Source organism: Limnobacter alexandrii (assembly GCF_005871185.1).
Lineage (GTDB): Bacteria > Pseudomonadota > Gammaproteobacteria > Burkholderiales > Burkholderiaceae_B > Limnobacter > Limnobacter alexandrii.
Genome location: NZ_SWKN01000011.1, coordinates 1 through 57671, shown reverse-complemented (window position 1 = coordinate 57671; position 57671 = coordinate 1). Strand labels below are relative to the sequence as shown.

Genomic DNA, 57671 nt, shown 5'->3' with positions numbered 1-57671 from the left:
TCATCTATGAAAACACTGCGTCTTGAGGCTGCTGCCAAAGTCGGGTCTGGATATGACTGGCAAAACAAAATTGCAATTCAATTCACATTGAAAGAACTTCTTCCATTCTTGGCCGTTTGCTCGCGTCAAATTGATTTCTACGAGTTCAAAAATCATGGGCAGAACTCCGATAAAAGTTTTCGAATTGAATTTCAGAACGGCAAAAGCTTCTTCTTTTCGATGAATCAAGCCAAACGATCCGCTATTGCCATTCCTGTGCCAATGCACGAAATTTACCTTGCAATCACGATGATCCTGAAACAACTGGTCAGCAATGATCCGCACATGGGTGTTGATCATTTCCTCGACATGACAAAAACACTGGTTCCTGTGTCATCACTTCCAGAACGAAGGGCTGCTGCATGACCATCGGAATTATCAGCATTGGTTGGGCGCTTATCGGGGCTTCGCTGGGATTCATGATTTGGGATCTCCCCCAGTATTTCCTGCCCCTTCTTTTTCTGATTCCTATCATTATTCTTAACATTGAATCGAAGTATGCAAGGCTTCTGTTTGCACTCGGTTACTGGATGGCAGCGTCTTGGCCGGTGGCAGCCGCAACCAAGGGGTTTTTCCATCAAGACGCACTGTTGCCTGGTGTGCTGATGCTCGCCGTTGCCAGCCTTGCCCATTGCTTGCCGTTTCTTTGGGTCAAGCCGCTTTCCAGCCCGTTGTCATTGCGCGATAGAATCACAAACACCTTGATACTGTTGATCGGTGTGGTTCCACCCCTTGGGTTTTTTGCATGGGTTCATCCCTTCTATGCCTTGGGAATCCCCGACAATTTCTACTCTTTGGTGCTGGTGGTTGCGCTGCTTTTCCTCGCTTTTAACCTGACAAAGTTTTCATCAAAGATAGTTGTTTCAATGGCGATAGTTTTATTCGCCTACACCCAACAATATCCAGTCTCCCATGTAAATCCACAATCGCCTGAGCATATTGCGATCTCAACGCAGTGGTCTGGTCCCGCGCCTTCGATGAACACTCAACCTCAATTGGCGCGTTTCCTCGACATACTCTCCGACCACAATATGCGATCTGGAACCGGGGCACGGATATCGGTTTACCCAGAAAACATTCTAGGAGTGGTCGATCGGGACACCCTGCAGGCGTACTCATCGCTCATGCCTGTGTTGTCGGGACGGCTTTTACTTGGAGTTAGTCTGCTAGACAACGCAGATCTGACGAACGCCCTTGTTGACCCTTATTCTGAATTGGTGATCACTGCAAGAGTTCCTATGCCTGTGGGGTCGTGGAGGCCGTGGGATGCGCAAAACCATCACCGATCCGACATCATCAAAACCAATGTTTTCAATATGAATGGCACACCCATATTGTTTTTATTTTGCGCGGAAGAATACATGCCTTTCATTTGGCTCAGCGGTTTGATTGAAAGGCCACAAGCAATTATCTCTGTTTCCAATTCATGGTGGGCAGGCCCGCAATCTGGCGTTGCTCAAAGACAGTCTTTGCATGCCGCACTGCTCTCCAGAATGGTTGGCCTTCCCATCTATAGGGCGGTGAACGAATGAAGCCTTCCTCAAAAGAACAACTCATTCAAAACCAATCGGCCGGGCTTCTCACAACGCGGCAAATTCGCTCTTTGGGTATTGACTCCATTGCCCAACTGCTCTGTTGGCTTCCCAAGAAATACATCGACCTCACCAACATCGTACCGTCAATCAACAGCCCTGATTTTCAGATTGGAGAGCGCAGGGTCATTGAACTTAGCCTGGTGTCAAAGCATTTTCCCCAATCCATTCCCCCACGGGTTCAACTTACGTTCGACGATGATTACAACACAGAGATAGCGGGTGCGGTTTTTGGCGATACCCATGCCTGGAAGTCAATTCCCATTGGTCAAAAGATTTGGATTGCTGCCACCAAATCCGAGTTCAATTCCAACCCACAACTCAAGGATATTTCTGTACTCGAATCTGATCAGGTAGGCAGAGTGATCCCGGTCTATCCATCAATTAGGGGGGTGCTTAGCCGAGACACAATCTGTCAGACAATTGCTCACGCATTGGATCAATTCTCTGATGAAGCGTGTGAGTACATCTTTAACTGCACAGGGTTAAATAACGACACCATTTTTGATCGAACTGGCATAAAGGATTTAAACAGTTGGCTGCTCACCGTTCACCGACCAAAAAAGCTTGAGCATGGTCTTCTTGCATTGAAATATGCAAAGCAACTGGCGATCGAAGAATTCGCATTTCGGGTCAACACCAACTTTCAAGCGTCTGCTTCAAGAAGACCCCCGATTGCTTTGAATTTCGCGCACATTACCGAACTGATCAAAAATGCCCGTTACCAGCTAACCGGCGATCAGCTCAACACTGTGGATGAAATAGCCTCCGATATCCTCAGTGATAATCCATCATTTCGACTGATCAATGGCGATGTGGGTACAGGCAAAACAATTGCCTACCTCATTCCGTTCTTGGCTGCCCATTATGCTGGGGCCAAGGTGGCGATTATCACTCCGACCGTTCCACTTGTTAATCAAATTGCTGCCACGGCATTGATGCTTGACCCTGACTTAAATCTTCAAAAAATCGTGGCCGGCACCAAGATCAAAGATGATTCATCAGTGTTGATTGGCACGACCGCACTTCTTCATGCAGGCAAACGCATCAGCTATGAGCCGGACATTTTGTTGATCGACGAGCAGCAAAGGTTTTCCTCCAAGCAACGCTACCAGCTAAGAGCGCCCACCACCCATTATTTCGAGGCCACGGCAACACCAGTTCCCCGTTCACAGGCGCTTGTCACGCATCCAACAATGAAGCTGTCCATTCTTAAACAAGCCCCTGTGGAGAAAGTTATTTATTCCACCCTTATCCAATACGACCAAAGGAGCAAAGTTTACGATCAACTTACTTCCATTGTGGACGCTGGCGACAAAGTGTTGATCGTCTACCCGAGTGTTGTCATTAAGGACTCCGAAAATCAAAGGAAAAACGTCATCGAGGCCTACGCTCGATGGGACCGCCTTTTCCCCGGTTTAGTGCGCATGATTCACAGTCAGCAATCCGACGAAGATAAAGCCAAGGCCATTGCCGATTTGAAAATTGGACACGCCCAAATTCTGGTGGCCAGCACCTCAGTCGAAGTGGGAATAGACATTCCGTCAGTGAGGGGACTGCTTGTCGTGGACCCCGAGAACTATGGATACTCACAGCTCCACCAACTTCGTGGAAGGCTTGCCAGAAACGGTGGGGAAGGGCACTTTATGATGCTCTTGACCAGAGAAGTGCCCGAAGAAACTCTTGAGCGGCTTAAAGTGCTTGAGCATGTCTCAGATGGTTTTACGCTGGCTGAAAAAGACTTGCAAATTCGAGGCTTCGGTGACGTGGCTTTCGACTCAGAATCGTCAAGCGGATCTACTGCAACTTTGTTTAGAACCGTGAAAATCGATTTTGACGATCTTCAGGTCTATGCTCAGAAAGTTAGTTTGGCCCAAGCAGGAATGTAATTCCCAAACACGAGAATGACCCACATTCCCATCAACAAACCCGGGCCGTAGGGAACCACATCGGTTCTTTTCATGTACCTGGCGGCAATCACATAAAAGAAGGCCAAGCTAAGTACGGTACCGACTTGATGCGGCCCAACCCAAGCCCCAATCGCTCCCATCAGACTAAGATCACCTGACCCTAGCGCGTCCTTTTTGGCAATGTACAAGTAGCCCGCTTGAATAGCCCAAAGTAGCCCGTATCCTAACACCGCGCCAAATATGGCCTGCTCTGGTTCAATCGAATCTCTGAATATCGATCCAAGAAGCCCAACCCACATCAGCAAGTTACACAGATCCGGGTGGATGATCTGTTCGTCCCAATCAATCAGTGCGATGGCCACCCCGCACAGCGCAGCAAAACTCACCAACAGGTATTCGTAGCCAAAACCGAATTTGATTGCAGTCACAAACACTAAGGCGGCGCACAGTGACTCGACCAGCGGATAACGCTTCGAGATCTTTTCTCCACAATTAGAGCATTTGCCACCAAGCCAAAACCATGAAATAACCGGGATGTTCTCGTACCATCGGATCAGGTGATTGCAGTGTGGGCATGAGCTGGGCGGGAACGCCAGATTGAATACATCCTGACCTTTTGGGTTCAGTCCATTCGCATCCCTGATGTTTTCTTCAAATCTCGCCTTCATCATGATCGGCAAGCGATAGACAACCACATTAGCGAAGGAGCCAAAGAGCAGTCCAAAGACTATTGCGGTAATTTCAACCATATAAGGGAAATCATTCATGAGCATGAAGAGGTGGTTCATCGCGTTTCTTGCGCCACTTCACGACTGCTTGATGCCATGAAACTTATTCCAAGTTCACCCGCAAATGCGCTTTTGTTGCGTCCGGTAGGGCAGCACACAATCGCTTTTTGTTTTGCCCTGGTGATGGCCACGAAAAGCAATCGTCGCTCTTCCTCCAAATCAAATGCTTTCTTGGCCGGAATAATCTCCTCACTCACATCAGTGATGTAAACCACATCAAACTCAAGGCCTTTACAGCTGTGCATGGTGTGTAGTTCTACTGGCCCAAGTTCGTCTTCAGTGCGCAGGTCTACACCCCGCTCATCCATGGGCGAATCCAGCCTTCTAACCCTTTTGGTGAGCGATCCGCTGATTTTTTTTAACACCTCGCAAACATACATCATCAGGTTCTTGCTTGTCTTAGAGTGAATTTCCGGGTCAAAGAAATTGAGCATTAGCCGCTCAATGATCTCAATACTGAAATCAACCTCGCCAGCTTCCCTCACTGAACAAGCTGCTTTCAAGCGTGATGCAAAATCATCTACGCGCTTTTGCAGCTCCACATCCAGTCCCGTGATGGTGATCTTTGCGCCTTTGTTCAACCGAAGCGCATCATCAGGCCTGTCGTTACACAGCTGTCGGAGAAATGCAGTGGGAACGCCAATGTAGTGCAGGCCCGAATAGACAGCATTAACACTGGGTTCCTCAATCGATGCCAGTAGCATGAACAGAACCCCCACTTCTGCAGGGTAAGCCACCTTCCTGTCGTATTTGAATACAATCCCCTCGGATCGCATTCGAATCACAAGCTTTGTCAGGCAGTGGTTTGTTCGCGCAATGACGGCGAGGCCTCCTTTTTTCACAGCCATGACGCCCTGATGCCCAGACTTGAGTTCAAAACCTTTGCTTTTTACAAAATCAATGATTTCCTCAATCTGGCCCTCTTCACCAGCTGGCGCGAGGCCTTGCACTTCACCGCCTGGCCCACGAAACGAGTGATACTCCTTGAAAACCCGACCCGCGTTATTTCTGATCAGTTTGTCAGACAGTTCGATGATTTCTTGGTGGGAACGATAGTTGACGTTGAGGTGAATTTCTTTGGCTGAGAATTCATTTTTGAACTGAGTGATCCCCTCAAAACCGATAGACCTACGAAAACCGTAAATCGTTTGGTCATCGTCGCCAACTACCGTGATATTGGATCCAGCTTCTGCGTGACACCTCATCCACTCGTACTGAAGCCAATCACAATCCTGGTACTCATCGATCAACAAGTTTGCAGCTTTTAACGGCGGGATTTCACCGGAGCGCATTAACTTCACGGTGTCCGCAATCACGTCTATTAGGTCACAGCACCTCGCCTTTTTCAAAAAGCTCTGATACGCAGCCACAATTCCCGTGTTGTCCTCGGTTTTGGTCAGGCTCGTTTTGAAACGCTCAATCTCCGCTACCGCATCTTCATACTCGCCCTGAAACCCCACCTCATCCATGGCTCTTAATACATAGTTTCTTTGTTCGGAACTTTGAACGATTTTTCCAAGCCGGTTAGCCCGCTTCAACATGGTGATGCACAATTTATGAAAAGTGCCGACCGCCACGCCCTTTGCAACTTCAGCCCCGTGCTCAAGGCGAATTCGTTCCTTGATTTCCTCAGTGGCCGCCCGCGTGAACGTGACAATGCAAATACCCCCGGATTTTTCTTTCCACAGGGAACCAACTTTCGCGATGATTGTTCGGGTCTTGCCCGAGCCTGGTCCGGCAATGCATAAACAATGGCCGCGGTAATCAACCACGGCCTGTTGGTTAAAGTCGAGCATTTAACGACTAGCCCTCATTGACCACCTTGAGGTGATTTTCCTCAGCGCTCATTTGGTCGTCGCCCGCTACACTTCCTTCTTCCATTTCAGATTTGCCATTTTTCTTGCTGGTTTTCTTCTGCTTGGTGTCAACCACATTAGATGTTGCGACTTCGGGGCTCACTGTCTCGGTTACTGAATCCCCTGCAACCGAACTGTTCTCATTGGTTTCATCGTCCTTGGTTGCTCCTTCTTTGGTGGAGCCTCCCTTCTTGCGCTTATTCAACTGAGCCAGTAGATGGTTTTTGTGGTATTCGATGGTTCTTGCCATACCTGCCATTTTGTTGCGAATGTCACCGGCCAGTTTTTGTTTTTCAGTCTGACTCATCAGGTCGTACAACCAGAGTGCGTCACAAACAAGCAGTGTGTGGTCTGCTTTCTCAAGCAGCTTCATGTAGCGTCGCGCCAACGGTGAGGACACGCATTTCACGTAGTCGCGTTTTCGACTGTTTTGTGCATCGATCACAATACCTTCTGTTGATGCAATGTGGCTGAATTGTTCGAGTTTTGTATTCAGCATGGTTTCAACTTTCTTAAACAAGTTTGCCATGTGCGCTTCGCTTGCCTCAGTTACCTCTTGGCTTGCCAAGTAATCGCAGAATCGGTTGCACAAAAAAGAGTTCCTGGCCAAAAAATCAAACTGGTTCTCGCACACGTTTTGCATCAACTTGTGGCCAAGGCTGAATCGCAGCTCAATAAATGAGGCGGAATTCTTTTTTTGATAATCACTGATCATCTGATCAAGCTCGGCCTTCTCTTCAGCAGACTCCGTGCTAACGACGGCGTCGTCACCGAGCAATTCTTTTGGTTCTGTCAATTGGTCCATTACTTAATCCTTTGAGTCTCGTCCAGGTAACACCCATACTCTAGCCTTTGTTAAAAAATTAAGAACCGACCGAAACGCCCCAAAAAAGCTCATTTCAGCGTTGTTACCCCCTTAAAGCCCCGAAAATCTTGACAAAACAGCCCGGAATTCTTAATCTCGACCCTGTAGCTAGTCAAACATGGCGGCTATCGTGAGTGACCACACGGCTTTCGCAACTCCTTGGTCGCATTTTATTAAGCCAGCTCGCACCTGGTTCGGCCCTGAGCCAGTTAGTTTTCATCCAAGCGATTGTCAGTCGCTTAGTAAAACAAAGCCCGCGTTTCTGCGGGCTTCTGTTCTTCCCAGTCAAATGTAAGCAACAAAACCAATGAAGCATTGGCTTTGGTCAATTCCTCATCGGTTTTGTTGTCGCTCGTGGATCGACACAAAACGCGTTCGCGCGTCAAATCCACTGCCTATCTATTAGGTTTTCATCACCCAATCGGGGACCAACACAAGTCCCTATGGGAAATTTGTGCACTGGTCTTCGTTTCGACAAGGAGATCAGCATGTTCAAATCTCTAAAACAAGTTGCCCTGCCCAATCTTAAGCCTCTCGAAGTATTGGAGGTAAAAGGTCCGGATGGGCGTGTTTCACTGATCTGGCGCTATGAAGATGACCGGCAAACCGTTGTGATACGGGGTCGCCGCAATTGGAAAAACGCCTGCAATGAAGAAGCCGCGTTCCGTCGCGATTATGGTTACAAAACAGCTTTGAGCGTTGAAAAACGGTATTACTCAAAGCTAAGTAAGCAAATGGAGATTGTTTTATGACAAATTCCAATGCGCACCATGTTCAACCGGCACTCGATTTTTTCCCATCGGCATTGGAAAAAAGCCTCTTCGAGGCGGAATCCAACAGCCGCATAGAACGACTTCACGAACAGCGACTAAAGCGTAAAAGCCTAAGTTCCAAGAAATTGGATGATTTGCTTCGAAGTGTTGATCTCGATCAACCTTTGTTTCGGTCACCGCAAACTCAAGAAGTTGGACTCGACGAATTTGTTCAACCCCAGCCAAAGCCTAAGCCACGAAGAAGACGTTCCCGGAAAGAAGAAACTGGGGAAGTCTATGAGTGGACAGACGACGATATTTTACGGATCAAATCAGGTTTGCTTACCCGTTCGCTCGATGCGCTCGGTAGCTACGGAAACTCTGAGGAGAAAAAGGAAATATTGCAGTGGATGAACGAAGACGACGTGGTTGGCCAGTATCTTGGCCGACTTGTTTTTATCGAAGAGGTTGAACCCTTTTCCTTTCGAGCTTGTTGCAAATTAGAGGGCCTTTGCCCAGACACTTTGCGAGAGGCTGTTTTCAATCAGCTTGCCACCCGGCAAGACCTTTCATATCTCATTCAATGATCGTTAAGATCTTCTTAGGAGCATAATCATGCAAGCCTTTTATCAAACAGCCGACGTGTTGTTCCCCGAAGTAGTTTCTCAAGAACCCAAAGCTGCAGGCGCTCAAGTTGTTGCCTTTAGCGAGGAACATCCTTGGCAAAATTTGGTGCCAAAGATGGAAGAGGGCTACTTTTACTCACTGGCTCTGTTTCGTGAACTTCACACCTTCATCGAACGCGCTGACCCCAATGTTTTCTTGGCCGCTAAGCTTTCGGGCTTTCCTGGCACGAGCAAAACTTCCGGTGTATTGCAATATTTTGCTCGGACTAACCGTCCGATTCTTTCCTTGAACGGCACCCCCAGTACGGAGGCCGAGCAGTTGATTGGAAAGAACACCCTTCGAGGTGGTGAAATCGTGTGGACTGACGGGGTATTGGCCATGGCCATGCGGTTTGGTCTTCCTTTGCTCATTAACGAGTGGAACGTAATACCAGAGGAACAACGTGTCGGTCTGAACGAGGTTCTTGATGGTAGACCGTTGATGATTGCTGACACTGGAGAGGTTTTGCCGCCTCAGCCTGGGTTTCGGATTTTCTTAACTGAGAATCCATACATCCCCGGCATGTTCGGTTCACGAGCACCAGACGATCCCTCAACCAATGAGCGTTCATACAAGATCTCATGCAGCTATCCTCCCAAAGAGGTTGAAGTAGAGATCGTTGCTTCAAAACTCCAGCCATTGGTGACTTCTACCGGCGCTGATCCCAGCTTTATTCGGGAGACTGCCGACAAGATGGTTACTGTGGCCGAGAAAGTGCGAGCCATGTATATGGGTTCAAGTATCGATGCGAAAGCATTGGACATCACAATGTCCACACGAACAATTTCGCGTTGGGCTTGTGCATTTGTCATGTGGGCCGGTCACGAAAAGGGCATCCACAAGGCACTTGCTCGCACATTGACTGAAGGGATTAAATCAACAGCGGGTCGAGCCATTCATGAAATGGTGGCATCCGAGTTTGGTGAAACTTTTGGAGAGGGCGATGAATAAAACCATCAATCTTTACCGAAGATTTAATCCGGACGGTTCGCCATGGAAGGATTGGGCGTTTGCTGACGAAGACGGTAAATTCGTTGTGTACTTTGGTAAGACTGGCACGAGAATGCAAAGTCGAATCATTGGACAAGCAGACATGCAAACCATCACAAAGAGTGTAGGTGAGAAGGAAAAAGAAGGTTATTTGTCACAGGGGGCAACCACCTTGAACGCCAGCAACTTTGTTGTTGAACCTCAAGCCCCAAAAGCGCAGTCATCTGAGCTTTATGTGTTTCAATCTTCTGATCCGATGTTGGGTAAGGACCTCTATACGCAACATGCAAAAGAGGTTCAAGCACCTGATGGCATGAACGACAATGTCATTGTTGGGCTGACTCAAGCCAAATCCGTGATTGTCACGATCATGAGGCCAGCTACTTTGGAGCAACAGTTATTCGTCTTCGGATGGGTTACAAAATGCATCTCAAAGGGGCTGACAGTGAACTCACTTTTCTCAAGCGATAGCATCACTTTCGCAAACAAGCTGCAAGTAGTTGAGCATTTAGAAAAGCGCCACACAGGCGTTAATCTGGCTCAATTACTTGTTCATTACCACATCAAGGAAGAATCAGTCACAGACAAGATTCGTCAGGCAGCAATTGGCAATCTGGTCTTTTAGACAATTCATCCATTTAACTGTCCCCCTCGGGGGACGGTTTTTTCAAGGAGTCCAACATCATGATGTTTATTCCCAGCATTCCAGACTGTTTCAAAAAGCAGCCTGTTTATCAACCAGCAGTTGTCCAGACATTTGACCTGGATCAATACAACACTGCGGTCGTTAGAAAGTACCCCTCAAAAGGTACTCTTCAAGCACACCTTCGAATCACCAAGAATCAGCAATGTGAATTGCGTTACGTTGGTGAGTTTCCAATCCCTGCTACAGCAAGCGATTACGACGAATTCAGGTATTTAATGATGAAGTCAGCTTCTCAGAACTACGACGGCGCCATCAAGCTTCGTCAAGAAGAAGCACTGTCGCTCCAAAAGCAGGAACCCGTAAAAGTTCAAGCTCAAGCCAATGAGTTCGAACCAGACGACGCTTATGTACCAATCGTAGAGGATCCAGAGTATTTCAATGATCCTGTGGCAGCGCCAATACCGGCTGCCGCACCAGACCACAAGTTCCTTGCAAGAGGAAAATTCGTGAGTCTTCGGCTGGAAGAATACAAAGACTCTGGTGAGAAATCATGGGTTATTCGATACATTCACAATCACAAAGAGTTCTCTCAACGTGGTAATGATTTGAAGCGAGCAGTCAACGGGCTGGATCTTAAGAAGGGTGACCCGATCAAGATCTATCTGGCAGGTAATGAGCCAATATCACTTCCGGGTGGTAGGCCAGTTACTCGCAAGAAATTCATCATTGAAAAGGAAGGCCAATCATGAACAAGGTATTTCTTTCTGGTTATGTGGGTTCAACACCCGAAGTAACCAATTTTGAAGATGGGGGGCGTGCAGTTTCTTTTCGTCTATGTACCCGTGAAGTTTGGCGCGACGGTTCTGGCAATAAGCGTACTGATGAGACTTGGCACAATATTGTTGCCAGCAACAATCTCGCAGACCTGATTTCCAAGGCATTGCAAAAAAGCTATCACGTAAGTTTCATGGGCAAGATTCGAAACCGTTCTTACCAGGACACAAGCGGCAGCACTGTTCACTACAGTGAAGTCGTCGTTCTGGAGATTGATTTTGATTCGATCAAGAGGCCGAAAGAGCGAACTGATGATCAGCCTTCACAGGCCCCACAGAATGCTCAAAATCGACCTATGCGACAGCAAGCACCACCAGCTCAAGCACCATCGAAACCAAGCCAACAGGCTCCTACACCTCAGAGAAACGAGGCACCGAGTCAAGGCTCTGGAAATCAGGCGGCACCGTCGTCAGATTTTCCTGATGCGCCCATTCCCGCCCACTGCGCCTACAAGCGCCTGGCCAACGGTGACTGGGTTGTGATTGATCTTCGCAACAGCTAAACACGGAGGTAGTTATGATTCAAACCCATAATTCAACCAATGTGTATAAAACGCACTACTGTGATCAAAGAATGATTTTCTTTGTGTCGTTCCTCTCATCTCAGTCGCGCACCTACGCCTACACAAATGTAGACGAAAGTACTTTTGACGCTTTTCAGAAAGCTACCAGCAAAGGTCAATTCATTTCAAAGTTCATCAAGCAGCTCGATTTCATGCTGTACGACGAACCTATTGAAATTGCTATCAAGGCCAATCCATTGCCGGTTATGAGTTCAAGTGACGATGTTCTTACTTGGTCGCAAACCGCAAAGGCATTGGTTTCACCAATCGCGTTCTAACGAACCACTTTCAACCCTTGCCCTTCGGGGTAAGGGCACTCCTTAGATTCCATAGTTGTTATCCCACTGCGCTTGAACGTGCATTGGAATATCGAGTTTTTTTGCTGTCCTATTGGACACAACGGCTTGGTCTACTTTTCTTCGTAAAAGAACCAACCGCCCTCCGGGGAAATTGCCGATCATTGATCGGCTTTCATTCAGTGAGCTTCAACCTCACTTTTCAACTACCACTTAAATTTTTAAGAGGCCTTCACCATGTCTAAATCAAAGATTTTTGATCAGGAAACGAACAACGTCATCGAATGGCTTTTAATCGCTATCGTTGGTGCAGTGAGTTTTGTTGTTGCTGTTGTCGTGTCTCAAATAGCCATGTACACCGTCACTGGTGTCAAAAAGCTAATTGAACTCAAAAAACAGCAAAATGCAGTTATTCTTCCGGCCCCTTCAGTGTCACCAGACATTGCCATGCAAGAAGAACCGCAACCCATCGAAGAAAAGCCAGTCAGCGCGTTTCGTCCCTTGGTTGCACAATCTGTCATCACCGATAGCTCTTACAGTATCGTTGTTCGTCAGTATCAAGACTGCTTCGAGGCTTTGGCTTTCGAAGATGGTCTGTCGTACGACCTGGGCTCAATTGTTTCTGATGATATGAACTCAGCTCGCCGTAACTTCGAAATGAAGTACTTGATGCTTCAAACACCGCTGGCCACTGGTAATTCGTTGGATCAGCCTGTTGAAACTACTCAAGATGAACAGCTCGACGATTTCAAGGATGAATTCATCCCTGTTGTTGAAGAGTATGAGCAAATTATGCCAAATCAGGCTTAATCAAAGGGTTGCAGGTGAATTTCACTTGCAACCCTGCTTTTCTTGCAGCAAAATAGAATTTGACTCGTGTAGTCAAGGCCTTAGCGCCAGGCAACAGCCTTTCATTCAAATTTCCCTCCCTGAAGCCCACCAAAGGCTTTCGAGTATTAGTCCTCGCTAATACTGGAAGGCTTTTTTGCGTCGCTTGTCGTCGCAAATGGGTTAGAGCCATACCTAGTTTTATCAAAGGCTCTATTTCAATTCGACCATTTTTGGTCTTTCATCACCCGAGCAAGGGGAAGTTATGCCCTGCTTGGGCCTAGCTCCTCCGACCAACCAAGGGGCCCCCCTAAGCGGGATGCCCAAAGAGCGTCCGTTTAGGCGGGCCTCGTGGTTGGGGCTCATTTTCGAAGGAGATTTACATGATTATCGAGCCTCAAGATTTTTCCAAGGAAGTGCTTCTTACGAAGTATGCCCGCAACGGAGAAACCAAACCCACGGAGATTCGCGTAAGAGTTGCCAAAGCTCTTGCAAACAATCCTGCCGAGGAATCCGATTTTTTCCAAACCATGGAGCGTGGTTTTATTCCAGCTGGCCGAGTTAACGCTTCGGCTGGTATGGATGTTGTCGCAACTATGATCAACTGCTTCGTGCAGCCGGTCGGCGATAGCATCACAGGCACAGAGATGGTCAATGGCGAAGAGTATCCCGGCATTTACCCAGCACTGACCCAATCCGCAGAGACTTTGCGCAGGGGCGGTGGGGTAGGTTACGACTTTTCCCAGATCAGACCTCGCAACTCAGTGGTAAAAGGCACCAATTCACGCGCAAGCGGTCCAGTGTCTTACATGTCGGTGTTTCATGCCTCATGTACTACTGTTGAGTCCGCCGGTCAGCGACGCGGCGCCCAAATGGGCGTGTTGCGTTGTGATCATCCCGATATTGAAGAGTTCGTCATGGCCAAAGCCCAAGGCGGATTGTTCAGTTTCAACATTTCTGTTGCGGTCACCGATAAGTTTATGAAGGCTGTCGAAGAAGATGATGTGTTCGAGCTGGTGCACAAAGCCGCCCCGAACAAGGAATACTTCCCAGATGCTTACAAAATTGAAGGTGGCAACTGGTGTTACAAAGTGATTAAGGCCCGCCAACTGTGGGACTTGATCATGAATAACACTTACAACGCAGCTGAACCCGGTGTGCTTTTCATTGACAAGATAAACCTGGATAACAACCTGGGGTACATCGAAGTCCTTGAAGCTACAAATCCTTGTGGCGAGCAGCCTTTGCCAAAATATGGTTGCTGTTGCTTGGGCTCTATCAATTTGACTTCATTTGTCATCAATCCATTTGATGGCGATTCGCAGTTTGATTGGGACGAGTTTGAGTCCGTGGTTGCAGGCGGGGTCCGTATTCTGGATCGCGTTCTCGACAAAACGGTTTGGCCTTTGCCTGAACAAAAGGCAGAAGCTGAAAACAAGCGTCGTATTGGCCTTGGTTACACCGGATTGGGCAGTATGCTCTTGATGATGGGCCTGGATTACGACTCAAGCGAAGGTCGGGAATTTGCGGCCAAGCTAACCGAGCGGATGCGAAATGCAGCCTACTTGGAGTCAACCAGGCTTGCCAAAGAACAGGGTGCGTTTCCAATGTTCGATGCCGATGAATATTTGAAGTCTCCACGGTTTGCGTCTCGATTGCCTGATCACATCAAGCAAGAAATTCGCAAGAATGGGATTCGCAATTCTCACCTAATCAGCATTGCACCCACGGGCACGATTTCCATCGCTTTTACAGACAATGTGAGCGGCGGGATTGAGCCAGTGTTTAGCCTGATGTACAAGCGTAAAAAGGTAGAAGCTGACGGAAGTAGGTCAGTTTCAGAGGTTCAGGACTATGCCTATCGACTTTACAAATCGATGGGTCGTGATCCAGAGGTGCTAGTCAAAACAGCGACTACTGCACTGAACATGTCCGCCCAATCACACATGATGATGGTGGCGGCTGTTGCACCTTACGTTGATGCGGCAATTTCAAAAACCGTAAACGTACCTGAAGACTATCCATTTGAGGACTTCAAAAATCTTTATATGGATGCCTGGCATGCTGGTCTTAAAGGCATTACAACGTATCGTCCAAATGCCACCACAGGCAGTGTTTTGTCGGTGGATGAGCCAAAGAAGGAAGAGGTCAAAGAGCAGTCCGCTTCGAGCGAGTTGCCCAATGACATTCAGTCCGGTGACGCAGAACGCGCCATTCGGATTACTGACATCCCAGCGCCCGCGCTGCAGTCACTTCGCTGGCCAAATCGTCCCGCCACACCTGGGGGTAACGAGAGTTGGACATATTTTGTCGATTCTGATCAGGGAGACTTCTCTGTGACGGTCGGCCATATCAACAACGGCAGAGCCCATCCTTTCGAGGTTTGGGTGGCAGGCAATGAGCAACCCAGAGTTTTGGGTGCCTTGGCAAAGATTCTCAGTGTGGATATGCGCACCGATGATCCGTCTTGGCTTGCTTTGAAGCTTGACTCACTGTCAAAAACAGTTGACCACAATGAGGTTAAGTTGCAATTCAATCCAAACGAAAGTGCGGTGATTGCTCCCTCAGTCGTCAGTGCGTTTGCGAAGGTCATTTCTTATCGTCTTGATCAGCTCGATGTTTCCGATTTGCAAGGCCAGAAGCCGATGGTGAATGCCATGTTTGCAAAGAAAGAACCAAAGACTGGTACTAACGGATCGATGTCATGGTCCGTCGATGTGGTCAACCCGGCCACTGGTGACGATATTCACATGATTGTCAAAGAGGCAATCATGCCTGATGGCTCTCGTAGACCCTTTTCTGTCTGGTTTGCTGGCAATATGCCGTCGGCAATGGACGGACTGGCCAAGTGCCTTTCCATTGACATGCGAATTGTTGATCCTTCCTGGATTGGCTTAAAACTTCGCAAACTGTTGAACTTCGGTGAACAGCGTGGGGATTTCCTTGCGTTCGTACCTGGTGAACAACGGCAACAGAACTATCCATCGACCGTGGCCTATGTGGCAGCTTTGTTAATTCATCGCTACCAAATGCTCGGAATCCTGGATGGTGAAGGTTACCCTTTGGCTAAACCCTTCCTTTTTGAGGAAGCGAATAGTTCAGATAAGCCTTCGCATGTTGTGTCAGGAAAGGTTTGTGGTGAGTGCGGGCAAGCATCTGTCATCAAACGTGATGGATGTGAGTTTTGTACAAGCTGCGGCCATGTTGGTGCTTGTGGTTAATCTTTAAACTGCCTGAAGTTACGCCCCCAAAAGGCGTAGCTTCAGTGCTTTCCCTCGATCAGAGAATTGATGCAAACACGTTTTCTTCATGATAATGTGTTGGTATTAGTTTTTTGCCGCAAGGTGAAGCCGTAGACGTACGGCGGATTCTTATCCAATACGTCTTTTCAATCAACCCATAGGGGCAAACACACTGCCCTTTGGGGTTAGCTGTGGATGCTCCTTTTTCTTTTGGAGTTCATTATGTCCACAGTAAACACTCAAGTTCTCGAAGATGTTGTCTGCTTTCACACCGAAGTAAGTATTTGGTCTGGTCGCAAAAAACTCATCCCCGAAGATCTTGGCCTTTCCTCCGACCAGATTCCTCCTTCTGAGCTTGCTTCACTTGGCTCAAAGAAAATCTGCGACCCGGACCTTCTAAGCCCATTTCAGTGCTTGAAGCGCCGTTCCGAACGTGCTCTTTCAGAGTTTGGGATTCGTTTTCTTGGCGGCTATGCTGTTCCGGCTGCTGAGATGGCTCGCACAGCGAAGGAGCTTGACGAAATCCAAAACGAATTCACTCGAAATGTTTCTCAGTTTGTAGCCGTTTATGACGATGCAATTGAGGAGTGGATCAAGGCGCACCCAAAGTATGAAACTGCATTGCGAAAGTCAGCAATCAGTTCGGCAGAGGTGGCGACTCGATTCAAGTTCGGTTGGAATGCCTTCAAGATTGTCAGTGCCACAGAAGATGATCAATCGCCCGTTAATCAGAGCTTAAAAACTCAGGCCATGGGATTGAAAGATCGACTGATTGAGGAGGTTGCTCAGTCAGCCCAAGGTCTTCTTGAGGTGACCAACAAACGCGGTATCGCCTACCAGCGAACACTGCGCCCTCTCAAAGGGTTGCGTCGAAAGCTGCAAGGCCTCGCCTTCCTTGATCCAAAAATCAAGGGGATTGTTGCAATCATCGACCAGTGCATTCAAATGATGCCTGCCGGTGGCGACATAGAGGGTATTGCCTTGATTACCTTCACTGGTGTTTTGCAGTTGCTCGGAGATCCTGAGCGAATTAAAAACGCCGGCCAGAAAGTAATTGATGGTGCAGTTCCGTCTCAGTTGCTTGCATCAGAGATTGAAATCGATGAAGAAACCGAACTGAACGAGGGTGAGGAAACCCTGGCATTACCGCTTCTGGAACAACAGGCTCAGTTAAATGTGCCTACTACTCCGTTGGTGATGCCTGGTCTTCCCAAGGTTGCCGCGCAACAGGTACCAACTGTGCCTCCAATGCCAAGTATGCCAACCCCTGTTCAGCCAGTAGTTTCACAACCACAAGTGGCAAGCGCCCCAGAAACGACGAAGCCTACGGATGCGGTTAAAAACATGCCCATCCCCAAAGCAGCAGCGTTTCCAATGCCTTTGCCACCCAAATCACAGGGTTTTTTCTAACCTTTCAATAAACCCCCTTCGGGGGGTATTTCTCAGGAGTTCTATCATGCGGAAAATCGACCCACCCGCGCTCATGCGCCACATCGTAAAAGGTTTGGCCCGTGATCACGGTCTTACAGTTGTTCGGTCAAACGGCTTCAGGATTAATCTTCAGACAAAAGAGGTTCATCTTCCACCATTGCCACCAGACGACAAAATTGCAATGGATCTAGTTCTGGGAGGTGCGTACCACGAAGTAGAGGGGCACTTTCTTTATACCGATCCATCTGCCAAAAGCGATCCGAATTCGGAATTTCACCCCAGTTTGATCCACTCGCTTACCAATGCCTACGAAGATGTGCGCATTGAATTCACAGCCGCTAAAAATTGCGGCGTGCTTCATACCCGCATGAATAACTTCATCGCAGCATTGAGGCAGTTGGGTCACCTTGGCATGCTTTCTACGAGCAATCCCTTCACACGGAACCTCGGTTTGTATGTCGTAATTATGGGTTGCTGTCGGGTGCTTAAATACCCAGCAGCATTTGATCTTGAAGATGATACTTACTCAGCAATGAGAAGTATGGTCGGAGAGAAAATTCAACTCCGTCTGGATAGTTTTATCAGCCGGATTCCGTTTCTGAACTCAACACAAGACTGTATGGATCTTGCCGAAGAAACACTTCGCATGGTCAAAGACTTGCTAGAGCAGAAATCCAACGATCCTCAACAAAGCCAACAATCATCTCAACAGCAGAACCAAGCCAACACAAATGCGCAAGGCGATACTGAAGAAAGTGAAAGTGGTGAAGAAGGGGAGTCTGAAGGTTCTGATTCAGACGATTCCGGTTCCGACAACGGCGAAGAGTCTACCGACTCACCGTCAATGGAGGGAGATCAATCGGGCGACGATGATTCTTCACAAGAGTCTGATGCTCAAAATCAACCTGGTCAACAATGCTCGCACGAGGATGACCAAAGCGACCTTGATCAACAAGCCGCTATGGAAATGCTCAAACAGCTTTTGAATCCCAAGGAAGATGAGATTGATTCAAATGAAAGAACTGAAAAGGTTTTCGATGCCGTGGATAAAATCTCCAATGAGCATTCGGGTTCGGTTCAACCATTTGATTCATTCAGGTACGGCAATGGTTCACAAAACCCAGCCATTATTGATAGTGCCTCAACAGCAACCAATGCACTTTCTCACCGTCTCAGCGAGTTACTTCGAACTTCCACAAAAAGTAAGAAAACTTATCGAGACAGCGGGCGAGTCATTGCATCTAGAAAGCTAGCAGGAGTAGCGATTGGCAAGACCAAAATCTTCCAGCGCAAAACCCAAGGTTTTCAATGCGACACGAGTATTTATGTGTTGTTAGATGCGTCCAGTTCCATGGACAACACGTTTGACCTTGCTGTACAGAGCTGCGTTTCTATCTCGCTTGCTTTGGAAGGTCAAAAGGGTGTTGAGGTAACAATCGGTGCTTTCCCTTGCCACAACGGTGATTCCGAGGGGGTAGGGGTTTTGAAGGCATTTCAAGAAAGAAACCAAAGTGCGCGTTTCACGATGCGTCCCTACGGTTCTACGCCAATGTCAGAGGCAATGATGCAGGCTTATGAGGCGCTTTATTCCCGACCTACCTCCAGAAAAATTCTGGTGGTGGCCACGGATGGTGGGCCTGATGAAAACGCGTCTGCCCTGGCGGTTATTAAGGCTGCGCCACAAGTTGGTGTAGAGGTTCTTGGGATCGGGATTCAATACGATGTTTCTTGGCTGTTTCCAGACAGCACAATTATCCAAAGTATTGATGAACTCTCAGTCAACCTGTTCCAGTTGCTTCAAGACAGACTGCTTCGCGTGGCCTGAGTTCGAGCGATATCAAGTGGCCGCATCCCTTCGGGGGTGTGGTCGCCTTCTTTTCTCCTCCTATTTGATTCGAAATGACTCATCGCCCAGCTGCGGTGATCTGTCATCTCAAACCACATATTTTTCGAAGACTTCGGTCTTCAAAAATCACTGTCCATCGCTTGTCGAATGGCTGTGAAACTGCTGAAGCAATTTGTTGTTTCAGTTTTCATCAAAGCCGACCCAAATCGGCCCTTTTCTCTCAGGAGATTTTCATGAACGTTTTTTCATCAATCTTTGTTGCCATCCTTTTGTTGAACAGCACTGATATTTGGGCATTTAACCCATTTCCAGCCAACCCCTCTTCACAGCCAAACAGCTACAACCCATCTGTTTACTCAGATGGTTTCAAGCGCCAAGGTTTCGAAGTCGGAACAGTAATTGAACTGCGTACAGTTGAAATCCAAACTGCACCATCACGCGAGTCTCAAGCAATTGGGGCAACAGTCGGTGGTGTTTTGGGTGCCGCAATTGGATCTCGTTCAAACTCAAGCTCCCGCTTTGCAGCTTCCGCTGCTTTAGGGGCAATTGGTGGCTTACTCGGCAAAACAATCGCCGATACAGCTTCCGCGCGTACCTACCTGGCACACGAGATCGTCATCGATCTTGGAGACAACCGGGGAGTCGTCATAGTTCAAGAGCAATCAGACTTGGCTTTAGGTGACACGGTTCGCATTATTCGTGGGAGTCAGGGTGATCGCGTTGTTCGCGTCGCCTCTCGCTAATCGTCATTTCAAAGTGAGATCAAAATCATGAGAAACAATGAAAAGCGATTTAAACACTTCCTCCACAAATTCTCTGGAAACAGAGGAGATGTCTTAGTTGGATTCGCCTGCGCAGCCTGCCTCATTGGCCTGCTTGTACAGGAGGTGATCCTTAACTTGTAGTCAAGTCCACCGAACCTGGCGTAATGCCAGGTTCATCTTCAACACACACGGGGAAATCATGCAACACGAGCAAAAAAATCTGATCGATGCCAAGAACCTCGTTGAGGGGAATTGGCTATTTTTAATGCAAGCTGCTGGGGCGAGCACTCTCACCTTGAGTGGAAAGCACACCAGCTGTCCTATCTGTGGCGGCTCCGATCGCTTCCGGTGGATGGGGGAGGGCAGTAAGAGGGGTTTCCTCTATTACTGCAACAATTTGAAGGACTGCGGCCCACGCCGTGACGGATTTCAAATGCTCATGTCCTTGCTGAACTGTGATTTTAAACAAGCTTGCGAATTCGTTCGCCAGCAACTTGGAGTTACAACCGCCGATAGCCCAATCCCTCCAAAACGGACAGTTGTCCAAGAAAAGGTTCTGAGCGAATCGGATGTTCAAACTCGTCGCGCGAAGTATAAGCTGACTTGGGACCAATCAAAGGCCATTACGCCTTCTGATCCCGTTGGTTTATACCTTGCAAAACGAGTGCCCGGACTTCCCAACATTCCCAAGGTACTTCGGTACCACCGTGGTTTGGATTTCTACGAAAAGAACGACCAAGGCGTAACAGTCAAGGTAGGTACTTTTCCGGCTAAGGTCGCCGTAATCCAAGGGCCAGATGGAAGGGTGTGCAACATCAACCGAACCTATTTGACCCGCGATGGTTATCCGGCTCCGGTGACTGACGGTAAGAACAAAAAGCTCATGCAATCCATCGATGTTGTTGGAGGCGCGTGCCGATTGTTCGAACCCGTTGATACCCTTGGGATAGCTGAAGGAATTGAAACAGCACTTGCTGCCTTTCTTTTTCGGAAATATCCAACTTGGGCAACCTTGAGTACTTGGGGAATGGAGTCTTTTATTCTTCCGCCCGATTACGATAGGGTAAAAAACATCATCATCTTTGCAGATAACGATGGTGTGAAACAAAACGGATCCAGACCTGGACTCGATGCAGCTCGAAAACTTGCCGATCGATTGATTGCGCAGGGGCTAAAAGTGACCATCGAAAAAATGGCTCGGTCAGGAACCGATTTCGCGGATCTTTACCATCAGCGAAAACAGAAGTAAAAAAGAGCCGTCCCGGATTAACCGGGCGGCACTTTTCAAATAGTCTGTAACTTGTACACAACCATGCCCAAGATGGACAGGTTTTTCAAAAGAACAACTTCTCGATCAGATTTTGTGTTTTTTGAGCCAACTGACTCTACTTCCACCTTGCCTCTGCTGTGTTTGCTGATACGCCTCACTTCGTTTTTTGAACCAGAAAAACCCTCAAGGATGTAAAATCCGTCACCGACGAATTTTTTCACAATTTCGATAATTACCCGATCACCACCCTTCACACCCATTTCTGCTACGTCGCCTTTTGGAACCCAAAAACGAAGCTCCCCGGTCTTACCAAGCCCTAATAAACGTGTGTCGAACTTAAATTGTGCCTCTCCATTGATTAATTCTCTAACTCGCGTAATCGACCAGTCTTTATCGATGAAAAAAGACAAATCCTTATTAAAGAATTTTGCGGTGCACAATAGGTTAGGCAGGGTGGGCATGCCATTTCCTTCGATCCACCTGTAAAGGCAGGACTTTGAATACCCGCAATGTGTATGAAGCAAACTTGCTAGATCCAGTTTCGAATATTTCGAGCCGTCTGTTTTTCGTTTCAACGAAATCCACTCATCGACCGCTGCGGTAAATCTCTCTGAGAATACTGCGTTCAGCTCATCGACGTGTTCCATCGTGGCCTCCGATTATCATAAATATTATTAAGCCGCTCAGAATATCCAGAATTCAAAAAACTTAGGGCAATTCACCAAATTTCACCAATATCGCAAAAATTACCGATTGCCCCAAACCCCCTAAAAATACCCCCTTTCAGCCCAAACATCTACACCGTACTTGCGCCATCATAGGTCATGCTCAAAACCATTTTCACCAAACTGTCAGGACAAAACCAGTCAGATGCTCGTTCATCTGCTGGTATTTCTCACCCCAAAGCACCAATTCCAAGCTCTCAGCCCATTTATCCGTCCAAGGATTCTGGGTATTTGAACATTAAGGTGGAATCGTTAGTCCAAAGCAATGACGATTTGATTCAAAGAATCAGACTTCTGGCGTCTTGCGATGATGAGCAGTTCGACAAGCTCTACCTCTCACCAATTCACAATCTTGCTCGATTTATTCATCTTTTGCCGGCCACTGAAACCGATCATCATTCTGGTGCCGGTGGATTATTTCGCCTGTGCCTAGAGCTTGCGTTCTTCTCAGGGCAGAGCGCCCACGGTAAGTTTTTTCATCCTCAAGAGTCGATTCAAGTTCGCCGCGTGTCGGAGCCACAATGGAGATACGCGACTTTTTTAGCTGGCCTTTGCGCTGAAACCTACCGGGCAATGTGTTCCATGGTCGTTACGTCTGACAATGGCTCAGTGTGGCAGCCACATGCAGAGAATCTGCTCACCTGGCTTGAAAACGACAAATCTGAAAGATATTTCGTCACTTTTCCTTCATCGGCACACGTTGATCATCGTTCGGTAATCATGTCAAAAACGATGTCGGCGTATTGCTCTCACCGAATTCTTAACAAGTCGTCGCTCATCTTCGCATTCAATAACAACCCAAGACTGGCCACCGCTTTTTTTGGGACCATTGGAGGTGTGGCAAATACCAGCGACAAGTTGCTTCTTTTCCAGATTATTGATGACATTCGCACTAAGATAATCGACAAAGATCGCGCTTCTCAGCCTGCACGTTACGGAAGGCCAAGCGTTGCATCACACCTTGAGGCTCACCTTATTGATGCAATGCGCACCCTGATTGCCACTGGCCAATGGAAAATCAATCAGGAAAAAGCATTTGTGTGGCACGCAACTGATGGGCTATTTATTGTCTGGCGCTCGGCCGCAAAATCGCTCATTTCACACCTGAATAAAAACGGTGTTTCTGGAGTGCCCGCCCATCCTGATACGTTGGCTGACCTTTTGGTCAAAGCTCAGTTCTTTCAGCGAACACCAGACGGTGGGTGCTATTTTGATGCCCACATACCCAATACAACAACAACATACCCTGTAGTCAAAGTATCCAATCGCACGTCACTACTGGAGCACGACCAAGCTGAGCCGTTACCTGTTGCAATACTTAAACCTCAAGCCAAGACCACCAGCCATGCTCCGGTCATCGATTCAGACACCAAGTCACCAGACAATGTTACTCAGGCCACCCACACACCAAACCAGCCTCAAGTTGACTCGGAACAGGATGAAATCACCGAAAACACAGACTCAGTCACACAGATGCATTCGCCAGAGGTCAAGACAAAATCCCAGAACACCAATCCAAGTTCAATGGACCTTTTTCAGCCCCCTGGTTCAAGTAGTTCAAATCAACCTAAAGACCCAGGCTCGAACCTCCCTTTGACTTCAACAATTGATGTCAGTGTCGATCCGACACTGAAGACGATTCTCGATAAACACAGGCTGCTGAATTTGGTTAGATGGCTTGCCCGCGATTTCAACACCTCAGTCGATACAGAGACATTGTTCCAAAATGAAGATGGGGTTTGCATAGCTGTTGAGCGCATTTCGGCCATGGGAAACAACCCCGCCGAAGTTGCCGAGGCGTTGCTCGACATGGGGCTGTTGTTCACTCCACCTTCAAAGCCAAACCTCAAGATACACACCGTTCCTTCGCCCAAAGGTGTGAAGACCAAGGTGTTCATCGTATCAACGTCGAATTCGAAACGACTCGGTTTTAATGCCGCCTAGATGAGATTGATCCATGCCCGCCTACGAAAACCTCTATCGCCCAACTTACGAAGTAATCGCAGCCGCAGGCTGGGGTTTTGCTACAGCTGGGGTCGCCACAGTGGCAAGTTCCACCAATATGCCGCTCGCCAGTGTGGCATTAACATTATCTGTGGCAGCACCAATGTGCTTGTGGCGTGCATACCAAGCCTATGAGATCACGAAGTTCAAGGTCAATCTCGCCGGACAAGAATTCTGGACAATCACATCAGCGGAGCTTCTTGCCAAGTCAAAACTCAGCAAAGACGCCCTTTGGCTTGGCAAAGGTTTTCGATGGACAGTGGAACATACACATCGGGCCTACCAGATGCTTGATCGTGATCTGAACCTTGTCATTCCCCCCAAGTTCATCCGCCATGCCTTTGGAAACAAGGTTGATCCTGATGAAGTCAAGGGCGAGCCGTGGATTCACGGTCTTGAGAAAAAAGAAGAAGACTTGATGGCGCTTTTGAAGCACCTGGAGGGCAATACTCAAATCTACGGCGCGACCGGTACCGGTAAATCACGTTTCTATGAAACGCTTTTGACCCAACTCGTCCTGCGCAAACAATGCGTGATTGTTTTTGACCCCAAAGGTGACAAAGAGCTAGAGTCAATTTGTAAGCGAGCTTGCACCCTTGCCGGTCGGCCAGAGGCGTTTCTGAAGATGCACCCGGCCTTCCCTGACAAATCAATCCGCCTTGACCCACTGGCGAACTTTACACGCTTGACCGAAATTGCATCTCGTCTGACCGATATTCTTCAATCAGAGCAAGGCGACCCCTTTGTCGCTTTCGCGTGGCGCATGATTTACAACCATTCAGCCGCGATGGACTACATAGGCCAAGCGGCACAAATCAGAAGCATTTTGTCTAGTCTCGAATCCGGCGGCACTTCACTTCTTCGACAAGTGCTGCTTAAGTTCTTCTCTGAGAATTTCACAGCTTGGCAATCACACATGGCCAACTTGAATCTCTCCAAGTCAAAAGCAAAATATGACTCACCCATTCAGTCGGACCCAGAGCTTGCTGGGATGGTTCATATCTACAAAAATATCGTCCCCTCGACCATCAAAATTGCTGAGATTGATGGTTTCATTTCCGTGGTCGAGCACCCCCGTGAGCACACCGCAAAGATGATTCAGTCGGTACTGCCATTGCTTCAAATGCTCTCTGCAGGTTCACTCAATGACCTTCTTTCACCCAATACCGATGACATTGATGATCCAAGGCCTAGATTTGACATGGGTAAAATCGTATCCGGTCGATATGTGCTTTACATCTCAACAGACTCATTGCCGGACAGTACCGTAGGCTCAGCGCTCGGAGCGATCTACCTGGCCGATGCCAAAGCCGTTGCCGGTCAGATTTACAACTATTCCGATCCGATTGATGTAGCCGTCGTGATCGACGAAGCAGCAGAAATTCTCGCAGATCCGCTAGTTCAGATTTTGAATAAGGGTCGCGGCGCAGGCTTTCGGGCTTATCTTGCAACTCAGACGTTTTCTGATTACGTCACTCGCTTTGCTAGTGTGGACAAGGCTCGAATGGCCGTTGGCAATATGAACAACATCATTTCATTCCGGGCACGAGATCGAGTGACCCAACAGTTTGTTGCTGAAAGTTTTGGCGAAACCTCCATCAAGAAGATCAACAAGACCATCTCAAGTGGCTCAAAAACCGAAGACAGTGGGATGGAGTTCTCTGGCAACATCATGGAACAGTTAACCACAGAGCGGGTTGAGGTGTTCCCTCAAGCTCTGCTTGGCAAGCTTCCAGACTTACATTTTATGGCCTTGATCGGATCCAAGCTGTACAAAGGGCGGATCCCAAAGGTTCTATAACATGCATACGAATCTGCACATCAAGTTTTGGCTAATTGCATTTTGCGTGGCGCTATTTGCAGGGCCACTCTTTATCAGCCCCTCACATCAGCTCACAAGAATTGAGAGCGAGGTAACCAGTGCGTCCGATGTGTTCGGGTACGACACGGCAACCTCAATTGTCCAATCATCCAAAGATGCATACAGTGCGTTCTTTATTGAGTCTGGGCTTCTGTCGTTCGCAGACGACAGTCTCAGGGTCAGTTCTGACGACCTTCAGACCTCATCACAAATTTTCGGTGGCTTCACAAGAGTCGCACAATCCACCAATGACTGGCTTTTATCCACCACTTATGCCTTTTATGGCCTTTTCATTCGATTAGGAATTATGTGGCAATGGTGCATTTATATGCTCCCACTCTTTATCGCTGCTATTGTGGAAGGTATGGTTCGCAGAAAAATCAAATATGCAGGTTTCGGATTCTCGCCACCAATTGCTTACACCGGGGCGCTTCACGGGATCATCGCATTGCTTGGGATACCCCTTATTTACTTGCTCATCCCACTCCCAGTTACACCGTACTTCATGCCTGTTTGGACATTAATCCTAGCGATTTCTATCTTGGCATTTATGGAAAACTTCCAAAGATTGGGACCAACCACCCGATGACACAACCTTGAAATAGCCCGCTGTTTTCACTCCACCCCCACTCGTTTCCCCCCATTCTTCAAACAATGGGGTTGAAACGGCCATTTTTAGGCACTTTCAACCAAAACGTCAAAACCAGCTTCGCTTCACAATAATGCATCAAGAACTCATTTCAATTTCCCGTGGCTTCATCAAGAACAGGCTCAATCGATCTGCTTAAAGAGGCATTGGCCCCTTTGAGGCCTTACCTCGACGACGATGATGTCAACGAGGTGATGATCAATTCAGCAAATGATGTCTGGGTTGAGAAATCTGGTCAGATTTCAAAAGTAGATGTTCTGATTTCATCCCACAGTTTGAACAGCGTTGTTCTGATTCTCGCGTCGATGGAACAAAAAGACGCGCTGGCAGGCACAGACTCAGGGATCCTGGATGCACGAATGAGCGGATTCCGTGTCGCTGCGATCCTGCCACCCACATCAACGAAGGGAACCTGCATATCCATCAGGAAACATTCAGTTGTTAATTTCAGTCTCGGCGATTTGGAGTCAAAAGGCGCTTTCGGGCCGGAGCAGACAGAAATCCTAAAAAAGATTGTTCTTCAGCGTAAGAATGTCTTAGTTGTAGGGGGCACGTCGTCTGGAAAGACCACCATGCTCAACGCAATGATTCAGGAAATTCCACCTGAAGATCGGGTAATTACAATCGAAGACACGCAAGAACTCAAAGTAGCTGTTCCCAATCATGTTCAGTTGGAATCAAACGCTCAGAGAAACGTGACTCCTCGCATGTTGGTTAAGGCTTCTCTGCGTTTTAGGCCGGATCGTATTCTTTTAGGTGAGGTCCGAGGCGGTGAGGCCTACGACCTTTTGAATGCGGCCAACACCGGTCACGACGGTGTTCTCGCAACACTTCACTCCAATTCAGCTCTTAAGGGGCTAAGCCGTTTCGAAAACCTGGTTCTTCAATCCGGTATCGACTGGCCCCATGCCTCCATTTGTAAAGAAATAGCCGACGTGTTTGATTACGTAGTTTTCGTTGAGCGCGCAAACGGCAAACGCCAGCTTTCAGAAATCCTCGAACTCCATGGCTATGACATGGAAGCCCGAAATTACTTGTTCAGCTATCAATTCAAAAGGAACGACCATGAACACCATGTTGCAATCAATTAAATCTTTTTCCCTGACTCCCAAGCAGGTCAACAATTTGATCCTTTTTGCAGGATTTCTGATTTTGCTCACCGCGGCTGATTTTGCCTTCGCGCAGGCGATGCCTTGGGAGGGGCCACTTTGCCGCGTCATGAACTCCATGAATGGCACCGTTGCTCGTGCAGTTGCGATCGTTGCAATTATCGTTACAGGTCTGACTCTCGCTTTCGGAGAATCTGGCGGTATCTTCAAGTTGCTTCTGCAGCTCTTGTTCGGTCTTTCCGTTGCTCTGCTCGCAAATCAGTGGCTCGGTTTCATCGATCCAGCATCAGGCTCATTTGGCTGCTAATGGAATACGAACCAAGGGTAACCCCCATTCACCCATCATTGCTTGAACCACGCCTGTTTGCAGGCGTGGAACGATCGCTCGCGATTATGAACGGCACTCTAACCATGGTGATGGTCATGGGTCTTCAAATCGTCGCATACATCGCTGTTGGGATTCTCTTTCACTTGATATTTGCGTACATCACGAAAATCGACGACAAGTACGTCAAGGCCTACTTGCTCTACAACAAGCAGGCCGACGTCTATCAACCGTGGCCAATGGCAAATCAAAAAATCAATGAAAGACCTTTTGGCTATGGCAGGGGGCTGTTACTTTAATGTTTAACTTGAGAACTCTTTTCAAAACTCATTCGGATCACACTCGGTCTTACGCTGAGCTTATCCCATGGATGGTTCTTGTGGCTCCAGACATTGTTCTGAACACAGACGGAACACTTATGATGGTTTTCGAGTATCAAGGCGTAGATGCAGAAGGCAAGATGCGCATTGACATTGATGATTCCGTGAACCGCTTGGAGAGATCATTCAAGGAATTCGACGAAAGGTTCATGGTTTGGTCCTACGTCGATCGCCGCAAATCGTACTTTTACCCCGAATCATCCTTTTCCAATTCCACCTCTGCTCTTATTGACTCGCACTGGCGCAAGAAAATGACAACAGGCGACCAAATGACCAATCGACACGTCATTTGTATCCTGATGAAACAAGCAACCGGGTCTTTTAGTTTTTTTGACATTATCTCCAAGCTCACATCGCAAGGTTATTCCCCCCTCAATGCCATTAAAGAGTCATTGAAAATCTCTCTCTTTAAAGACAATAACGCTTTATTTCAAGACAGCCTGCTTCAGCCTTCAATCCGAGAGTTTCTAACCAGAGCAAATGCGTTCGAGGATGCCCTGGGCTTTCTTAAACCCATGCGTCTTCACAATGAAGATCTTCTTCAGTTTCTGTTTGACCGGCTTAACCCTGTCAATGAAGGGCAGAAGGTTTCCTTTCCATCAATCCCTGCTTATCTGAACACCTATCTTCCTTCGAATCACCTGATACGCGATGGATCAGACCTCCGTTTTGATAACGGCACCTCAAGGTTCGTGAAAATTTTGACAGTAAAGGGTTGGCCTGGTGCCTCAGAACCAGGGATCATGGATGGTCTTCTGTCGGCGCCAGTGGAAATCACTCTGGTTAACTCGTTCCTCTTCGTGAATAACGCGGCTGCCGAAAAGCACATTGACTCCGTCTACAAGCACTTTCTTCAATCATCAAAAAAAATTCTTGGCTATCTCAAAGAGGCTGTTACCAATGAAGAATCCAGCAATGTGAATCGCGGTAAGTTGATGAAAGCCGAAGATGCTGCGAGCGCCCTTGAGGAATTGACTGGCTTAGACAGGTCTTTTGGCTACCTTTCGTACACTGTGATGGTCTACGCTGATTCAAAGGCCGATCTCACAAAAAACGTGTCACAAGTCACCAAAATGCTCGGTCGTGCAGGCTACATCACAATTGAAGAAGACCAGACCAAGATTGTCACCTGTTTCGCTGCGACATTGGCCGGGCAATGGGCATCCCAGCTGCGCTGGTGGTTCATGTCAGCAGGAAATTTCGCAGACCTTTTGGCCATTCGCACGATTTCAACCGGCCCTCAGTTCAACAAACGTATTTCGGAACTTAATGCGACACCGCAGCCAATGCATGCATTGTTTCCAACGGACTTTGACACCCCTTTTTATTTCAACTTTCATGCAACAGATCTTGCCCACGCTTTTGTAGTTGGTCCCTCTCGAAAGGGTAAAACCGTCTTAATGATGTTTCTGCTCAGTCAGTTTTTCAAGTACCCCAACTCCAACGCTATTGTATTTGACAAGGATTTTTCAACAAGGGTGACGGTGCATCTGCACGGCGGTTCATACATCGACGCCTCAGTGGGGGCCGATACCCCTGTGTTACTTAATCCCTGTCGTGGTATTGACAAAGAGGCAAACCAAAGTTGGTTGATTGCTTTTGTAGAGCTTCTTCTAGAGTCAAAAGGCGAGCAGTTGACCCGAGCCCAGTCTTCGGAGATTGTTCATGCCGTTCGCACGCTTTCAACTTTCGATTCCTCACAATGGAGGCTTCAAAACGTTAGAAGCCTTCTGGCAACCGAAGAAATGCGCACCCGACTCGATCAATGGATTGGCGATGGTCGGTACGCACGATACTTCGATAATAACGAAGATACATTCGATCTAACTTCATCGCTCACCGCAATTGAGATTGGAAAACTTCTCAATGATCCAATTCTAGCCACTGCATTCCTTGAATATGTGTTTCATCGCATTACTCAGAATCTCGACGGTCGGCCCACCTTTATCTATGTTGAAGAGTGTTGGTTCATGCTGGACAATCCCCGCTTTGCATCAAGGCTTGATGATTGGCTGAGAACATTCGCAAAGAAAGAGGCATTTCTGGTGCTCACCACGCAGAGTCTTGATGAACTCAGCCGAAGTAAGATTTTCAGCACCATCATCGACAACGTGCCAACCAGAATTTATTTGCCCAATCCAAATGCACTTGCCCATGCCGACATGTACAGAAGCAAATTTGGATTAAATGACAGCCAAATCAATCGAATTCGAACTGCTGAAGAAAAGCGCGACTATTACTTCACGACCGCCGATAAAAGTCGGATGGTCACTGTGTCCTTTCCAAATGAAATTCTTTCTGCACTCCGTTCAGACTCAATAGCTCAGAGTGCATTCAAGAAAACGTATCAAAAAGATAACCCAGACTGGATTCATGATTACTTTAAGGAGATGGAAAATGCATAAGTCATCTTTTTTTGCATCGATTGCTTTCGCGCTCTTCCTCTCAACAACTCAAGCTCAGGCGGGCGGAGGAGGTGGTGGGTTCGGTAATATCGTTCATGACCCAACCTCCTACGTGAAGCACGTAGAAAGCGCAGCTAAAGCTGCAATCGCGGAAGGACAGCGAGCTAATGCCTATCTGCTGCAACTTAATCAGTGGGAAAATGAGCTCTTGCAACGTCTGCCTCTCGACTTTGCCGGTATTGCCCCGCAGCTTGAGCAGGCAAGGTCCGCTTTGAACTTGTACAAGTCGTATCAAAGCACCTTGGTGAACTTGAACGGTTCAATTGGAAACGTCCGTAATCGTCTGAATCTCCGATTCGACGAGGCCCGTCTTTTGAATATGGATTTTAATCAATACGCGCAACGAGAAGGCCAGCATCTTCAAGCCCGTAATGTGGAGCGACTTGCAATTGCGGAGCAAGACATGTCCGTCATTCAAGGTTTGCAAAATGATTATTCCGCCGTCCAGGCAATGCAATCGAAAATTGCAAGTACGGTTGGCACTCACGAGTCAATGGGCTTAATGAATTCTCAGATGAACCAACTTGTGGCCACCATGGTGACAGTGAAAGGACAGCTCGCAACATCATCACTTCAGCAGCAGAAACAGCAAACTGACGACGATTTGAAACGTGAAGCAGAGCGCCTTCGTCGCTTAAAGAACATTGATCGCCACGAAGGCGTGAAAGAACGAGCATCTGATTTTTATTCATACCCAACCAACTAGGATCCCGATGAAATCTATCCGAGTTCACAAGTACTTGCCCAGCGTCATGATTTTGGCAGGGCTTTTGTTCTTCGTAGATAATGCTTTTGCACAATCATCGGGAAACCAGTTCGCCTCAACAGTAGTTAATTTGGCAAATTCCATTGTCAACACAATGTTGGACACTGGACAGTCAGTGAATGCATCTTTAACTTCGATCGCTGAAAGGCTACTTAAGTATCTCGTTGCAATTCTGATTGGATACTCATTTTCGATTTATTTGCTTAAATCAGATTCGATCAATGAGCTTTTCGTTCAGCTTTTTGTTTTGATCATTGCGTACCACTTGGCTAAATTCATGATGTCGCCAGAAGTCTCAATGGCCATTCGGAATTTTTTCGAGCAAGTCGCTTCGCTAGTCAACCCTTCAGTTTCAACATCGAGTCCCGGTAATTTTCTCCTGAATCTAATCCAAGCTGCTTTCCGCCCAGTCGAAGTGATTTATTCCTCTGATTTGTGGACAGAGAGCAGCATTTTCACTGATTTCATTACTGTCCTAGTGCTTGTTATGGCGCTTGGTCTTACTTTCGTTGCAGGTATTTTTGCAACGATACTCATTTTGTTTACATTCATCATGGCTGAGTTCATGTTCATGGTGTCCATCGCATTGGCTCCCATTTTTGTATTTTCACTCGCTGTTCCATTCCTGTCTTGGCTGTTCGATGGGTGGTTGAGGTTCATAATCTCTGCCTGTGGATTTAAAATCTTGATTGCATTTATCTCCCTTCTTTCCACTGAGATTGCCGAGACGATTACAGCTGTTACCATTAATGCTAACTCAGACGATTTAAGCGTACTGACTCCTCAACTTGGTATCCTGGTTGCCCTTCAATCTTTACTGGCATTCCTTTATTTTCTTGTCCCAATGCTCGCCCCACAATTGTTTGGCGCTGGTAGCAAATTGTCGTTCGGTCTAAATCCATTCCGGACTACATTTAGCGGCGGCGGTGGTAATGCGCCTGCGGCTGCATTGCAATCAGCTAGACAAGCTGGCTCTGTTGCTCGTTCAATGGGATCAGGAGCTGTCAGTGCGGCAAAATCTGGCGCCTCGGTTGCACGCTCAGCAGGTAGCTCAGCATCCTCCTTGTCAAAAGGTATCTCCACTGCTGCAGGTTTTAACAAATAGGCCGAACAATGATTACAGACCAGCTAGTTAAAGATGTGGACGAGTATCTTGACCTGCGAGAGGCGGCCCGCCATCAAGGTCTAAATCCACCAGTTAAACTTTATTCAGATCGTTCTTTGAAATTCGAGGAATTCACTTACCTTGTCATTCGACAACTCATCAGAGAACAAAAGATACTTCTCGTGCTCGCATCGGGTGCCCTTGGGATTACCTTGTTTGTGAAAATCGCAAACCGCTTTTTCTAGGGTCCTTGCCAACTTCTGAATATGTGCGAAGATATATTCAAAAGGAGCGCATCGTGAACATTTTGCTGAATCAAAAAATTTTCCTCGGCCTGCTCATAACCGGGGCTTTGTTACTGACCGTTGGGTCAATTGTTATCTATGGCTGGTAACAATGAATAAATCACACGCAAATTCCAACGATAGAGACTATGAAAGGTTTGTCACCTTTTCGATATTCCTTTTGATCCCTGCGCTCCTGTATCTCGGTGCCCATTTTTCACACGGTCTTTCCATGGGATTTGGGTTTTTCCTTTGGGCGCTCGTAGTTCTTGGTGCAACCCAAGCCACAGCAGGTATAGCGACGTTCATCATCGCTTGTAATTTCCTCGGTCTATACATCCTTTGGACCTCTTCTCTTCAGCAAAATATCCTGATCAACGCTGGCTCGATACTATTCACCGGCGCTGCCATTTTCCAAGTCAGTCAGTTTGTGACACAGCTTCGTTCTCGCTCAAAAGCAGCCTACGGCGACAACGGCGAAACATCCACTCCTGATGCCATTCAGTTCAATGCAGTTCGTAGCACAAAGAATTTCTCACATTTGGCTGGTATGTCGGATTTGAAAGTTCGACTCGTAGAGGTTTCAAAGTCTGTCCTTGATTCCAAGTCATCTGATCGCAGAAATGGTATTTTGCTCCATGGTGAGCCAGGCAATGGAAAAACAGAGTTCGCGCTTGCACTCGCTGGCGAACTTTCAATACCGATAATCTCAGTCTCCATCGCCGACTTGGCCAGTAAGTGGGTCAACCAAACCTCTGAAACCCTCAACAAGGTATTCGCTGACGCAGCTACTCAGCAACCTTGCTTGCTTTTTATTGACGAGATCGATTCGGTCATCAAAGACCGCACTCAAAGTTCCGGCGATCCAGAGGCAGCCAAGGTAACTAATACTTTTCTGACCAATGTTGTCAAGCTGCGCGAATCAAAGGTAATCGTCATCGCGGCGACCAACTACATTGATCAGCTCGACCCAGCAGCCGTCCGGGAAGGGCGTTTCGACTTCAAAATCGAAGTGCCTCCACCGGATATGGAAGCCCGCTTGGCCATACTTCGCCACTCGCTGAAAGGTTTGCCTTCAACATCCAAACTCGAAGAGGCTTCTTTACAATCCTGTGCGAAGCGTTGGGAGGGGTACTCTGCTTCCCGCCTGGCTGCAATCGGCAAAGAGAGCGTCAAAATGGCTTTATCTCAGAAGACAGAAGTCATAAATCTGAGCTTTTTAAAGTCGGCATTGCGCAACCTTCAGGGCAGCTCACTGACCATGCCCGAGGGCACTCTTACCTTGGATCAGCTCTACATGCAGCAAAGTACCAAGCGATCCCTTGAATCCCTTGCGCTGCGCCTTGTCGATTACGAACGTATTGAATCATTGGGCGGTACTATGCCAACAGGCATATTGTTTACTGGGCCATCTGGAACTGGTAAAACAACAGCTGCCAAAGCTTTTGCACTCCAAGCGAAAATGCCACTGGTGCAGATCTCAACGTCTGAATTGACATCGAACCCTAAGTTGTTGCGTAAAACCTATGAGCGGGCAAAGTCTTTGCGTCCCTGTTTGGTATTCATCGATGAAGCAGACGATTTGTTGGGTAACAGGAGCTACTCAAACATGAAAGTGCTCACCAATGAACTCCTTCAAATCATGGACGGCGCTGGTGGTAAATCAGCAGATATTGTGTGGATTGCCGCTACCAATTTCCCAGAAAATCTGGATCCCGCATGTCTAAGGGGAGGGCGCTTTACCGAAAAGGTCGCCTTTGAACTGCCAGATTCAGAGAGCATCGCCTCATTTATCAAGTCGTGGCTTTCAGAAAAGAATGTGGTTTTGGCTGATACGACGTTGTTTGATTGGTTTGTTTCCACAAGCCAAGGGCAGCCAATACCCAACATCGCTCAAGCACTTCAGTCGGCTTTGAATGATGCGATTATCGCCATGCAAACCAACACCGGTGAAATAATCCTGGCCAAGGAAAACCTCGACCAAGGTATCAATTCTGTCTACACAGAATAATCCGATGTCCTGAAAGCCCCTTTTTTACGGGCTTTCAGCGCACACCCAATTTTCTGATCAATGGTTAAATCAAGGTGTCAATCAAAGGCCCCTTGATATGTTTCGCAACAAAAAGAAATCTGCCAGTAACTTTCACTCTTTGGCTAACTCAAATCAGAGGCCAGAGCAGAAGCTTTCTGCGCCAAGAGTGCCAGCAGAAAAGATTGTCAATGAGCTTGGTAATGCACCCATCACCGCTTTCAACAAAGCAAAATACGAATTCTTCGAGGTCTTTGCAGATCCAATAGTCGATAAAAACCGATACTTCGCAATCATCGGTGTGCTCTCAATCATCGTCATTGGTCTGCTGGTACTGTTCTCTCTTTTGCTGCCCCTTAAAACCATCGACCCATGGGTCATCGAGGTTGCGCAGACAGGGCAGGCAGTATCATCAAATGCTTCTACACGCAGGCTTGATAATTTCAAACCTGGTGCAGCCGAAATCTCCTATTTCCTCAAAGAATGGACTACCAAATTACTCCGTATTGACCCCTATCTTGTCAGGGCTGAGCGTGCGGCCGCCTACGAGTTCACACGGGGTAAAGCACAAGAAGAATTCCGAGATTGGCTCAAAAAAGACAGGCCTTTTGAGCTCATCACCGAGGATCCTGGTTTTACGAGATCTGTGGAGTTCAACACTGTAACTCCCGGGCAAAGTGGCGTTGCGTTCGTGCGTGTCCAAACAACCGACAGACCAACAACTGGTAAAACCACACGGGTAAACCGCCTACTCACCATTCATTACGGCACCGCGCCCAGCACCGATCCAAGAATACTTTTGGAAAACCCGCTTGGCTTTTATGTCACCCATTTTGAAATTCAGGAAGAACTCTTGCAATGAAGCACATCATCGCACTGTTAGCATCTCTTGCTTGTTCCTTCGTCTATGCACAAGCTACCCCAACGCCCCTTCCGACTGATACACGTCTGGTGGTATTCGCATTTGATGAAAACAATACCTATCAGGTATTAACTCGCCCAAGCTACCTGACCAATATTCAATTGGGCCCAGATGAAAAGTTCGTTCATCTTGTTATTGGTGACACGGTTTCTTGGGTGGCTGACCAGTCAAAGTTTGGCAATTTGTTCATTCGCCCCAAGTTCCCAAACATTCAAACATCAGCGACGATTGTCACCACGAAAAGAACCTACCAGCTCATCTTGAAGGGGGGTTCCGAAACCGATAAGTGGTACCAAAGAGTGACTTGGGAGTACCCCAACTCCCTCAAGTCTGAAGACTATGATCTTGTAGATTTATCGCAACCGATAGCACCTGTTCGAGCAACAGCTAACCAGCAATCCGCCTACCTTGCATCGGATCCCACACCACCAGGCACCAATCGAACTGTTGCACTCGACAATTTGAACTTTGAATACACAGTGAAGGGTCGAGCCCCATTTGCTCCAATACAAACATTCGACGACGGACGTTTTACCTGGATCAAGATGCCCAAAATGCTGCAAGACCTTCCTGCCGTTTTTGCACGAAATACTGATGGTTCAGTTGAACTTGTGAACTACACAATTGATGGAGATTACGTTGTCGTCCAGAAAATCGCCCCTTCAATTCTCCTGAAGTTGGGGAAAACTGAAGTGACTTTGAAAAATGAAACCTTCGGTCGCCAATAAGCTATGAGCATCGAGAGAACAGAAGACCCAAGCGATTCCTCGGGTCGTTACATTCCGCCTGAACAGGTTTCAACACCTGATCGCGAACCCTCCATCAAAAGAAATCTACACAAGATTTTTATTTTGATCTTCGTTGTTGTTGTAGTTGTCGTGCTCTTTTTTGACAGCATTTTTGGAACAACAGCTCAAACGCAAAAAGAAGAGGCTCCAACTCCTGCTCAGCAGCCGGGTATTGCCATAGACGTCAAACCGAACGCACAAGACGTCACAAAAATAGCGACTGAACAAAAAGCCGCAGCCGAAAAGGAAGCTGCCCCAGATCCCATTCCAGTGAACCCAATTCCCGGCGCTTCAGGCAGGCCTGTGTCTGCTACTCCAATGCCAATTCCTGGTCTTTCAACCACCAATGAGGACGAATTTCGTCGCGCTCGGCAAGCATCTGAAGCGGCAAACGCGTCAATGATTGCCCTTTCTGGCGATTCTGCTATCGCATCACTTTCTGGCACTGAATCACAATCACCAGACCGCGCAATACAGTCCAGAATTGAGATGCTTAGGGCACAAGACGAGCAAATGCGAGCCGAACAAAACGCGAATCTTGCCCTTGCCCAACGGCAAGACGGTGGACAGCTAGATCGCCTAGCGTCTTTGATTTCCAGCGGTGGTCAAGCACAACCTTCGACGCAATCTCCACGTGCTCAAGACTCCAATTTCTTACAATCAACATCTGCGCTTGGTGCTTCAAAAAGTGCGTTGAAAGTCCGGCCCAGAACTGGCGAATTTTTGCTCTGCCAAGGATCCATTATTCCTGCGGTTATTCTGAATCCAATCTTCTCCGACTTGGTTGGGCCAATCAGAGCGCGCGTTGTCAGTGACGTTTATGACTGTCTTGGAAATGGCATCAAGTTAATTCCAAAAGGTGCAATGGTCGTTGGTGCCTATTCCAATGACATTCGGATTGGCCAATCAAAAGTTCTTGGCGCATTTTCACGGATCATCTTCCCTAATGGATCATCTGTAGACCTTCCTGGTTCACAGGCCTTGGATCAAATGGGGACAGCCGGCATTTCAGGCGAAGTTAACACACACTTTTTGAAGATGCTCTCCACCGGTCTTTTACTCGCTGTGATTGCTGATGCTGCCGATCCCGATCGCACAACTACAGTCGGAGTTCAAGGCACCACCAGCACAGGCTCAGCCGCTGGCCAAGTGCTCACGGATGTCTCCAGAGTCTCGCTCGAAAGGTATCGGGTCATCCCAGCCACAATTACGACCGACCCAGCAATCCGAATCAATATCGATGTGAATCAGGATATGGATCTTCCACCTTTTCTTACAAGTTCTACTCGCTAGAGGTAAACAATGAACAAAAACACGTTCAAGAATCTTATTCTGGCCGTATCAATGTCGCTTCTGGTGACCCATGTTTCGGCACAGTCCAACGATTACGATTTTCGCTATGTAGCAAACGGTGCACCGTCGATCACCCCATTACAGGTATTTGACGACGGCCAGTTCACCTACATCCAAATGCCTGTCGGCGCATTGCAGCCTGCTATTTTTGCGACCGGCACCGCTGGCAAACGCCTTCTTCACGGTGTTGTAGAAGGAAATTACATCAAAATCGACGGGATTTATGGTCATTTGACCATTCAGCACGGCACAAACACGATTTCAAATGTTCACTACTCTGGGCCAGGTCGCACAACCATTTTCAAAAATAGCTCACTGGATTCGAATCGCGCCTACGCCGCCCCGATTGTGGCAGAAGCCACCAAGGTACGTTACACCGCGGCACCCGCCTTGGCAGGCGACGAAATGGTCAATGTCAATTTGGACTCCGACACGATCGAAATTCCCTTCTTGAGAAATTCTTCAAATCTCTCCTCCAGAGATAAGATCCAACTGTCGAAATTCGCCAAGAACAACAAAAACGCTACGATCATCAAAATTGATGCAAACGATATTGACGGTGAGAACCAGGACACCGGGTTCAAACGAGCGTTCGCCGTCAAATCCTATCTTGTGTCAAAAGGAATTTCTCCTGACACACTGAAGGTTCAATCAACGCCTTTTGGCTTCGCATCGACCAGCGCCCGGGCGGTCATCACCTCCACACGAGTTGTTTCATCGCCGATCTTTGCAAAACAATCGTCAAATCTAACCTCTGTTTCTGATCTGTCGCCAACCAATCACGCAAACAAGGCTTCTGCTGTTTCAACGCCCACAATTTCCTCCAGTGAATCTGCCAAAGATGCGCAGCCTAAGTCCTACTCCGCCCCAATGAAAAGCTATGCATTCTCGCAGGGCGATCGATCACTGCGAGGTGCCCTGAATCGCTGGGCAAAAGAGGAGGGTTGGGTTCTTGAATGGGAAGCAGAACGTGACCACCCACTTCCGCCGGGCTCTTTCAACGCTCTTAGCATTAAAGAAGCTGCCCTCAAGGCGATGGAAGCCACACAAAACTCCGACTATCCCCTTCGCGCAGTATTCATGGACGACGTCGGCGTAGTGGTGATCAAGCACAACCAGCGTGAAACGCTAAATTAATCACGAGGACAATCATGACCTTTAACCAAAAAAAGCTTTCTTTACTCCTGATTTCCTCGTTCGTGGTTGCAGGTTGTGCCGGTAACCCCGCTATCAAAGACATCGTTTACGATGAATCTGATAAATCTTTGACACGGGGAACCCAAGCCACTGAATCCATCGTCCCAAAGGTGAAACAGGAAAGGCCGTTGGTCGAATCGGTGAAGGGATTGTATGTGCCTCGCAAGTCGATTCCTGTAAATTCTGACCTGAATCTCCCGCCAATTTTTGAGCGGAATATTACGGCCATTTATCCCGGTGCGACCAATGTTTCAACTGTTGCCGAGAGGATCACAAAAGTCACTGGAATCCCTGTCAAGATCAAGCCGGATGTTTACTTGAAGGCAACTTCATTGATCGTTGCCGGTTCCAGTGCGCCAGCTTCATCAAATGACTCCGTGGTCACACCTATTAACCCTGCCCCTGGTGCACCTCTCGGCCCTGTTCCAACAATCGGTCCGAACTCACCTGCCCAATCACAAACGAGTCAAACACTCTCAGACGCCACCTACGCAGAAACTTTTGAGTTGAACTACGACGGTTCACTCTCCGGTCTGCTTGATCGACTTTCTTCCCGCCTTGGCATTTCTTGGGAGTACAAAAATGGTCAAATTGAACTGTACCGGTTGTTGACTAGAACCTTTGTGCTCAAAGCCAATCCCGGTGCAACCGAGTTTGCTTCGTCCCTGGGTAAAGACGGTGGCGAGTCTGGCTTTGCATCAAGCTCCAAAGTAACGATGGAATCTCAGTTTTCAGTATGGCAATCTGTTGAGAATTCGGTTCGATCAATGCTCTCAACCAGCGGCAAGCTCTCCGTGTCTCAGGCCACCGGCACGATCACAGTTACCGATACGAAGCAAGTTGTTGAATCCGTTTCGGAGTACATCGATCGTGAAAACAATATTCTCACGCGCATGGTATCCCTCAAGGTTGAGATCCTGTCCGTTCGACTTCGTGATGCTGATGAATTCGGCCTGGATTGGGATTTTATTTATCGTCAAATCAACAACGGTGCACAGCGTTTTTCATTCACTTTGGGATCCCCGACTTCGTTAACCAGTGCGCAGGCCGGTGGTATTGGCTTTAACATCCTTGCTCCAATCGGCGAAGGTCTTGGTCAGTACAGCGGATCATCGGCCATTTTCAATGCGCTTGCATCTGTCGGTAGGACCAATGTTGTGACGACCTCATCTGCTACTACACTGAACCGTCAGCCAGTCCCAGTTGCAATTACAAATCAGGTTGCCTACCTCGCTGAGACTACTCCAGCACAAGGCGGTATTGCCGGCGGCAACGCTGTACCCGGTCTTAAGCCTGGCATCGTCACAACTGGATTTTTGCTCAATTTCTTGCCGACCGTCTTGGACTCAAATTCAATTCTCCTGCAGTTCTCCTTGGATATTTCTGAATTGCAACGTCTTGGCACATTCTCAGTGGGTTCAGGTGTAACACAGCAAGCCATTCAAACACCTGAAGTTAGCGGTACTCAATTCCTCCAAAGGGTTGCCATCAAACCCGGTGAGACTTTAATTCTGTCCGGATATGATCGTTACTTTGGTCAGTACGACCAACGCACACTGGATCGCAATGGCGAACCTGGATTGGGAGGATCGCGCTCCGGACGAAATGACCGCGAGATTCTGGTCATTCTCGTGTCACCCATCATCCGCGAAGGAATTTAAGGGGTTTTTATGTCAGCTTTTGTGCTTGAAGTGCGCGAGCGGAAGTCCCTCGTTTTTGGTCTTCAGTGGCGGGAAGTAATGAACCTCAAAACTGAGGTTCCTACCCATGCCGCCGAGCTGAAAGCCTCTCATTTTGTGAAGGTTTCGAAAAATGACGAATCCACCATAAGTTGTGGATTCCTGAGAAGCGAAGACAAGGCTGGCTTGAAAGGCAAAGCTTATTCAGCCGCCGCAGCCTTGTCCAACATTGAAGATCTACCAGAAGCTGTGCTGTTTGTTTACTACTATGAGCCTACCGACAAACACTTCCTCATTGGCATTAAATCTGGCTCCCCTTTGCCTGGATTTGATAAAGTCGTTGATAGTGGCGATGAGGTTAAAACTTTTGCAGCTGATTTCTCGGTCGCAGCAAAAACAAAAGTCCGGATCATCGGTAGTTCAACCATTCTAACTGTCGATACTCAGCTACCACTTGATGCATTACTTGAGGCTGCCGAGTCATCTAAGTCAAATCTTTTAGCCCCATATTCCAAGCAAGATCCAGTCAAAATTGCATCAGCCGTATTGGCTGTCGGATTCTTGTCTTTCGCAAGTTGGTACGGATACGACACCTACCAAAAGCAGTTGCAAAGAGAAGCACTTCAGCGTGCACCTCAACAGCAGCTTGATCCCAATGAGGCCTACGCAGCGAACCTGGAGCAACTTAAAACTCAAACAGGGATTCCTTTTACCGCAGTCGTTCCTGCTGTGCAAAAAGCCATGGCCAATCTTCCCAAAGAATTGGCTGGTTACAAAACATCTACTGTTGAGTGCTCAACTTCGTCCTGCTTGGTGACATGGACAGTAGATAGCGGAACGATGAAGGAATTCAATCAGGAAGTTCCAACTTCGTTCGAATCTATTAACTATGATTTGTCCGGTTCGAAAGTTACAAACACCATATCTATCGCAACCGAAGCTGGAAACGTCGTATTAACGGATCTTCCAAAAATGCGGGATTTCCTTATTGATCAAGGTTCTCTTTTCCAAAAACTTACCAATTTAGGGTTCAGTTTCACTATTGGCGCAGCAGAGGCATTTGGTGTACCACCCGAAATTGATTCGACCCAAATCCAAAATATCATCGACGCAGGAACCATCACGTTCAGCGGTCCTTTTTGGACAATCGACGGTTTGAACAATCTACCACCCAATGTTTCACTCGAAACCTTAACTTTATCGGTTGGTGAAGATTCCGTAACCTTTAATGCACAGGGAAAATACTATGTTCAAAATTAAACCAGCTTTTTTGATTTTCTCATTCTTTGTTGCAACGTCAGCAGCTTCGCAATCTGTTTTGGATCTTGCGGAACAGGAGCGTGCAAAGAAAGCAGGAGAGATTACATTTACAGCTCCTCAACCAGCCCCGCTCTCCGCCGCTGATCTACAACGTCGCGATGGAAAAATTCCTCTTGATGAAATTTCATTGATAGGAGTACAAGGAGTCGATGGTGATCTTCGCGCTGAAGTTGTTTCACGAGCTGGTGCTACAGCGACCTTATCGATGACTGGAAGACGTAATTTTGGTGGATGGAGAGTCACAGAGATAACATCAGACTACGTTGTTCTGTCAACTTCCTCTAACAAGCTAGCTTCAAAACATACTATTTATCTAAGCGCTGTCCGAGAGTCAAAACTTGAACCGTTGACAACTGGTGCAGGTCAATTTAACTCGCCTTCCACACCCATTCCTCTGCCATCACCTTCTTTTTAATTTAGGGTCGCCAATGAAGAATCGGGCCACATCGAACCATCAGTTCACAGATCATGGAAACAGGGTAAGGTTTCTTGCCGACCTACGCCCTGTTGAGTCACAAAACTCATATGACGAAAACAACGATCTTGACGATAACCACTCTGAACAAGTGGACAATTTCACGACCAATTCTTCTGTAAAGCCAAACGATATACTCAAGAAGCTGAAATCATTGTTTACCGGCAAACGTGGTGCTAAATCCTCGTCCACCGCAAGCGCAAAGAACGGTTTAAAAAACAAGATTTCCTTTGATGCCCTGGAAAAAAATCATCTTGAAGGTTCTTCTACCTTAGCTGCATATCAAACAAAACGACTAGAGTTCGATTTTATTGATTCTCTTGACAGCATTCCTAACTACCACGCGCTAATTTCTCTCAAAGGTGGTCCGTTGGAAGTTGCAGAGTCTATTAGCCCGCAAGTTGCCGTGCTCTCACTTACCGACCAAGAACCTCGTTCTGATTGCAAAGTACCTCTTGTTCTTGTTCTCACCACCGAATTCATAGAAAAGAATGCTTACCACTCATTAATAGAACGTGCTCGAACAAAAAATTATTCTATTAAAACCACCATCCTGGCGACAACTGGTGTTATCGACCGACTTTATTCAAGACACAGAACCACTGAAATTGCTTCACAAACCCAAACACTTGATGAGTCTTCAGCCGAACATGGTCGCGCAGTTTCTATGATACGAATGGCAGTGGACCGTGGAGCAAGCGATATTCATATTGAACTCCGCGGTGAAACAGCTACCGTTCGTATGAGGATCGATTCGATACTTGTAAAAGTTGATGAACTCACATCTTCGGTCATGAATAATGTAATGGGTCACATCTACACCAAAATGGCTGTTGTTAATTCAAGATCTGATCCTGTTTATAACGAGCTGAACATGCAGTCTTGCATGATTCAATACAAGACTGATCTTTATTCAATAAAACTTCGTTACGCCAGTTCCCCCGTATTGGGCGGCACCGACTTCGTCCTGCGCGTCCTGAAAGACTCTGCACAAACCATCACTGAAATCCCTCGATTACCAGACCTGGGTTATTCAGAATTGCAGTCCAGACAATTGAAAATGGCCAGTCATAAAATATTCGGCGCAATTCTTCTCAGTGGTGGAACCGGCTCTGGAAAATCCACAACGATTCGAACTTTGATCGCATGGCACCCACAGCTGCTTTACACCAAGACTATCTCCGTAGAAGACCCTGTTGAGTATCAAATTCCGCATACCTCTCAAATGTCTGTTCAGCGTTCTATCAGCCAGCAGGGCGGGGAAGACCCCTTTGTGTCTTATAAACGCCAGATCGTTCGTTCGGACCCAGACCGTGTCTTCATCGGCGAAATCCGAGACAGCGAGTCTGGTTCACTCGCAAAGTCCATGGTTCTTACTGGCCACCAGGTCTTCGCAACCGTTCATGCAAACAGTGCCTTTGAAGTGTTTAAGCGCCTTTCACTTCCTGACATCGGCATTGACCGAATCACTCTTTCAGGCAAGACATTTGTTAACGCATCGGTCTATCAAATGCTTTTCCCGAAGCTATGCAGTCATTGCAAGATCCCGCTTGACAATGTTGCATCCAGAGCAGTGCAGCGTGAAGTCTTGCGTCATAGATTTGGCCTCGACACTTCGACTATGTTTGCTCAAAACCCCTCTGGATGCTCACACTGCAAATCAACCGGCATCAAGGGGCAGACAGTCGCTGCAGAAGTCATGATTCCTTCATTGGAAATTCTTGCCATGGTCGCTGAAGGCAAAGATACTGCGGCCGAGATTCAATGGCGAGGTACAAGAACCACAAAGTTTGATGACCCAGACACCACCGGGAAAACCTATTATGAGCACGGTCTTTATAAAGCATCTCAAGGAATTATTGACCCAGACGTTCTTGAGAAGGTTGATCCTCTCGAACTTTATTTGCTTGTCAAAAGGCCATTTGACACATTCGACCAAAACTATGTCCCAAAGGTCTAATCTTCATCACTGAAACGGCCTTTTTTAGGGCGTTTCAGCCTACACCCGTTTCCCACTTAACACTTAACATTTAGATGTAATTGGAGAAACAATGTCAAAACTTCCTTTATCACTTCGCTTGGCTGCTAAAAAATTTTCCTCTACCCGGGAAAATTTCTATGAGTATTTGGCAGATGCATTAGACGACAAAGCTGAAATTGATACTGAAATCGAAATCCAGCGCCAGCGCTACGCAGCAACCAAGAATCCCTTGGCCAAGGTGTTCTCCCATTGGCATTCAAACATGTCTCAAGGCAAATTCAATGTTGCAATCAAGGGAACTGTCCCCCAAAGCGATTTAATGATCATCTCCGCATCTGAACGATCCTCAACTCTTCCAGAAGGTTTGAGATTTTTAGCCAAATCCATTCGTCAGATGAAAGTTATGACTGCAGCAATTCGCTCCGCATGCATTTTCCCCTTGTTTTTCCTATTAGTACTTTTCGGCATGATGTACCTATTCTCGACCATGCTCGCGCCGATTTTAATTCAGGTAATACCCGATATAAACAGCTTTCCAACTGGTGGCAAATACTTCTACCTGATATCAATGGCTTTCAAAGAAAACTGGCCATGGATAATCTCCATCATGATTTCCGTACCAATTCTTTTTGCATTTTCCTTGAACCGACTTACAGGAAAAGCTCGTGAGGTTTTGGATAGGTATCCACCATACTCAATATATCGAGACTATCAAGCTTCATTATTTCTTGTTTCTTTCTCCAGCCTTATAGGATCGGGCGTTTCATTCGATGAAGCCTTAAAAATGATTCACAGTCAATCCAATAAGTATATGCAGTGGCAAATCACTACGATGTTAAGGCGCTATCCTTTGAATCCAACAAAGCCAGCAAAGGCTTTTGAAGTCGGCCTTTTCCCCCAAGCTCTACGGTACATGATCGAAGACTATGGTCGTCGAAATAGCTTCGGAGACGCACTTAAAAAGATTGGTGTAGTTGCAATCGAAACAACTGCACTCAGAGTTGTAAAGTCTGCCAAGTTGCTCAATAACATTCTCCTATTAATCGTCGGATCTTATCTGGTTTTCTCAATTCTTTCCGTCCTTTCAATTGCCTATGAAGCGAAGACGCAGGTTCAATCAAAATCTGGGCAATTTTCTTACTGAGGAGGAAGAAATCACTTTTACTTATCAGAAGAATACTTTCTCACCACCACAAACACACCAACTACACTTAACAGAGGACTTTTATGAACACTCTTTCAGCACCAAGAATCCATTTGAGAAACAACCCTTCGCGTCAACGCGGTATTGGCCTTGTCGAGTTGGCTATTGCTGCCGCTATCTCGATTGGCATTATCGTCCTGGCACTTCAAGTCGTTCCTGAGTTAAGAGCGTCCGGTCGAGCAGACTCAGAGGTGAAGCTGCTGCCAAAGATTTCTGCGAACATTCAGAGACTCTACTCTAGCCAACCTGCATATCCTGTCACGGCCAATGCAATCGTTACAGACGGTATAAAGTTCAACGTATACCCGAAAGAATACATTGAGTCCCCTACGGCTCTCCGAAATCGCTGGGGCGGAGCAATTACTGTGACCGCTACTGCAAACCAAGCAACTATTCGTTATGCGGACGTTCCCAATCTAGAATGTGCGGAAATCTCTACCGCTTTATCAGGCTCATTCCGGGATCTTCGTGTTCTGAACCAGGCCACTGTAGGCACCGCTGTCGCACCAGCTGCGACCGACACGATGAAGAATGCTCAGGGACGTCTTGATATTGCGAAAATGGGAACACCTGGTACAGCTGGTCGTTGTACAAGCGTTGCAGATGTAAACACGATTGATTTCATTATCAGCAAGTGATCTGCTGTTTAAAAGCTTTCCTTAAAACCTAAATCCTCAAATACTTTAAACGCCTATTAGTAGGCGTTTTTTTTAGCCGAAAGCTACAGGTAAAAAAAAAGCCGCTACGAGCGGCTTTTTTACATAAAAATCGTGGTTCCTGCTTTTTCAGAATCTAAAAGAATTCAATATTTCCGAGGTCACAAGCGCACCACTACTGAAGTCATTGGTCCCGTCTCCATTTTCATCGACCGCGAAGACCAACGTACCGTCATTCCGAACTTCGAATTCTATTTGAGTATCGCCAGCACCAGTTACAACGAAAACTCCATCGAGAATCTGACCGTCGATCGATGAACCACTAATGGTCAAACTTTCAACACCAAACCTAAATGAGCTGTTTGTCTCATTGAACATGGCATCGAAATTACCAATCAGATTATAGCTTCCCGAAATCGAATAACTTCCCATTGGCGTGTAGTTCACCGTCAGGCTTCGACTCTGGTGACTACTACCAGCTACCCTATTGAAATTCCCGGTGGTACCAGTCGCATAGTCTGTGTCATACGCCCCAGTGAAGGTCACAATTTTTCTATTACTCGACTCACCCACTATGGTTATTGATCCAGACTCATTGTTGCTGATCAAAAAATCAGACCCCTGAGTTTCTACTCCAGACGCAAAGAAATTTCCGCTCAATGAATAATCGGAATTTGCACCAGCTACCCCTGTTATTTGCAAATTTGCAATCCCGTATCCTCCAAAAAACGCCAAACCGCCTGCCGAACATGACAGCGCATTCACACTGTCTCCATTGTTAAAGCTGCTGCTCTGGTTTTCGTCGGTAACCACAACACTCAGCTGCGACGGGCCGCCCAGTTCGCAGAATGGAGAGTTCTGTGCAGTATTAGGGAAATTCGCGCTGCTAAATTCTAGTGCTCTCACCAGGTAATGGGTAATTCCAAAAGTTTCTGTGTCACCCTGTAACTCACCCAAGTCGAAAGGTGTTCCCAGACCTTTCCCGCTTACGCCTTGCCCTTGAATCATCAACTCTTTTAAAACAATCGCAGCAACTTCGTCTGCATTATTGCGATTCAAAAACAAATTAGCGTTGGCATCTAAGCGATAGCTTGATAAATCTACAGATCCTCCCGAATTTCCGCCATTTCCTGCACCGCTCCCATCCCCTGCCGTGGCTCCACCTCCACCACCACCACCACCGCAGCCAGAGACTGCAACTGTTGCGCCCACTATCACTAAACTGGCTGAAATCAATTTCAATTTACTGTTCATTTTCACTTCCCTCATTGATTAATTACAACTCTAGCTTCCCATACTTCCGAATTTGCGCAACTTTTCGATTATTTCGTAACGATAAGAACATTGACTATGGACTCTATCTCTTTGGCGTACTCGTCTCTGATCGAGGGTGTTTTGCTTTTGTAACGCCCCACTGCTTTCCATGTGTTTCCGGAGTGATCAATGTGTTTTCGGAGTATCCATGCCCCCACGTAAATATTATTGCAAGCATCCCAAAGATGTTTCTCACTGATGCCATAAATTCCCAATTCCTCCAAGTTGATGGAGTTTATTTGCATCACTCCCACATCTTTTGATCCATTCGAATTAATATTCACGGCGCTCGGATTCTCAGTGGATTCTCTTATTGCGATCGCGCGGAGAACAACCTCATTGACCCCATGATATTGAGCGGCACTTGAGTAGCAGTGCGCAAAATCGGGCGTTCTCGGGACCTCTGTCGAAACCGCGCCACCGGCAATCGGCATCAAACTTAAGATCACTGTCGCCAGAAATCTATCGACTAATACCGAACGATTCAAGAACGTCCTCTCCACTGATACCCAGCCTGATTGTCTCAGAAGGTGCTGTTGAAACTTCCTGACCACCACTTTGTTGACTACCGAACTGCGACATCGGTAAAGCGGGCTGAACCCCTTTACTCAACATCTCAAGCACCGGGCCCACACGCCTTTGCCACGTGAGGCCTTCCAGGATCAGAGTCGATAAAAGGTCTGCTGCGTCGGCGTGTTTCAATGCCGCAATTTCGGAGAATAGGGGATGGCCAGCCCTGATCTTGACTCTGATCTCGCGATAGTCTTGATCTGGTCCCGGCACGGAGCCACGGTTTCTTGTCCTTGTGTTCAATTGGATCACCTCAATCAAAGCTCGCCCATGATGGCCATGCCGCACCCCTGAAACCCCTTCACATTCGAATAAATCGAATCGGGAAGGATAGTGACTTTGTTATCAGGAAGTCGTTGTTTGATCACGTCACCGAACAGCAGCCCAGCACCGCCGGCCACCAGGATGTTGTCGATGTCAGCAATCGTTTTGATGCTATTGAACATCTCATTGATGTTCTGATCAATTTTGGATTGAATGAGCGACTTGTAGTTTTTTAAGTCGATGTCTTTTTGGTAAAGAGTGACCAACCAATCGGTCCTTAGTGCATGATCGATTCGGACGTTCGGATCCAGTGGCCGTCCATCAAAATGATCCTCCGAAATTTTGTCAGCGAGAAGTTGCAGCACAGACCACATCCCAATTCCACCACCAGAATCGCATCGTGAAATCTTCGGTTTAAGACCTTCTGAAACCCACCAGTCCAAGGTATTCATACCTGGATCAATGATCAAGTTGTTCCCTCGCTTGACCCGGTCCATCTCGCCACGAAATATTCCGTAGTTGTACAAAGCACCAAGAGGTTGAGGTACTACCTCGACCCTGTTAACTTTGGTAACCACTCGCTCACCTGTTCTTTGATCCCAAGTAAAGAGCTCTCCTGTGAACTTTTCAATCAGTTTTTCCCGATTCTGTTCGAAGGTGTGAACAGGTAATCCAAGCATCAGCAGGTCTATATTGGTCTTTCCAACAAATGATAGAGCTCCCAAAAGAAGCGCTTCGTGCGCTGCGCTGGCAGAATAATTGTCATCAAGCTGCCTGGATGCGCCAACCACGTCCACATCGGGTCCGACCTCGTACTTATTTCCTTTGACCTCAACGCAAATGGTTGTTTGCTTTGCTCCGATCCCTGTTTTTTGAAACGATTTGAGCCCGCCAACGGCAGCCTTTGCAACAGAAGGGAATAGGGCGCACGAAATTTCCCTCCCAATTTGCTTGGTCACATACTTTGTAAACCCTGAACCCACATCAATTGATTGAATAATCTTGCCCATACATTGCCCTTGTTAGTTAACCAATGGCTCTATTGTCCCTGAGTAGAAAAAATACCCATCGATTCAAACTGGCTAAAATCGGGCGTTTCAGTAGTGATCGCAAGAATCTCGGTGAAAACAATGACATTTTTACCAACTTTTTTTAACACCGTGGAATTGCATATCGATTGCAGGTCAAAGACACCGGGAATTTCGGTAAAAGTTACCGTGTTTGGATTGATTGCCAAACCCGCTATCCCATTTCTTTCAAAAAATACCCAGAATTCGTGCCAGTTTGACCGAGAATTTAAGGGACCAATCGTCATTTTTTATGGGCCTGGCAATAAACGCCCAACGATCAGCCCAGCAATTCGAACGCTTTCAAAGAGTCCACTTCTCAAACCCTAGTAGTTTTCATCAACACAAGACTCCCTCGATCAGAGAAGTATTTGCGAATTTCCTACACTTGAGAATTACAAAAACCAATTGTGAGCCACATAGAGTAAGGCGACCTTTCCTTGCGGAGTAACGCTGAGATGGAAATTAAGCAATTGTGAAAAATAATATAAACACTACTTCGCGCTAAAATAACTGTTGCGTCGAAACTTCTCTTCAGCTACATTTCATTTACTAATGCGCTTGTCGCAGCGTCCCCTACAACGCGGCTTTAAACCACATGTGGGGTTTCAACCAAAGCATCTCTGATGCACCAGTTTGCGAGCCTTCGGTGTTCGCGCTTCTTGAGCTGATCTTTTCAGTTAATTTGATCCCTCTACACAAGTAGAAAGTTTGTCTCCCATCGTGCGAGACGCATCCTGGCCTATACGGCTTCAAGCAGATTTAATTTTGCGATCTTTCTTTTTTACCCAGTCTTTCCACAGGCTCTAGATTCGAGTCCACGTCGCTGTTCAGCGTTAACGGTATTTGCCTTTGAGCAAACCACTGTTGTGCTGTTCTTGGTGCGCCTGGTCTTATCCCAACTGCACCGGCTTGTGTGTTCCGTGTCGAGTGCTTATTTGGACTGAGGGTAAGAAGTCGAGTTGTTCATTTCTGAGCAACTAATGGAATTGTTGTATTAGGTACCTTTGTGAAGAGCAATGTTCTTCGCGGCACGGTGGATGCTGCCTTTCGTAGGCGGGACACCTTGCAGGTAGTCGAGTAGACCTGAGCGGTTACTTTACCTAATGCGTGTATTAGGGGTGTCTCTTACCCTTGTGGCTGTCCGTGATGACCGCAAAAGAGACAAACTCACCATCAGGCATTGCGCGCTGTGGTGCCCATTCTCGAAAGGGGTGGGGGATGTGCATGGTTCGGTACCTGCATGTTCAGGGCTTCGTTACTCACGTACTAGACCGGAAAGATTATGAAAACTGACACTACTGAATGGCGAAATGCTACGCGAGAATTCGTAAATGAGCATTTGATGAACAAAAGCAGAACTTCTCGGGTGAACCACTCGGGGAAGTTGAAATCCGAGCGCGCTTCATTTCGAACAATTGAATGCCGTTTTGACTGCCTTGTGCACGCTGTTGAGATATTGCGCTCAAAGGGCTTTGCGGTATCCAGCCCAGAGCAGTTCAAAGCTAAGCACATTCATGCCTTGGTAGAACATTGGGAGAATGATGATTTATCGGCGGCGACGCTTCAAAATTACTTGTCATTTTTACGGGTGGCGATGCGAGCTATCGGCAAAGGGCACCTGGTTCCCAAATCGGCACAGCTGGTGAGTGATCCGACAAAGGTCGTGGTTTCCAAAACCGCCCTTGAGGACAAATCATGGTCGGCGAAAAACATAAAGCTGGAAGAGTTACTTCCCAAGATTGCGGCCGAGGATCATTTTGTGGCCAATATTGTTGAATTGGCTGGAGCCTTCGGTCTGCGTTTGACTGAAGCGACTCAGCAAAAACTCACGGAATCGAGCACCCAGGGCGGGCAGCTCTACGTGATCGACGGCACCAAGGGGAGAAGGCCCCGGCTTGTGCCGATCGAGACGGACAAACAAAGGGAAGTAATTGAAAGGCTCAAGCAACAGGTGAAAAGAAAAGACGGCACTCTGGGCAACCCGCGGCGCAACCTGCAGCAAAACCGCGACCGTGTTTACCGTGTATTGAGAAAACTTGGAATTAACAAAGAGGGTTTGGGGGTGACTGCCCACGGATTGCGACATCAATATGCCAACGACACCTTTGAAATGCTCACCGGCGTTCAGTCCCCGGTGAGGGGCGGGTTACTGATTCCGACCAAATCTCAACTGGAGGCACGTCGCGAACTGAGTGAAAGGCTTGGCCACAGTCGAACCTCAATTACAACGGCTTACACCGGTAGTGTTCAACATCTGGCCAGAGTTCGCCATGGGCGTGTCATAGAAATTGTTGAGAATTTGGCGACGATGGATGAATTCATTTTGAAAGCCTTTGGTGAAATGGACCTTGAGTATGTCGAGCTTGTTGGGCGATGTGCCTCGGGCGAAGCCGCCTTAAGTGATCCGATTGAACTGGCGTTTCACCCAATCCCGAAGATGGAACAGATCAATGAATTTGTTCAAGACGCAAGAAACCATCACCCTGCTGGAGTCCTGGTACATTTCAGCCAGGTGTTGGCCATGTCCCAGCCAGGGTACAAATCTGTCCGAATCTACCAGCATGAAGACGTGTTGTCATAAAATGGGCAATGTCATATTTCTTCCTACATTTAGGCATCTTTGCGCTGTGTGATAGTCGAACGAGTATGTCTGTCTTGCGTCTATAACTTGCCAAGAAACGAATGTTTGTTTAAATGGCGGTAATTAAACGACTTGGGATTTATCGTGCTGACTCTTCACACCAACAACAGCGTAGAAAAGCAAACCGCCAAAATTGTGACCCTGCAGTGGACACTGCGTCGTCATTTGTCAGCGCCGGCATTCCGCAGAAAACTCAGTGCCAAAAATCATGAGTTGATAAAGTCTGGACTGGATTCACTTCCATCTGAGTTGTTCGCATGCAACTCACAGGGACATCCCATCTCTACATCCACGAACAAAGTTGGGCCAGTACTTGCCCACGCAGACCTTCGAATTCGTGAATATGAGCCTAATTGGGCGATTGAAACCACTCAGTTGTATAACGACGGACAGCGTGCCAATGACGACTCAATGGCGATGATTCGCTTTTTTCACACCCGAAAAAGCGTGGGAATTCGATTTGTTGGGCCAGCCGCAATACGCTTGGCTGTTCAATACACCCACATGCTGTGTGAAATGGTCAACCAGATATTTGACTCCAACAAGTTCAGGCGAACAACTGAGTCCGTTGATGCACAATTCAAGTCTGAATATCTCTGTGAGTACGTTATTGACACACTGGTTTTGCCCGTCAATATTTTGAATCGTCAAATGTTCACCGAGTTGCAGTGGGTCGAGCGCCTAATTCACCTGGACATTCGCCGCCAGGCCAACATGCTTGGGATCGCATTACCCAAGAATTTCGCGCTTCGAGTGGTTCAGACCGAGGGTGTGAAATATTCAGTGAAGGTCAATGGTTCTGTGTTGCCGGTGTATTCGGGTTTGAAGGTTCACAGTAACTTAAAACTCACTGGCCACTGGGCTGCGGGCAGCCTAATCTCCAAAGGCCATGGCACGATCATTTCTGACCGGGATAATGCTGCGCCCCGGGCCGACGCACAGGTGTCAGGCACCTATGGCATTGATCCTTCCGAAATGGAGTCACTGTATGGAAAGCCAGTGTTTTCATTTCCGCCAGGCTCATTGGCTGATCACGACACCGATTACCTATAACTCGTGACGAATCTGCGGCTGAATCATCAGCTGCTTTTATCGGAATTCAGCAAATCTCAAGCACCTTCTGGACCTTCCCAGTGGGTGCTTTTCTTCTTTGTGCTCCGCCCATCAAACCCAAAGTCAACTTTTTTGACCTTTTCGACAAACGGGCTTACGAAATCAGGGGGCTAGAATGAACTAACGCCTCACCAGATCAAAAATAAGAAATGAACAATATTCAGTTTTTCTCAGCCACCCATATGGAATACATGAATTTCTTATTGGGTCAGCCCCTGTTTGAAAGTCCTGTTAATTTATTGCGCCTCATAAAGCTAAGCCTCCCTTTGAACTCAAGCCTGGATGATCGACTGGATCCGGTCTGTTTTTCCAGTAGCAAGTACTGTTACGCGATAGGTGACATTAGGATATTCGAGGTACCGCTTGATGAAGAGAATACTTTGTATCAGATTGTAAGCAAACAATCCGGGGTTCTTGCATTTGCATATACCAACCGATTTTTAGAACTCAAAAACCGCAAATATTCATTTCAGGAGAAGCTTGAATGTCTGGACTCTGAATCACTCCATCCGCTACTTCCTCAAGAATTAGTACGCCTCTTTGGTCCCAACGGAGACAATATTCCAGATAATGCAAACCAGTTCTCAATCATCACTGATTTCGCTGTCACAAGATCGTATGAGGACCAAGCTGCAGCATTGCTCGATTTGTTGATAACTGCCTTAAACGAATTGCACATGGGTACAGTCATTGTCTATTCTCCGATTCCTGCAACCATCGAGCGACACCATCCCCTGGCGTTTCAAAAAACTGAAGATTTGCCGGTTGGTTGGCTTGGCCAGCGCACTACAATTTTCGAAACTGTGCGAATGGCCAATATGTATAAGTTGAACCAACAGTTCAGTGCTATGCAAACGCTCACGCAGCTCGGGAGCTGTTTTTTCTTCAATATGCCGTTTTTCGCCCATTTCAGCGATTCCCCGGCAATTGCTTAATCGCAGATGGATTAAATGAAGAAAGTAGACAAGTAATCTTGATTGAACGAGGAGGGGGTGCGCGCCTTACTTATGCTGCGTCGCCTTCTTGATGATCTTCGCTTTGGTCTGCCAATTCTGCTAATTCGCCCAGTGTCAGAACAATTGCGTACCTGAGAGCTTGTTCCTTGCTAAGTTTTGCCACATCCGGTTTTCCGATGTTTTCGAGAAACTTGCCGTGGTGTTTGGTAAGCACTTCATATTGGGCTGCCAATTCCAAGGCCAGTGCTGAATCTTCAAGTGGATTCCACGGGTTCAGGTAGTTAAGCCCGAACATCCTTTCTACGCCAGATTGAAACCGAGGCCCGTCGCCCACCTTCCACTTGCGACCCTTGGCGTTGTGCCAGGTTTTGATTTCCCACCACTTTGATTGGACACCATGGAACTTGGCCACCTTCTCCAGCAGTTTCTCCTCTTTCTTTTTCATATCACCATTTATTCAGTTGTTCCATTTAATAACTGGTATTCACACAAAAGAATAATAGAAACTCGCGGTTTGGCAACTTCTTGTTCTCACACCCTCCCTCATTTCTTGACGATTCAACTACATGTGCCAGGCTGATGAGCAATACCAAATGTGGGAGGTTTTATGACATCACGAGAAATTTGCGTTGCGCCTGTACAGGCTGAATTGATCGCTGGGTGCGAGCTGGAAAACCAAGAGATTGCACAGATTTGTTTGATCTTCGACGACATTCAGATCCACGATCTATCGCTCAGCGAAAACGGCTTTGGTCGAGTTGATCCGGAGTACTACGGCTTAACCGACTCACAGCGTTCTGACATCGTTGCTGCAAACGAGGCGATTGCCCGGTACATTGCGCGATCCTCTGATGAAATGGCGGGGGTTATTCAGAACTCACTGAATATTACCGATGGCGATGTGGCTGCACAAGTCTACCAAGGTGAAACGCTCACGCAATACATACTTGCCGCCAGCACCCTGATGGCCAATCACGCACTTCAGGAAATGATTAAAAAATGGGAAACGTCAATCTAGGAGAGTAGAACGCACACCTCGGCGCAAGGAACGACGTTTCTCGTTTTCAGGACTTGGCTTGGTGGTGGCTTGGCAAAACTTGCGCAAAACCGATCTTGTTGCATAGTGAGTGTTCACCCCTCACTTTCATCGGAGATCATTATGAGTACTGCCTCTCAGGCCGACATCCTGTCATCGACTGTTCTGTATTGCACCAAGGGAAGTTCCAACAAGGAATATCATCTGGCTCTTGAAAAAAACACCGACGGCTATCTGGTTCGTTACGCCAACGGCAAGCGCGGTTCGACCCTTACCCGTGGCTTGAAAACAGCCTCTCCAACATCTCTGGAGATCGCCCAGAAGGTTTATGACAAAACCCTTCGTGAAAAGCTGCGCGATGATTATTACCCAGCCGGTGAGGCCGTGAACGCCGATGTGCAGAGCATCATTGCGTCCAAGCCAGAGAAGATCGACTTTGATCCCCAGCTGTTGATTCCCATTGATGAAGCACAGGCCGAAGAACTCTGCAAGACCATGGAATACGGCATCCAGTTGAAGTACGACGGTGAGCGTCGATTCGCATCCTACGACAATGGTGCAGCCTTGTTTGGCAATCGCAAGGGCGAGAAGGTGCAAGTGCGTCAACACCTTGCTGATGCACTTGTTGAGTTTGCCCAGAAAAGCGGCGGTGAATCATTCGCATGGGACTGCGAAGACATGGGCGAGACTTTGGTAATTTTCGACTTACTTAAATACAAGGGCGAGGATTTGCGAGAGTCCAAGGCAAGTTTTCACCTCCGAGCCATGCTGATGACCACCTTGCAACATGAAATCGAGTTCTACGGTTTTGAGAAGTTTTTCAAGGTCGAATACGTGCAGGACGGTCTGCTCTTTGAACAAGTGAAGGCGATAGCGGAATTCGATTCTGAAGAAGGGCTGGTGTTGAAAAAATGGGACTCCATTATCGAGCCGGGTCTGTCTCACAACACTCACTTCAAGCTGAAGTTTTGGAAAGACGCAACCGTGAAGGTGCTTAGTGTTCACCCCACCAAGCGCAGCGTACAGATGGGTGTTTTGGATGGCACAAACTGGGTCGCCGTTGGAAACGTCACAATTCCGGTTAACGCCTCTATTCCGGCTCCAGAGACGTTGATTGACGTGAAGTACCTGTATGCCTACCCCAACGGCGGATCGCTCTTTGAACCCTCATTTAAGCGGGTTAGAACCGATTTAACCGAGCTTGACTGTTCGATTGAGAAGTTGTCATACAAAAAAGGCTCAGATCAGCTTCTGTAAAGCGTAATCTGAACTAGCTTTAACCGACGAGAGGAGGGCTGTAATGCTCTCCTCCTTGTGTTGCCGGCGAATTTAACGATCAAAATGTGAAAACTCATGGCTGAGATCAAAAAATCCCGACAATCACGAATTGAGAAAATCACTCCAGCAGATCATCATCATCAGGTTGTGAGTGTCGCTGGCGGTGGCCACGAGTACAGAAAGTCTCCGTGCAAGAGTTGCCCATGGCGAACAAGCCAAGTCGGCACATTCCCTGCCCAAGCCTTCCGAATCTCGGCTCACACAGCCTACGACATGGCCGATCGAACCTTTGGTTGTCACGAGTCAGGCCACAAGAAACCCTCCACATGTGCTGGGTTTCTGTTGCGCGGGGCTGACCACAATCTAGCGGTTAGACTGGGCAAGGCGAAAGGTCGATACCTTGATGTTCTCAACGCCGATGGAGCCGAGCTTTTCGATTCCTATCGTGAAATGGCTGTTGCCAACGGTGTGGAACCAAGTGATCCTGTACTAACTTTGTGTCGAAATTAAGTTTTGATCAAGGATCCACATCATTTCCATCGTTTTTTTCCATGAAAATGGATTTACTAAAGCCTGCTGTATTGCGTGATCTCCAGACATTGGATTGGTTTCCGTGAGATATCAGTTTTCAGATTTTCCAAGAACCCTGATTCAGCGGCCCATCGGTATAGCATTCCGCCGTGGCATTACGTCGCGCTGGCAGCATCGGGATAGCGTTCCGCCGTGGCATTGCGTCGCGCCTGTCACCATCGGGATAGCGTTCCGCCGTGGCATTGCGTCGCGCCTGTCACCATCGGGATAGCGTTCCGCCGTGGCATTGCGTCGCGCCTGTCACCATCGGTATAGCGTTCCGCCGTGGCATTGCGTCGCGCCTGTCACCATCGGTATAGCGTTCCGCCGTGGCATTACGTCGCGCTGGCAGCATCGGGATAGCATTCCGCCGTGGCATTACGTCGCGCTGGCAGCATCGGGATA

Annotated in this window: 51 protein-coding genes (1 of these 51 running past the window's edge); 42 read left to right on the top strand and 9 right to left on the bottom strand. The window is 47.5% G+C overall.

What is annotated here, in order from left to right; all coding sequences use genetic code 11:
• The 3 genes in view from FCS97_RS14700 to FCS97_RS14690 are tightly spaced (each overlapping or abutting the next) and all read left to right on the top strand, a layout consistent with a single transcriptional unit that may run on beyond the window.
• A protein-coding gene (locus FCS97_RS14700) for a hypothetical protein (RefSeq protein WP_138519194.1) crosses the window boundary here: on the top strand, positions 1-405 show its 3' end. The gene continues 555 nt to the left of window position 1, outside the view; only the last 405 of its 960 coding nucleotides appear in the window; the start codon falls outside the window, past its left edge; its stop codon occupies positions 403-405.
• Complete coding sequence (locus tag FCS97_RS14695; RefSeq protein WP_138519193.1) at positions 402-1571, top strand: carbon-nitrogen hydrolase family protein; 1170 nt, start codon at positions 402-404, stop codon at positions 1569-1571. Before FCS97_RS14700 ends, FCS97_RS14695 begins: the two co-directional genes overlap by 4 nt.
• Positions 1568-3520: a DEAD/DEAH box helicase gene (locus FCS97_RS14690; protein WP_138519192.1), complete on the top strand. Its 1953-nt coding sequence runs from the start codon at positions 1568-1570 to the stop codon at positions 3518-3520. Before FCS97_RS14695 ends, FCS97_RS14690 begins: the two co-directional genes overlap by 4 nt.
• Here FCS97_RS14690 and FCS97_RS14685 read toward each other — a convergent pair.
• The 3 genes from FCS97_RS14685 to FCS97_RS14675 are packed head-to-tail and all read right to left on the bottom strand — an operon-like array spanning position 3487 to position 6990.
• Entirely contained in the window at positions 3487-4329 is an 843-nt protein-coding gene (locus tag FCS97_RS14685) for a prepilin peptidase (protein ID WP_138519191.1), read from the bottom strand. The two genes, FCS97_RS14690 and FCS97_RS14685, sit on opposite strands and share 34 nt — an antisense overlap.
• A complete protein-coding gene (locus FCS97_RS14680; protein ID WP_138519190.1) occupies positions 4326-6125 on the bottom strand; it encodes an ATP-dependent helicase in 1800 nt (599 codons plus the stop codon). Before FCS97_RS14680 ends, FCS97_RS14685 begins: the two co-directional genes overlap by 4 nt.
• Positions 6126-6132: 7 nt before the next feature.
• A complete protein-coding gene (locus FCS97_RS14675) occupies positions 6133-6990 on the bottom strand; it encodes a hypothetical protein (protein ID WP_138519189.1) in 858 nt (285 codons plus the stop codon).
• 548 nt (positions 6991-7538) lie between these two features.
• Here FCS97_RS14675 and FCS97_RS14670 point away from each other — a divergent pair.
• The 13 genes from FCS97_RS14670 to FCS97_RS14610 all read left to right on the top strand — a co-directional run bounded on the left by FCS97_RS14670 (position 7539) and on the right by FCS97_RS14610 (position 21156).
• Positions 7539-7802 carry a hypothetical protein gene (locus tag FCS97_RS14670; RefSeq protein ID WP_138519188.1) on the top strand — a complete coding sequence of 88 codons (264 nt, stop codon included), beginning with the start codon at positions 7539-7541 and terminating at the stop codon, positions 7800-7802.
• Positions 7799-8389 carry a hypothetical protein gene (locus FCS97_RS14665; protein WP_138519187.1) on the top strand — a complete coding sequence of 197 codons (591 nt, stop codon included), beginning with the start codon at positions 7799-7801 and terminating at the stop codon, positions 8387-8389. Before FCS97_RS14670 ends, FCS97_RS14665 begins: the two co-directional genes overlap by 4 nt.
• Before the next feature lie 28 nt (positions 8390-8417).
• Positions 8418-9419 carry an AAA family ATPase gene (locus FCS97_RS14660; protein ID WP_138519186.1) on the top strand — a complete coding sequence of 334 codons (1002 nt, stop codon included), beginning with the start codon at positions 8418-8420 and terminating at the stop codon, positions 9417-9419.
• On the top strand, positions 9412-10083 hold the full coding sequence (locus tag FCS97_RS14655) for a hypothetical protein (RefSeq protein ID WP_138519185.1): 672 nt from the start codon (positions 9412-9414) through the stop codon (positions 10081-10083). Before FCS97_RS14660 ends, FCS97_RS14655 begins: the two co-directional genes overlap by 8 nt.
• A 59-nt stretch (positions 10084-10142) precedes the next feature.
• Positions 10143-10853, top strand: a complete 711-nt coding sequence (locus FCS97_RS14650; RefSeq protein WP_138519184.1) for a hypothetical protein — start codon at positions 10143-10145, stop codon at positions 10851-10853.
• A complete protein-coding gene (locus FCS97_RS14645) occupies positions 10850-11440 on the top strand; it encodes a single-stranded DNA-binding protein (protein ID WP_138519183.1) in 591 nt (196 codons plus the stop codon). Before FCS97_RS14650 ends, FCS97_RS14645 begins: the two co-directional genes overlap by 4 nt.
• Before the next feature lie 14 nt (positions 11441-11454).
• The gene (locus tag FCS97_RS14640; RefSeq protein ID WP_138519182.1) at positions 11455-11778 is read left to right on the top strand and encodes a KTSC domain-containing protein; all 324 of its coding nucleotides are present in this window, start codon (positions 11455-11457) and stop codon (positions 11776-11778) included.
• Between the two features lie 255 nt (positions 11779-12033).
• A complete protein-coding gene (locus FCS97_RS14635) occupies positions 12034-12606 on the top strand; it encodes a hypothetical protein (protein ID WP_138519181.1) in 573 nt (190 codons plus the stop codon).
• A 401-nt stretch (positions 12607-13007) separates the two neighbouring features.
• Positions 13008-15845 carry an adenosylcobalamin-dependent ribonucleoside-diphosphate reductase gene (locus FCS97_RS14630; RefSeq protein ID WP_138519180.1) on the top strand — a complete coding sequence of 946 codons (2838 nt, stop codon included), beginning with the start codon at positions 13008-13010 and terminating at the stop codon, positions 15843-15845.
• Between the two features lie 243 nt (positions 15846-16088).
• The gene (locus FCS97_RS14625) at positions 16089-17276 is read left to right on the top strand and encodes a DUF3150 domain-containing protein (RefSeq protein WP_171035333.1); all 1188 of its coding nucleotides are present in this window, start codon (positions 16089-16091) and stop codon (positions 17274-17276) included.
• 46 nt (positions 17277-17322) lie between these two features.
• Positions 17323-19122 carry a VWA domain-containing protein gene (locus FCS97_RS14620; protein ID WP_171035332.1) on the top strand — a complete coding sequence of 600 codons (1800 nt, stop codon included), beginning with the start codon at positions 17323-17325 and terminating at the stop codon, positions 19120-19122.
• Between the two features lie 254 nt (positions 19123-19376).
• On the top strand, positions 19377-19886 hold the full coding sequence (locus FCS97_RS14615; RefSeq protein ID WP_138519177.1) for a hypothetical protein: 510 nt from the start codon (positions 19377-19379) through the stop codon (positions 19884-19886).
• A gap of 220 nt (positions 19887-20106) precedes the next feature.
• Positions 20107-21156, top strand: a complete 1050-nt coding sequence (locus FCS97_RS14610; protein WP_138519176.1) for a toprim domain-containing protein — start codon at positions 20107-20109, stop codon at positions 21154-21156.
• Between the two features lie 35 nt (positions 21157-21191).
• On the opposite strand, the gene FCS97_RS14605 is transcribed toward FCS97_RS14610, so the two are convergent.
• Entirely contained in the window at positions 21192-21824 is a 633-nt protein-coding gene (locus FCS97_RS14605; RefSeq protein ID WP_138519175.1) for a hypothetical protein, read from the bottom strand.
• A 177-nt stretch (positions 21825-22001) separates the two neighbouring features.
• On the opposite strand from FCS97_RS14605, the gene mobH reads away from it, so the two are divergent.
• The 20 genes from mobH to FCS97_RS14505 all read left to right on the top strand — a co-directional run bounded on the left by mobH (position 22002) and on the right by FCS97_RS14505 (position 46436).
• Positions 22002-23846, top strand: coding sequence for a MobH family relaxase (mobH, locus tag FCS97_RS14600; protein ID WP_138519174.1), 1845 nt, complete (start codon positions 22002-22004; stop codon positions 23844-23846).
• 13 nt (positions 23847-23859) lie between these two features.
• The gene (traD, locus tag FCS97_RS14595) at positions 23860-25707 is read left to right on the top strand and encodes a conjugative transfer system coupling protein TraD (protein WP_138519173.1); all 1848 of its coding nucleotides are present in this window, start codon (positions 23860-23862) and stop codon (positions 25705-25707) included.
• 1 nt (position 25708) lies between these two features.
• On the top strand, positions 25709-26356 hold the full coding sequence (locus tag FCS97_RS14590; RefSeq protein WP_138519172.1) for an IncC plasmid conjugative DNA transfer DtrJ family protein: 648 nt from the start codon (positions 25709-25711) through the stop codon (positions 26354-26356).
• Between the two features lie 161 nt (positions 26357-26517).
• Positions 26518-27507 carry a TadA family conjugal transfer-associated ATPase gene (locus FCS97_RS14585; RefSeq protein ID WP_246066393.1) on the top strand — a complete coding sequence of 330 codons (990 nt, stop codon included), beginning with the start codon at positions 26518-26520 and terminating at the stop codon, positions 27505-27507.
• Positions 27482-27832 (top strand): TrbC/VirB2 family type IV secretion system protein, encoded by a 351-nt coding sequence (locus FCS97_RS14580; RefSeq protein ID WP_246066392.1) that lies wholly within the window; start codon positions 27482-27484, stop codon positions 27830-27832. The genes FCS97_RS14585 and FCS97_RS14580 overlap by 26 nt, the downstream gene beginning before the upstream one ends.
• On the top strand, positions 27832-28149 hold the full coding sequence (locus FCS97_RS14575; RefSeq protein ID WP_138519171.1) for a VirB3 family type IV secretion system protein: 318 nt from the start codon (positions 27832-27834) through the stop codon (positions 28147-28149). The genes FCS97_RS14580 and FCS97_RS14575 overlap by 1 nt, the downstream gene beginning before the upstream one ends.
• Before the next feature lie 80 nt (positions 28150-28229).
• Complete coding sequence (locus FCS97_RS14570; protein WP_171035331.1) at positions 28230-30635, top strand: VirB4 family type IV secretion system protein; 2406 nt, start codon at positions 28230-28232, stop codon at positions 30633-30635.
• Positions 30628-31401, top strand: a complete 774-nt coding sequence (locus FCS97_RS14565) for a hypothetical protein (RefSeq protein WP_138519169.1) — start codon at positions 30628-30630, stop codon at positions 31399-31401. Before FCS97_RS14570 ends, FCS97_RS14565 begins: the two co-directional genes overlap by 8 nt.
• A 34-nt stretch (positions 31402-31435) precedes the next feature.
• Positions 31436-32566 carry a type IV secretion system protein gene (locus FCS97_RS14560; protein WP_171035330.1) on the top strand — a complete coding sequence of 377 codons (1131 nt, stop codon included), beginning with the start codon at positions 31436-31438 and terminating at the stop codon, positions 32564-32566.
• A gap of 396 nt (positions 32567-32962) precedes the next feature.
• On the top strand, positions 32963-34861 hold the full coding sequence (locus tag FCS97_RS14555; protein ID WP_138519167.1) for an AAA family ATPase: 1899 nt from the start codon (positions 32963-32965) through the stop codon (positions 34859-34861).
• 97 nt (positions 34862-34958) lie between these two features.
• Positions 34959-35741: a VirB8 family type IV secretion system protein gene (locus tag FCS97_RS14550; RefSeq protein WP_138519166.1), complete on the top strand. Its 783-nt coding sequence runs from the start codon at positions 34959-34961 to the stop codon at positions 35739-35741.
• A complete protein-coding gene (locus FCS97_RS14545; protein ID WP_138519165.1) occupies positions 35738-36529 on the top strand; it encodes a TrbG/VirB9 family P-type conjugative transfer protein in 792 nt (263 codons plus the stop codon). The genes FCS97_RS14550 and FCS97_RS14545 overlap by 4 nt, the downstream gene beginning before the upstream one ends.
• 3 nt (positions 36530-36532) lie before the next feature.
• Entirely contained in the window at positions 36533-37882 is a 1350-nt protein-coding gene (locus tag FCS97_RS14540; RefSeq protein WP_138519164.1) for a TraB/TrbI/VirB10 family type IV secretion system protein, read from the top strand.
• Positions 37883-37891: 9 nt separating this feature from the next.
• Complete coding sequence (locus FCS97_RS14535; RefSeq protein WP_138519163.1) at positions 37892-39079, top strand: TrbG/VirB9 family P-type conjugative transfer protein; 1188 nt, start codon at positions 37892-37894, stop codon at positions 39077-39079.
• A 14-nt stretch (positions 39080-39093) separates the two neighbouring features.
• Positions 39094-40800: a PilN family type IVB pilus formation outer membrane protein gene (gene pilN / locus FCS97_RS14530; protein ID WP_138519162.1), complete on the top strand. Its 1707-nt coding sequence runs from the start codon at positions 39094-39096 to the stop codon at positions 40798-40800.
• A 9-nt stretch (positions 40801-40809) separates the two neighbouring features.
• Positions 40810-42078, top strand: coding sequence for a type 4b pilus protein PilO2 (pilO2, locus tag FCS97_RS14525; RefSeq protein ID WP_138519161.1), 1269 nt, complete (start codon positions 40810-40812; stop codon positions 42076-42078).
• The gene (locus FCS97_RS14520; protein WP_138519160.1) at positions 42065-42553 is read left to right on the top strand and encodes a hypothetical protein; all 489 of its coding nucleotides are present in this window, start codon (positions 42065-42067) and stop codon (positions 42551-42553) included. The genes pilO2 and FCS97_RS14520 overlap by 14 nt, the downstream gene beginning before the upstream one ends.
• A gap of 13 nt (positions 42554-42566) precedes the next feature.
• Entirely contained in the window at positions 42567-44573 is a 2007-nt protein-coding gene (locus FCS97_RS14515; RefSeq protein ID WP_138519159.1) for a GspE/PulE family protein, read from the top strand.
• A gap of 91 nt (positions 44574-44664) precedes the next feature.
• Positions 44665-45738 (top strand): type II secretion system F family protein, encoded by a 1074-nt coding sequence (locus tag FCS97_RS14510; protein ID WP_138519158.1) that lies wholly within the window; start codon positions 44665-44667, stop codon positions 45736-45738.
• Positions 45739-45821: 83 nt separating this feature from the next.
• Positions 45822-46436, top strand: a complete 615-nt coding sequence (locus FCS97_RS14505) for a type 4 pilus major pilin (protein ID WP_138519157.1) — start codon at positions 45822-45824, stop codon at positions 46434-46436.
• Between the two features lie 147 nt (positions 46437-46583).
• Here FCS97_RS14505 and FCS97_RS14500 read toward each other — a convergent pair whose 3' ends face one another.
• The 4 genes from FCS97_RS14500 to FCS97_RS14485 all read right to left on the bottom strand — a co-directional run bounded on the left by FCS97_RS14500 (position 46584) and on the right by FCS97_RS14485 (position 49917).
• Complete coding sequence (locus tag FCS97_RS14500) at positions 46584-47708, bottom strand: hypothetical protein (RefSeq protein ID WP_138519156.1); 1125 nt, start codon at positions 47706-47708, stop codon at positions 46584-46586.
• 68 nt (positions 47709-47776) lie between these two features.
• Complete coding sequence (locus tag FCS97_RS14495) at positions 47777-48256, bottom strand: lytic transglycosylase domain-containing protein (protein ID WP_171035329.1); 480 nt, start codon at positions 48254-48256, stop codon at positions 47777-47779.
• 339 nt (positions 48257-48595) lie between these two features.
• A complete protein-coding gene (locus FCS97_RS14490) occupies positions 48596-49612 on the bottom strand; it encodes a PRTRC system protein D (RefSeq protein ID WP_138519155.1) in 1017 nt (338 codons plus the stop codon).
• Positions 49613-49641: 29 nt separating this feature from the next.
• A complete protein-coding gene (locus tag FCS97_RS14485; RefSeq protein ID WP_138519154.1) occupies positions 49642-49917 on the bottom strand; it encodes a hypothetical protein in 276 nt (91 codons plus the stop codon).
• Positions 49918-51014: 1097 nt separating this feature from the next.
• On the opposite strand from FCS97_RS14485, the gene FCS97_RS14480 reads away from it, so the two are divergent.
• The 3 genes from FCS97_RS14480 (at position 51015) to FCS97_RS14470 (ending at position 54361) form a co-directional block, all read left to right on the top strand.
• Entirely contained in the window at positions 51015-52253 is a 1239-nt protein-coding gene (locus FCS97_RS14480) for a site-specific integrase (protein ID WP_212746498.1), read from the top strand.
• A 144-nt stretch (positions 52254-52397) separates the two neighbouring features.
• Positions 52398-53366 carry a hypothetical protein gene (locus FCS97_RS14475; RefSeq protein WP_138519152.1) on the top strand — a complete coding sequence of 323 codons (969 nt, stop codon included), beginning with the start codon at positions 52398-52400 and terminating at the stop codon, positions 53364-53366.
• Between the two features lie 209 nt (positions 53367-53575).
• Positions 53576-54361 (top strand): hypothetical protein, encoded by a 786-nt coding sequence (locus tag FCS97_RS14470; protein ID WP_138519151.1) that lies wholly within the window; start codon positions 53576-53578, stop codon positions 54359-54361.
• Positions 54362-54431: 70 nt separating this feature from the next.
• On the opposite strand, the gene FCS97_RS14465 is transcribed toward FCS97_RS14470, so the two are convergent.
• A complete protein-coding gene (locus FCS97_RS14465; protein WP_138519150.1) occupies positions 54432-54827 on the bottom strand; it encodes a hypothetical protein in 396 nt (131 codons plus the stop codon).
• A gap of 162 nt (positions 54828-54989) precedes the next feature.
• Here FCS97_RS14465 and FCS97_RS14460 point away from each other — a divergent pair, with 162 nt between their 5' ends.
• The 3 genes from FCS97_RS14460 (at position 54990) to FCS97_RS16725 (ending at position 57206) form a co-directional block, all read left to right on the top strand.
• Positions 54990-55400, top strand: coding sequence for a hypothetical protein (locus tag FCS97_RS14460; RefSeq protein ID WP_138519149.1), 411 nt, complete (start codon positions 54990-54992; stop codon positions 55398-55400).
• A gap of 141 nt (positions 55401-55541) precedes the next feature.
• Complete coding sequence (locus tag FCS97_RS14455) at positions 55542-56675, top strand: hypothetical protein (protein ID WP_138519148.1); 1134 nt, start codon at positions 55542-55544, stop codon at positions 56673-56675.
• A gap of 96 nt (positions 56676-56771) precedes the next feature.
• Complete coding sequence (locus FCS97_RS16725; protein ID WP_138519147.1) at positions 56772-57206, top strand: DUF6283 family protein; 435 nt, start codon at positions 56772-56774, stop codon at positions 57204-57206.
• The last annotated feature ends 465 nt before the right edge of the window (positions 57207-57671 follow it).

Coding starts and splice junctions, on each gene's coding strand:
- FCS97_RS14695 (WP_138519193.1), top strand. CDS start 402: ATGACCATCGGAATTATCAGCATTGGTTGGGCGCTTATCGGGGCTTCG.
- FCS97_RS14690 (WP_138519192.1), top strand. CDS start 1,568: ATGAAGCCTTCCTCAAAAGAACAACTCATTCAAAACCAATCGGCCGGG.
- FCS97_RS14685 (WP_138519191.1), bottom strand. CDS start 4,329: ATGAACCACCTCTTCATGCTCATGAATGATTTCCCTTATATGGTTGAA.
- FCS97_RS14680 (WP_138519190.1), bottom strand. CDS start 6,125: ATGCTCGACTTTAACCAACAGGCCGTGGTTGATTACCGCGGCCATTGT.
- FCS97_RS14675 (WP_138519189.1), bottom strand. CDS start 6,990: ATGGACCAATTGACAGAACCAAAAGAATTGCTCGGTGACGACGCCGTC.
- FCS97_RS14670 (WP_138519188.1), top strand. CDS start 7,539: ATGTTCAAATCTCTAAAACAAGTTGCCCTGCCCAATCTTAAGCCTCTC.
- FCS97_RS14665 (WP_138519187.1), top strand. CDS start 7,799: ATGACAAATTCCAATGCGCACCATGTTCAACCGGCACTCGATTTTTTC.
- FCS97_RS14660 (WP_138519186.1), top strand. CDS start 8,418: ATGCAAGCCTTTTATCAAACAGCCGACGTGTTGTTCCCCGAAGTAGTT.
- FCS97_RS14655 (WP_138519185.1), top strand. CDS start 9,412: ATGAATAAAACCATCAATCTTTACCGAAGATTTAATCCGGACGGTTCG.
- FCS97_RS14650 (WP_138519184.1), top strand. CDS start 10,143: ATGATGTTTATTCCCAGCATTCCAGACTGTTTCAAAAAGCAGCCTGTT.
- FCS97_RS14645 (WP_138519183.1), top strand. CDS start 10,850: ATGAACAAGGTATTTCTTTCTGGTTATGTGGGTTCAACACCCGAAGTA.
- FCS97_RS14640 (WP_138519182.1), top strand. CDS start 11,455: ATGATTCAAACCCATAATTCAACCAATGTGTATAAAACGCACTACTGT.
- FCS97_RS14635 (WP_138519181.1), top strand. CDS start 12,034: ATGTCTAAATCAAAGATTTTTGATCAGGAAACGAACAACGTCATCGAA.
- FCS97_RS14630 (WP_138519180.1), top strand. CDS start 13,008: ATGATTATCGAGCCTCAAGATTTTTCCAAGGAAGTGCTTCTTACGAAG.
- FCS97_RS14625 (WP_171035333.1), top strand. CDS start 16,089: ATGTCCACAGTAAACACTCAAGTTCTCGAAGATGTTGTCTGCTTTCAC.
- FCS97_RS14620 (WP_171035332.1), top strand. CDS start 17,323: ATGCGGAAAATCGACCCACCCGCGCTCATGCGCCACATCGTAAAAGGT.
- FCS97_RS14615 (WP_138519177.1), top strand. CDS start 19,377: ATGAACGTTTTTTCATCAATCTTTGTTGCCATCCTTTTGTTGAACAGC.
- FCS97_RS14610 (WP_138519176.1), top strand. CDS start 20,107: ATGCAACACGAGCAAAAAAATCTGATCGATGCCAAGAACCTCGTTGAG.
- FCS97_RS14605 (WP_138519175.1), bottom strand. CDS start 21,824: ATGGAACACGTCGATGAGCTGAACGCAGTATTCTCAGAGAGATTTACC.
- mobH (WP_138519174.1), top strand. CDS start 22,002: ATGCTCAAAACCATTTTCACCAAACTGTCAGGACAAAACCAGTCAGAT.
- traD (WP_138519173.1), top strand. CDS start 23,860: ATGCCCGCCTACGAAAACCTCTATCGCCCAACTTACGAAGTAATCGCA.
- FCS97_RS14590 (WP_138519172.1), top strand. CDS start 25,709: ATGCATACGAATCTGCACATCAAGTTTTGGCTAATTGCATTTTGCGTG.
- FCS97_RS14580 (WP_246066392.1), top strand. CDS start 27,482: ATGAACACCATGTTGCAATCAATTAAATCTTTTTCCCTGACTCCCAAG.
- FCS97_RS14575 (WP_138519171.1), top strand. CDS start 27,832: ATGGAATACGAACCAAGGGTAACCCCCATTCACCCATCATTGCTTGAA.
- FCS97_RS14565 (WP_138519169.1), top strand. CDS start 30,628: ATGCATAAGTCATCTTTTTTTGCATCGATTGCTTTCGCGCTCTTCCTC.
- FCS97_RS14555 (WP_138519167.1), top strand. CDS start 32,963: ATGAATAAATCACACGCAAATTCCAACGATAGAGACTATGAAAGGTTT.
- FCS97_RS14550 (WP_138519166.1), top strand. CDS start 34,959: ATGTTTCGCAACAAAAAGAAATCTGCCAGTAACTTTCACTCTTTGGCT.
- FCS97_RS14545 (WP_138519165.1), top strand. CDS start 35,738: ATGAAGCACATCATCGCACTGTTAGCATCTCTTGCTTGTTCCTTCGTC.
- FCS97_RS14540 (WP_138519164.1), top strand. CDS start 36,533: ATGAGCATCGAGAGAACAGAAGACCCAAGCGATTCCTCGGGTCGTTAC.
- FCS97_RS14535 (WP_138519163.1), top strand. CDS start 37,892: ATGAACAAAAACACGTTCAAGAATCTTATTCTGGCCGTATCAATGTCG.
- pilN (WP_138519162.1), top strand. CDS start 39,094: ATGACCTTTAACCAAAAAAAGCTTTCTTTACTCCTGATTTCCTCGTTC.
- pilO2 (WP_138519161.1), top strand. CDS start 40,810: ATGTCAGCTTTTGTGCTTGAAGTGCGCGAGCGGAAGTCCCTCGTTTTT.
- FCS97_RS14520 (WP_138519160.1), top strand. CDS start 42,065: ATGTTCAAAATTAAACCAGCTTTTTTGATTTTCTCATTCTTTGTTGCA.
- FCS97_RS14515 (WP_138519159.1), top strand. CDS start 42,567: ATGAAGAATCGGGCCACATCGAACCATCAGTTCACAGATCATGGAAAC.
- FCS97_RS14510 (WP_138519158.1), top strand. CDS start 44,665: ATGTCAAAACTTCCTTTATCACTTCGCTTGGCTGCTAAAAAATTTTCC.
- FCS97_RS14505 (WP_138519157.1), top strand. CDS start 45,822: ATGAACACTCTTTCAGCACCAAGAATCCATTTGAGAAACAACCCTTCG.
- FCS97_RS14500 (WP_138519156.1), bottom strand. CDS start 47,708: ATGAACAGTAAATTGAAATTGATTTCAGCCAGTTTAGTGATAGTGGGC.
- FCS97_RS14490 (WP_138519155.1), bottom strand. CDS start 49,612: ATGGGCAAGATTATTCAATCAATTGATGTGGGTTCAGGGTTTACAAAG.
- FCS97_RS14485 (WP_138519154.1), bottom strand. CDS start 49,917: ATGACGATTGGTCCCTTAAATTCTCGGTCAAACTGGCACGAATTCTGG.
- FCS97_RS14480 (WP_212746498.1), top strand. CDS start 51,015: ATGAACAAAAGCAGAACTTCTCGGGTGAACCACTCGGGGAAGTTGAAA.
- FCS97_RS14470 (WP_138519151.1), top strand. CDS start 53,576: ATGAACAATATTCAGTTTTTCTCAGCCACCCATATGGAATACATGAAT.
- FCS97_RS14465 (WP_138519150.1), bottom strand. CDS start 54,827: ATGAAAAAGAAAGAGGAGAAACTGCTGGAGAAGGTGGCCAAGTTCCAT.
- FCS97_RS14460 (WP_138519149.1), top strand. CDS start 54,990: ATGACATCACGAGAAATTTGCGTTGCGCCTGTACAGGCTGAATTGATC.
- FCS97_RS14455 (WP_138519148.1), top strand. CDS start 55,542: ATGAGTACTGCCTCTCAGGCCGACATCCTGTCATCGACTGTTCTGTAT.
- FCS97_RS16725 (WP_138519147.1), top strand. CDS start 56,772: ATGGCTGAGATCAAAAAATCCCGACAATCACGAATTGAGAAAATCACT.